Origin of the sequence: Lentzea albida (assembly GCF_900111005.1) — a bacterium.
In the GTDB taxonomy this organism is placed as follows: domain Bacteria; phylum Actinomycetota; class Actinomycetes; order Mycobacteriales; family Pseudonocardiaceae; genus Lentzea; species Lentzea albida.
Genome location: NZ_FOFV01000007.1, coordinates 1 through 57,671 on the forward strand (window position 1 = coordinate 1; position 57,671 = coordinate 57,671).

24 protein-coding genes and 2 pseudogenes (1 of these 26 running past the window's edge) are annotated in these 57,671 nt (G+C 70.9%); 6 read left to right on the forward strand and 20 right to left on the reverse strand.

The annotated features are described in order from the left end of the window. A pseudogene (locus BMY74_RS18995) lies at window positions 1-434 on the forward strand (3-deoxy-7-phosphoheptulonate synthase); the annotation flags it as partial. 172 nt (window positions 435-606) lie between these two features. Here the strand turns inward: BMY74_RS18995 and BMY74_RS19000 are convergent. The 4 genes and pseudogenes from BMY74_RS19000 to BMY74_RS19015 form a co-directional block, all read right to left on the reverse strand. Further along, window positions 607-1,518 (reverse strand): annotated as a pseudogene (locus BMY74_RS19000) (IS481 family transposase); the annotation flags it as partial. A gap of 105 nt (window positions 1,519-1,623) precedes the next feature. Further along, window positions 1,624-2,574 carry an LLM class F420-dependent oxidoreductase gene (locus BMY74_RS19005; protein WP_089917779.1) on the reverse strand — a complete coding sequence of 317 codons (951 nt, stop codon included), beginning with the start codon at window positions 2,572-2,574 and terminating at the stop codon, window positions 1,624-1,626. A 45-nt stretch (window positions 2,575-2,619) separates the two neighbouring features. Further along, window positions 2,620-3,231, reverse strand: coding sequence for a GntR family transcriptional regulator (locus BMY74_RS19010; RefSeq protein ID WP_143091618.1), 612 nt, complete (start codon window positions 3,229-3,231; stop codon window positions 2,620-2,622). A gap of 49 nt (window positions 3,232-3,280) precedes the next feature. Then, entirely contained in the window at window positions 3,281-4,183 is a 903-nt protein-coding gene (locus tag BMY74_RS19015; RefSeq protein ID WP_089917784.1) for a polysaccharide deacetylase family protein, read from the reverse strand. Between the two features lie 376 nt (window positions 4,184-4,559). Here BMY74_RS19015 and BMY74_RS19020 point away from each other — a divergent pair, with 376 nt between their 5' ends. Continuing rightward, a complete protein-coding gene (locus BMY74_RS19020; protein ID WP_089917787.1) occupies window positions 4,560-5,114 on the forward strand; it encodes a DUF6518 family protein in 555 nt (184 codons plus the stop codon). Window positions 5,115-5,186: 72 nt separating this feature from the next. Here the strand turns inward: BMY74_RS19020 and BMY74_RS19025 are convergent, their stop codons facing one another. The 3 genes from BMY74_RS19025 to BMY74_RS19035 all read right to left on the reverse strand — a co-directional run bounded on the left by BMY74_RS19025 (window position 5,187) and on the right by BMY74_RS19035 (window position 17,762). Further along, window positions 5,187-10,379, reverse strand: coding sequence for a type I polyketide synthase (locus tag BMY74_RS19025; protein WP_177229814.1), 5,193 nt, complete (start codon window positions 10,377-10,379; stop codon window positions 5,187-5,189). A gap of 223 nt (window positions 10,380-10,602) precedes the next feature. Further along, window positions 10,603-16,311: an SDR family oxidoreductase gene (locus tag BMY74_RS19030; protein ID WP_177229815.1), complete on the reverse strand. Its 5,709-nt coding sequence runs from the start codon at window positions 16,309-16,311 to the stop codon at window positions 10,603-10,605. After that, window positions 16,308-17,762 carry an acyltransferase domain-containing protein gene (locus BMY74_RS19035; RefSeq protein WP_245786230.1) on the reverse strand — a complete coding sequence of 485 codons (1,455 nt, stop codon included), beginning with the start codon at window positions 17,760-17,762 and terminating at the stop codon, window positions 16,308-16,310. The genes BMY74_RS19030 and BMY74_RS19035 overlap by 4 nt, the downstream gene beginning before the upstream one ends. Before the next feature lie 940 nt (window positions 17,763-18,702). Here BMY74_RS19035 and BMY74_RS19040 point away from each other — a divergent pair. Then, window positions 18,703-21,582: a LuxR family transcriptional regulator gene (locus BMY74_RS19040; protein WP_089917793.1), complete on the forward strand. Its 2,880-nt coding sequence runs from the start codon at window positions 18,703-18,705 to the stop codon at window positions 21,580-21,582. A gap of 53 nt (window positions 21,583-21,635) precedes the next feature. Here BMY74_RS19040 and BMY74_RS19045 read toward each other — a convergent pair whose 3' ends face one another. The 4 genes from BMY74_RS19045 to BMY74_RS19060 all read right to left on the reverse strand — a co-directional run bounded on the left by BMY74_RS19045 (window position 21,636) and on the right by BMY74_RS19060 (window position 24,911). After that, the gene (locus BMY74_RS19045) at window positions 21,636-22,385 is read right to left on the reverse strand and encodes a thioesterase II family protein (RefSeq protein ID WP_089917795.1); all 750 of its coding nucleotides are present in this window, start codon (window positions 22,383-22,385) and stop codon (window positions 21,636-21,638) included. Beyond that, window positions 22,352-22,954, reverse strand: coding sequence for a beta-ketoacyl synthase N-terminal-like domain-containing protein (locus BMY74_RS19050; RefSeq protein ID WP_089917797.1), 603 nt, complete (start codon window positions 22,952-22,954; stop codon window positions 22,352-22,354). Before BMY74_RS19050 ends, BMY74_RS19045 begins: the two co-directional genes overlap by 34 nt. A 92-nt stretch (window positions 22,955-23,046) precedes the next feature. Beyond that, complete coding sequence (locus tag BMY74_RS19055) at window positions 23,047-23,691, reverse strand: hypothetical protein (protein ID WP_177229816.1); 645 nt, start codon at window positions 23,689-23,691, stop codon at window positions 23,047-23,049. Continuing rightward, a complete protein-coding gene (locus BMY74_RS19060; protein ID WP_089917803.1) occupies window positions 23,688-24,911 on the reverse strand; it encodes a 2-isopropylmalate synthase in 1,224 nt (407 codons plus the stop codon). Before BMY74_RS19060 ends, BMY74_RS19055 begins: the two co-directional genes overlap by 4 nt. 714 nt (window positions 24,912-25,625) lie before the next feature. Between BMY74_RS19060 and BMY74_RS19065 the strand changes: the two genes are divergently transcribed. Beyond that, window positions 25,626-28,505: a helix-turn-helix transcriptional regulator gene (locus BMY74_RS19065; protein WP_177229817.1), complete on the forward strand. Its 2,880-nt coding sequence runs from the start codon at window positions 25,626-25,628 to the stop codon at window positions 28,503-28,505. Window positions 28,506-28,552: 47 nt separating this feature from the next. Here the strand turns inward: BMY74_RS19065 and BMY74_RS19070 are convergent, their stop codons facing one another. The 3 genes from BMY74_RS19070 to BMY74_RS19080 all read right to left on the reverse strand — a co-directional run bounded on the left by BMY74_RS19070 (window position 28,553) and on the right by BMY74_RS19080 (window position 32,779). Continuing rightward, window positions 28,553-29,695, reverse strand: a complete 1,143-nt coding sequence (locus BMY74_RS19070) for a hypothetical protein (protein WP_089917808.1) — start codon at window positions 29,693-29,695, stop codon at window positions 28,553-28,555. 89 nt (window positions 29,696-29,784) lie between these two features. Next, complete coding sequence (locus tag BMY74_RS19075; protein WP_089917811.1) at window positions 29,785-31,086, reverse strand: glycosyltransferase; 1,302 nt, start codon at window positions 31,084-31,086, stop codon at window positions 29,785-29,787. 211 nt (window positions 31,087-31,297) lie between these two features. After that, a complete protein-coding gene (locus tag BMY74_RS19080; RefSeq protein ID WP_143091619.1) occupies window positions 31,298-32,779 on the reverse strand; it encodes a multicopper oxidase family protein in 1,482 nt (493 codons plus the stop codon). Window positions 32,780-32,823: 44 nt separating this feature from the next. Here BMY74_RS19080 and BMY74_RS19085 point away from each other — a divergent pair, with 44 nt between their 5' ends. After that, window positions 32,824-33,195 carry a hypothetical protein gene (locus BMY74_RS19085; protein ID WP_089917814.1) on the forward strand — a complete coding sequence of 124 codons (372 nt, stop codon included), beginning with the start codon at window positions 32,824-32,826 and terminating at the stop codon, window positions 33,193-33,195. Between the two features lie 155 nt (window positions 33,196-33,350). Here the strand turns inward: BMY74_RS19085 and BMY74_RS19090 are convergent, their stop codons facing one another. The 6 genes from BMY74_RS19090 to BMY74_RS19115 form a co-directional block, all read right to left on the reverse strand. Beyond that, entirely contained in the window at window positions 33,351-34,301 is a 951-nt protein-coding gene (locus BMY74_RS19090; RefSeq protein ID WP_089917816.1) for a nuclear transport factor 2 family protein, read from the reverse strand. An 88-nt stretch (window positions 34,302-34,389) separates the two neighbouring features. Beyond that, window positions 34,390-35,415 (reverse strand): zinc-binding dehydrogenase, encoded by a 1,026-nt coding sequence (locus BMY74_RS19095; RefSeq protein WP_089917819.1) that lies wholly within the window; start codon window positions 35,413-35,415, stop codon window positions 34,390-34,392. Continuing rightward, window positions 35,412-37,673, reverse strand: coding sequence for an SDR family NAD(P)-dependent oxidoreductase (locus BMY74_RS19100; RefSeq protein WP_089917821.1), 2,262 nt, complete (start codon window positions 37,671-37,673; stop codon window positions 35,412-35,414). Before BMY74_RS19100 ends, BMY74_RS19095 begins: the two co-directional genes overlap by 4 nt. Before the next feature lie 52 nt (window positions 37,674-37,725). Beyond that, window positions 37,726-38,412 carry an O-methyltransferase gene (locus BMY74_RS19105; RefSeq protein WP_089917823.1) on the reverse strand — a complete coding sequence of 229 codons (687 nt, stop codon included), beginning with the start codon at window positions 38,410-38,412 and terminating at the stop codon, window positions 37,726-37,728. After that, entirely contained in the window at window positions 38,409-39,176 is a 768-nt protein-coding gene (locus BMY74_RS19110; protein WP_089917825.1) for an L-tyrosine 3-hydroxylase, read from the reverse strand. The genes BMY74_RS19105 and BMY74_RS19110 overlap by 4 nt, the downstream gene beginning before the upstream one ends. Window positions 39,177-39,972: 796 nt before the next feature. Next, window positions 39,973-41,592, reverse strand: a complete 1,620-nt coding sequence (locus BMY74_RS19115) for an aminotransferase class V-fold PLP-dependent enzyme (protein ID WP_245786231.1) — start codon at window positions 41,590-41,592, stop codon at window positions 39,973-39,975. Window positions 41,593-43,240: 1,648 nt separating this feature from the next. On the opposite strand from BMY74_RS19115, the gene BMY74_RS19125 reads away from it, so the two are divergent. Next, window positions 43,241-57,671, forward strand: partial view of a glycosyltransferase gene (locus tag BMY74_RS19125; protein WP_143091620.1) — the 5' portion only. It continues 2,666 nt past the right edge of the window; the window shows 14,431 of its 17,097 coding nt (coding positions 1-14,431); it begins with the start codon at window positions 43,241-43,243; the stop codon falls past the right edge of the window.

The following is a 57,671-nucleotide window of genomic DNA, read 5'->3' on the forward strand; positions in this document are numbered from 1 at the left end:
TCGAGTACGTCGAGCGCCTCGACCCGCGCAACCAGCCGGGCCGCCTGACGCTCATCTCGCGCATGGGCAACCAGAAGGTGCGCGACGTGCTCCCCGCCATCGTGGAGAAGGTCGAGGCCAGCGGCCACAAGGTCATCTGGCAGTGCGACCCGATGCACGGCAACACCCACGAGTCGTCGACCGGCTACAAGACCCGGCACTTCGACCGCATCGTCGACGAGGTCCAGGGCTTCTTCGAGGTGCACCGCCGCCTCGGCACGCACCCCGGCGGCATCCACATCGAGCTCACGGGTGAGGACGTCACCGAGTGCCTCGGCGGCGCCCAGGAGATCTCCGACGACGACCTCGCCGGCCGCTACGAGACGGCGTGCGACCCGCGCCTGAACACGCAGCAGTCACTCGAGCTCGCGTTCCTCGTCGCCGAGATGCTGCGAACCGAGTTCCACCCCCGGTACGACGCCCTCGTCCCCGAACCGCTCCACCTGGACCAGGAGCACCTCTACCGGCGAACGTCCTGATCCGACGGCCGAGCGGCACGGCGCCTCGGGCGCCGTGCCGCGGCGCCAGGTGTACCTGGTCTTGAGGTTGGTGACTGAACGCGGCTGATGGCGGGCGCCCGTGGAGTGCGTGGTGACCGCGTTCAGTGTTGTGGTGATCGAGCCAGGGCGCCAGCGCGGCGGTGCTGCATCGTTGTCGAGGAGGACGTCGTGGTGGGCCCACTCGGCCTGCAGGGTGCGGTTGAACCGCTCGACTTTGCCGTTCTGCCAAGGGCAATGCGGCTTGACGGCCTTGTGGCGAGCGCCGATCGCGGCGGAGAAGTCGCGTGAGATCACGTGGTTCTCGGCGTTGTCGGTCAGCACGCGAGGAACACGCTGCATGCCGTGCTCGCCGAGCCAGGCGCCCGCGCGAAGCAGGAAACCCGCGCAGGTGCCACCACGTTCGTCGGCGAGACTTCGGCGTAGGCGAGACGGGAATGGTCGTCGACCGCGGCGTGGACGTAGTCGTGGCCCAGGCCCCGTATCGAGCGGGGCTTCGGGCCGCGGCGTGGGCGCGCCAGCCGCCTCCAGGCGGGATCCTGCCGATCTTCTTGACGTCCAGGTGCAGCAAGGTCGCCCGCGTGCGGGTGTTCGCAGCGGCGGGTGGTGTGCCGGGTGGCGCGGATCCGCTGTCCGGTCAGCGGATCGCGCTCGGCAAGCCATGGCGGGCCAGCACACGTGACACGGTGCGAGCGGGCACGCCGGTGTGGGCGGTGATCCGAGCCGGTCCGCAACGCAGCTCGCCGCGCACCGCCACGACCTGGTGCTCAGCCGAGGTCCGCGACGGCATGCGATGAGGCCTGCTGGACCGGTCGACCAGGCCAGCAGGAGCCTCGTCGCTGAAGCGGCGAACACAGCGGTGCGCGCATTGCCGTGACACACCGAGTTCTTCGGCCACGTGCGCGACCGGTCTGCCGGCGGCGACTCGCTGACCAAGGACCAGGCGTCCGCGCAGGGTCAGGCGGGCGTTGGCGTGTCCCATCGAGGCCTCCGGCTGTGGTGACTGACTTCGCCATCACCACCGCACCCGGAGGCCTCACCCATGATCAAGCCGACACACCGTCACCAATGTGTCGGCCGAGTACACCTAGACCGGCCCCAGGCTCCTGACGTGGCCGACGGGGTCCTCACCGGTCGGGACCAAGGCGATGATCGGGGTCGACAGACCACTGTCCACATAAGACTGGATCCGGTCGCGGCAGGCCTCCGGCGCGCCGTGCACGACGAGGTCGTCGACCACCTCGTCGGGGATCAGCTCCAAGGCCTCGCGCCGGTCGCCGCGGTTCCAGGCGTCCTGCATCGGTCTGAGCGCCTCACCGCGGCCGAGCCAGTCCTGGAAGGCGGCGTAGGCGGGCACGGTCAGGTAGCCCGCGACGAGTCGCCGGCCGAGCCGGCGTGCCAGCGCACCGTCGGTGGTGGGACAGACGAAGATCCGGGCCGCCAGCTCCACACCGTGACCGACTTCCTCCCGTATCCGGCACACGTCGCCGGGAGCGAGCCAGTTGGTGATCGCGGCGTCGCCCTCCTTCGCGGCCAGCCGCAGCATCTCCGGCCTCAGGGCGGCCACCGCGATCGGCGGCACCGGATCCACCGGGTTCTCCAGGCGGAAACCGTCGACCGAGAACGTCTCGTACGTCTCGGTCACCTTCTCGCCGCGCAACGCCGGCCGCAGGAACCGCAGCGTGTCGCGGACCCTGCGGAGAGGGGTGGTGTACTCCGCGGCGTTCCACCCCTGCACGATCACCTTCGACGACGCGCCGATCCCCAGCACGAACCGGCCGGGTGCCAGGCCCGCGACGGTCGCCGCGTTCATCGCCAGGAGCGCCGGACCGCGGGTGTAGACGGACGCCACCGCGGTGCCCAGCCGAAGCTGCTCCGTCCACTGGGAGGCCAGTGCCAGCGGGGTGAAGGCGTCGGTGCCCGCCTTCTCCGAGGTCCAGACATCGGTGTACCCGAGGTCGGGGAGCTCCTCGACGATCCCGCGGTGCAGTGCGAGAGGTGCCCCGGGCAAAGGAATGGTGATACCCCACCGGCTCATGTGCCCTCCTCGGGTTCCACCGGCCCGTCCTGGCGCTCGGCGTCCTCAGGACGCCGTGGCTCGGTCACTCGCCCGCGGCCGCCAGATCGGGTACAGCGACGGCCCGCCCCGCAGGGTGATCGCCTCGCCCAGCCGCACCTGGCCGAGCCGCTCGTACAACGCCAGGTTGCGCAGGCAGCTGGCTTCGCCGTACACGCCGGCGTCCGCACCGTCGGCGAGGGCGAACTGGGCCTTCTTCAGCTTGGTCCCGAGTCCCTGCCCCTGCCGTCCGGGGACTGTCGAGAGATACGTTCCGTAGAGGTGTGGTGGCACGTTTCGCGGGTGGTTGTCGTTGAGCAGGTTCATGAACTGCACCGCCCGTTCGGCCTGGTCGCCCAGCCGTTCCTCCAGCAGGCCGATGAGTTCGGCGTGCTCCTGCGCGCTCGGCAGGACGGACGGCGGGTAGAACAGCGAGACGGCGCTGAAGTCCTCGACCTGCAGGGCGAGGCCGCCACCGGCGAACGTCGACTCCACGATCACCGTGAAGAACCGCCGGTTGGCTTCCTCGCGGCGGTCGGGATCGGGGAAGATCCAGGAGAACACGGGGTCGTCGTAGAAGGCCCTGGTGTAGACGTCGACGAGGGACTTGGTCTGGTCCTGGCGAACTTCTTCGATCATCGGCACGGTGTTCGGTCCTCTCGGTTCGGAAACAGGGGTCGGGTGGTCATCACTTCGCCGGAGGTGTCCGGTGCGTCGCAGCGTGTCGTGCGATCTCGGCGTGGGTGGCCCACCAGACGCCGGTGTGGGAGGCGATGTGCGCCAGCAACTCGTCCAGCACCTTGACGCGGGACCGGTGGCCGATGATGTGCGGGTGGAGCGCGAGGGTGAACAGGCCGCCTTCGGCGTGGGCCGCGTCGAACTCGTCCTGCCAGATGCGCAGCACTTCGCGCGGCGCCAGGACCTGCTTTCCCAGGGCGTCGTCAGGGAAGTACGGGGCGTCGTCCCGGATCCAGGACACCGGGACCTCGGTCACGCCGGTCGCCTCACCCCGGTGCACGAGCTCGTAGGGCTGGTCGTCGGCCATGAGCGACGAGTCGTACTCGAGGCCGAGCTCTCTGATGATCGGCAGCGTGTGCACCGTGAAGTCCCAGTACGGGGTGCGCAGACCGACCGGCCGGACACCGGTCGCGGCCTCCAGCGCGTCCGCGCTGTGCAGAGCGAGCTCCCGCTCCTGCTTCGCGGTCAGCTCACCGCACTTCTCGTGGATCCAGCCGTGCAAGCCGATCTCGTGCCCGTCGGCTCGGACCGCGGTGAGCCCCGCGGGGTCGAGCATGGTCGAGACGACCGGGTAGAAGAACGTCGCGGGGGCGGAGTGCCGGCGAAGCGTCTCGAGGACGCGCGGCAGACCGACGCGCGCACCGTACTGGCCCTGTGCCAGGAGGCCCGGCCCCGTCTCGCCGCGGGACAGGGGCAGCGTTTCGTTGTCGACGTCGACCGAGATCGCGACGGCCACGGTCGCGTTCCCCGGCCAGTTCTCCGGGGCCAGCCGGACACCCGCGTTCGCCTCGCCCACGGCGGACTTCCACTGCCACTCCGCCCACTCCCAAGGTGAAGAACCCGCATTCGGCAAGTCTCAGAACCTTTCTCGCTCGAGCGGCACGGTGTCGGCGAACCTCTCCGCCGGAACTCACCGCCGGCAGGCGCCCACCGCTCCGGGAAGGTGTGATCACCCTTCGGCCGGGATGCGAACGACGCTAGCCAGCCCGGCGGCGTCCGCACTGCGGAAGCCCGCAGTCCTGTTGCCGAACCGGGCGCGGGCGCTGACCGCGGACACTGCGGTTGTCCACAGCGCAGACCGCACAGGCACATCCGGTCGACACACATGTCCACTTCGGACGAGGTGGGGCCGCCAGAAGCTGCTGTCCTCCGCATCGACGGTGCGAATGACCCGTGAAAAGACCGAAATGCCGATGTCGCGAGTGGACGGTCATCGCGAGGATGATCACATGATCTTCGCTCTTCCCGCCGGGGTGCTGCTCGGCGTGCTGACCAACCTCGGACAGGGCGTCCTGCTCGGCAGCTCCAACTCCCTCGCCAACTCCGGCGCCGTCTGGGTCGTCGCCGCGTTCGTCGCCGGCTCGTGGTCGCGGCGCCCGGTCCTCGCCGGCACGCTCACCCAGGTGGGTGCGGTCGTCGGCTACTACGGCTACGCCGAGCTGGGGCGCGACGGCATGGGCGGCCTGTACGCCCCCTCGGTGTGGCTGGCGCTGGCGTTCGTCGCCGGACCGCTCTTCGGCACAGCCGGCGCCTGGTGGCGGCACGGGCAGGCCTGGCGGCACTGGACGGGCGCGGGGGTCCTGGGTGCGGTGTTCGGGATGGAAGGCCTGTGGCACCTGTTCGTGCTCGGCTACCGCGACACCGGGTTCGTCGCCTGCGCGCTCGCCGTGGCGCTGCCGTTGCTGATCGCCCGCAGCCGGTGGCGGGCCCTCGCGGTCTCGGCCGCGCTGTCGCTGGTCGCGCTCGGCTGCCTGCTGCTGATCTCGGCCGTGACCGGCCTGTGAGCCTCGGCTGCCGGTACGCGGCGAGCCCGCGGCACGACCACCACGTCGTGCCGCGGGCTCGCCGCTACGAGCTCACCGCGCCACCGCCGCGGCGAGGTAGCGCGTCAGGGCCGCCGGTGTGGGATGGGTCCAGAGGATGCCGGCGGGCAGCTCGATCCCGGTGCCGTGCTGGAGCTTGCCCCGGATCGCGATGCCCATGACCGAGTCCAGGCCGATGTCCGAGAACGGCCGGTCGGCTTCGACCCGCTGCTCCGGCACACCGGTCTCGGCCGCCACCACGCTCCGGATGACGGCCATCGCCGCGTCGGCCACCTCGTCCGCGGGCAGGTCGCGCAGGAGGGTGATCGACTCCGTCGCCGCTCCCCCGCCCGTCGTGCCGCTCTGGGGATCGCGGACGTGTTCGAACAGCGCGCGCCGTCCTCCCGGCGGTGGCGTGGTGGGCCTGACCACCAAGGCGTAGCCGTCGTCCGTGGTGTGCAGGCAGTTCCACACGCGCAGCGCCTCGGACGGGGTGATGTCGCCGAAGCCCTGGGCCTCCATGCTCTGCAGCCCGTCGGCGGTGAGCTTGCCCATGCCGGTGTCGCGCCAGACCGTCCAGGCGATCGAGGTGGTGTTGCCGCCGAGGTGCCTGCGGTGTGCGGCCAGGCCGTCCAGGAACGAGTTGGCGGCGGCGTAGGCGGTGCAGCCGGGCAGCACGACCAGTGGTGCGGTGGAGGAGAACAGCACCATCTCGTCGATGCTCCCCGGCGGGAACAGCTCGTGCAGCACCAACGCCCCGCGCACCTTGGCGTGCAACGTCTCCCGGATCGAGTCCTCGTCCAGGTCGTCCACCAGGCGGCCGTGCACGGCCCCGGCCGTGTGGACCACGCCCGCGATGGGCGGCATGTGGAGGGAGTCGGTCATCAGCACCGCTCGCGCGGCGACGGCGTCGGTCACGTCCAAGGCGATCGGGAGGACGGTCACTCCCTGGCTTTCGAGCTCCTCGACCACGCTGATGGCGTGCCGGGTGGCCTCGTCGTGCCGCTCGTTCCAGGTGGACCGCCGTGGCAGTCCCCGCCGGCTGGTCAGGACCAACCGGCGGGCGCCGCGTGAGCAGAGGTGTCGCGCCGCTTCCAGGCCGAGAGCCCCGAGACCACCCGTCACCAGGTAGGTGGCGTCGGGTCGCAGGTTCACCGGTGGCGTCCGGGCACGGTCCGGGCGGGGCACGACGCGTCCGGCGAGCAGTCCGCCGTTCCGGATGACCAGCCAGTCCTCGGCAGGGGGATCGGCGAGGACTCGCGCCACCAGCTCGAACGCGGCGTCGTCGTCGCCTTCCTCCAGGTTCAGCACGCCACCGCGCAGCTCGGGGTGCTCGGAGGCGATCACCCGCGCGGCTCCCCACAGGGGCCGGTGGGTGAGTCCCGAGGGGACCTCGCAGGCCAACGCCTCGCGGGTGAGGACCCACAACCTGGTCCCCGGCCGGTCGGCCCCGACCGCGGCCCTGGTCACGTCGGCGAGCTCGGCCAGGTGGCGAACGACGACGTCGTACTCGTGCCCCGGGCCGGAGAACGGGGCGAGGTACACCACGTGGTGGGGCTCGTCACCCGCGGGAGGGACGATGTCCCGGGCGGCCTTGACGAGCGTGCACCGCAGGCCGGCGCGCACGAGGTGTTCCGCGAGCCGTTCCGCGACCACCGAGGGTTCGGTCGAGACCAGCGTGACCGCGGCCGCGGGCGTCTCGGTGACCGGGACCTCCAGCGGTTGCCAGGACAGTCCGTGCAGGAACGTCCTCGGATCGGCGAGCACGGTCTGGTCCGCCTCGAGAACCCCGAACCGCAGTCCGGTCACCCTGGCGACCGACTGCCCGTCGTCCCCGCGCAGGTCCAGGTCGACGACGTCAACGGTGCCGCCACGCAGCCGGGCGACCAGGTGGACGGAGGACGGGGCGGGGCCGGACCACTCGACCGACTCGACGGAGGCCGGCATGCGGAAGACGCCCTGCCGGGCCAGCGGGAGCGAGGACAACGTGGTGGCGGCGTCGAGGACCACCGCCCAGTGCGGCGCACGGCCAGGCGTCGAGACGGTCGCGTGCACCACCTGGTCGTCGTGCCGGAGGTGGTCCACCTGCCAGTCGAAGGCCAGTCCCGACACCCCCAGCGGCCGCAGCAGGTCGAGCACCTCGCCGGGGCCGACGGGGAGCGCCGGGAGCACGGGGGCCGCGGGCACCTCGACCGAGTCGGCGCGCACGGTGACGGCACCGCCGTCGCGCGCGGACGTGTGCGTGGTCCAAGACGTCTCCTCGGACGCCTCCCGCAGGCGGGAGGACAGCACCGCCCTGCCGTCCTGGCACACGACCTGGACGGAGCGGTCCTGCTCGGCCGGCACAGGTGTGTGCAGGACGACGTCGCGGAGGTGACGAGGTCCGTCGGCGTCGCCCGTGATGGCGTCGGCGAGCGTGCAGAACAGGACGGAGGCCGGAACGATGTCCACGCCGTGCACGGTGTGCGGAGCGTCGTACGGCCTGGTCTCGGGTGACAGGGTCGTCTGCCACACGGCCGAGGGCGGCACGGTGGCCGCTGTCAGCCGGGAACCGAGCAACGTGAAGGAACGGGGGTCGTGGCCTCCTGTCCCCCGGTCCGAAGGGGCCTCCGGAAGCCAGTACCGGTTGTGCTGCCAGGCCGTGCGCGGCAACGCGACGGCCGCCGAGCGGGGCCAGTGGGCCCGCCAGTCGACGCGGACTCCGGCGCAGTGCAGCCTGCCCAGCTGTCCGGTCATCTCCGCGAGTGCCGGCTGCGCGCGACGCAGCGAGTGCGCGGCGGTGACCGCGAGAACGGACAGCGACTCCGCGATCTGGGCGATGTTGTGGACGACGACGGGATGCGGTGAGATCTCCAGGAAGTGGCGGTGCCCGTCCTCGACCGCCGCTTCCACCCCCGCCGCGAAGCGCACGGGACGTCTGAGGTTCTGCTGCCAGTACGAGGAGTCCCGCGGCGCTTCGGAACGCGGGTCGTCGAGGATGGTGCCGTACAGGCGCAGGGACGGTGCGCCGGTCGACAGCCCGAGCATGGCGACGCCCAGGTCGTCGACGAGGTCGTCCATGTGGGAGCTGTGGAAGGCGACGTCGGAAGCGATGCGGCGGACCACGTGTCCCTCACCGGCCAGCACGGCGGCGTACCGCTCCACCGCGGCGGCGTCTCCCGCCAGCACGGACCACCCGCGGGCGGGTTCGATCGCCGCTGACAGGCCGGGCCTGCCCGCGAGGCGGTCCTCCAGTTCGCCGAACGGCACGTCGAGCAGCACCATGGCGCCACGACCGGCCACGGTCTCGAGCAGTGCCGCGCGGCGGCAGGCGAACCGGGCGGCGTCCTCCGCGCTCCACACGCCCGCGGTCACCGCCGCGGCGATCTCCCCCATCGAGTGGCCGAGAGCCGCCACCGGTTCCACGCCCCAGGACCGCCACACCTCCGCGAGGCCGAGGTGCATGGCGAACAGCGTCGCCTGGATGCGGTCCGTCCGCGTGCTGTCGCCTTCGTCGACCTCGGTGATCAGCGAGTACCCGGCCTCCTCTCGGAAGATCGGGTCGAGCCGCTCGCACAGCGCCGCGAACGGCTTGCTCGAGCGGAGCAGCTCACGTCCCATGCCCGCCCACTGGGAACCGTGCCCGGAGAAGACGAACACCGGTCCCGGGGCCGAGTCGGTCGCCCGGCCGTGCACCACTCCCGGCACCTTCCCGGCCGCGGGCCACGCCCGCAGGCGGTCGACCGCCTCGCCGCGGTCGGCGGCGACCACGGCGGTCCGCCACGGCAGGTGCGACCTGTGCAGCGCCAGCGTGGCCGCCACCGCGTCGACGTCCTGCTCCCCCGTCTCCAGCGCGTCCGCGAGCCTGGACGCCGTCGGCGCGAGCGCCTCTTCGGTGGCGGCGGACAGGACGAGCAGGGACGGGCCGTCGGCGACTCCTCGCTCCGCGTGCGGTTCCAGCGGATCTCCTTCCGCCAGGCAGACGTGCGCGATGGTGCCCCCGTACCCGAAGCTCGACACACCGGCCAGCTTGGGCTTGCCGGCGACCTGGGGCCACGCGGTCGGCTCGGTCACCACCTTGATTGACCGCTCCGCCTCGACCGCGGGGTTGACGCCGTCCCGTGCTCCCACCGTGGGCGGAAGGACACCCGCACGCATGGCGAGCACCGTCTTGATGATGCCGACGACTCCCGCTCCGGCCTCGAGGTGCCCCACGTTGCCCTTGACCGACCCGACGAGCAGCGGCGAGTCCGGCGCCCGACCGGCCCCGAGGACGGCCGCGGCGGCGGCCGCCTCCACCGGATCCCCGAGGGGCGTACCGGTGCCGTGCGCCTCCAGGTAGTCCACATCGGACGGATCGATGCCCGCCCGCGCGTAGACGGATCGGAGCATCTCCTGCTGTGCGGTGCCGTTGGGCGCCATGATCCCGTTGGTGCGGCCGTCCTGCCGGACCGCGCTCGCGCGGACGACGGCCAGGACGTTGTCGCCGTCGCGCCGGGCGTGGTCCAGCCTCTTGAGCACCACGACGCCGGCGCCCTCACCTCGCCCGTACCCGTTGGCCGCGGCCGCGAACGGCTTGCTCCTGCCGTCGACCGACAACGCGCCCGACGCCCCCAGCGACAGGGTCTGCGCGGGAGCCGCGATCAGGTTCACCCCGCCCGCGATCACGACGTCGCACTCACCCGACAGCAGCGCCTGCCGTCCGAAGTGGATCGCCGCGAGCGAGGACGAGCACGCGGAGTCCAGCGCGAGGCTCGGACCGCGCAGGTCTAGGAAGTACGAGACCCGGTTGGCGACGGCGCAGTAGGCACCGCCGATGCTGCTCCACGGGCCGATCCGCTCGGGATCGTTCAGCAGCATCTGCCCGTACTCGCCACCACCGACACCGATCAGCACGGCGGCGTTGCTGCCGGCGAGCGAGAGGGGTGGGATTCCGGCGTGCTCCAGGGCTTCCCACACCACTTCCAGCACGAGGCGCTGCTGCGGGTCCATCAGGACCGCTTCCTTCGGTGTGACGCCGAAGAACTCGGCGTCGAAGCCCGCGGCGTCCTCCAGGTAGGCGGCGCGGCTGACGGCCCGGTCCACCGCGGCGGTCGCCGCGGGACCGTGCGCCGGGTAGGACGACCACCGGTCGCGGGGAAGGTCTCCGACCTCACTGCGTGCCGCGATCAAGCCGGCCCAGAAGTCCGCCGGTTCGCAGATGCCACCTGCCAACCGCAGTCCCAGACCCACGACGGCGACGTCGTCGTCCGGGCTGCCAGAACTCAAACGCGTCATTGCTACCTCACACATCTCGGTCGAGCCGCCTCCACCTCACGGGATCTCCCGTCCAGCTCCAGGAGCCGGCCGCAGGGCGGATGCGGCCGGGAGATGTTCACGAGCGCGGAGCCCACCGGCGCGACGACATCAGCCGCCGGGCCGGTGGGGCCGGGCATCCGGTTCGGGCCGGATTCCGTGACGGCCCCGGCCGCGGTGGTCGGGGCCGTCACGCTCAGCTGGTGTCGCCGACGTCGAACGTCTCGCAACCGGAGATTCGGATCAGGACCCGGCCGTCCGTGCTCACCGCCTCCTCGACGTTGGCGTCGTCGACGTGGATGAGCCGGATGCCGTCCGGGTGGGACTTGCTCACCGCCGCGTCGCTGCCCGTCGTGAAGAACTCGATGCGGTCGATGAAGCGGGGTACCGCGACGAGGTGGACGCCGTTGCCGTCGGTGCGCAGCAACCGGGTCCGGGCGAGCGCGTCCAGCATCACCGTGGGGACCGGCGGGTTCTCCAGGAGTGCGTGGTCGGCTTCGGTTCCGGCCGGGACCAGCACCCAGCGGGAGCTGGTCCCGGCCTGGCCTTCCCTGCCGTCGGTGCTCGCGCGGTACACGCCGCGCAGCACCACGGCGCTGTCCTCGCGGTAGTAGGGGTCTTCCGACGGCCGGTCGGTGACGACGTCCCGGGCGGGCGGGGGCGTCGGGAGGTCACCCAGCACCACGTGGCACGCGAAGTGCTCGCGGTCCGCGCGCAGCACCCGGCCGCGCCGGTCCACCACGTCGCTGGTGATCCGGACGTGCACGCGGTCGGGGCCGTCCGGCCGCGCGGTCACCCGGTAGGGGTTGCCCGGTCCGGCCTTCGGCGCGACGAACGCCGAGAACCGCAGGTTCTCCAGGGTGCGGACGGGCAGACCGGGGACCACCGCCGTCGCCGCCTCGGCCGCGATGGTGGCCAGTCCGGTGCCGTGCATGGTCGGTTTGCCGTTCACCGTGTGGTCGACCAGGAAACCCGCGGTGCGCTCACCGAGGTCCAGCAACCACTGGGTGTGGCCGCGCGTGATGCGGTGCGGGGTGCCGAGCATCCAGCGGGTGCGTTCCGGCACCGGGTGCACGAAGCCGGGGAACTGCTCGCCGAACGTCGCGCGTTCCTTCGCGTTGAGGAACGCCACCAGCGGCTGGGCGACCGAGGGCGTGCTCAGCTCGGTGGCCAGGTGCCGGACACCCTCCGCCGGGGCGAGCGGAGCCATGATCCCCGCACGTTCGTTGTTGCCCTGCATCAGCTCCGACCCGCCCATGCCGATCTCCGCCCAGATCGGCCAGATCAGCGTGCGCTCGTCCGCGCCGCGGACCAGCGCCGCCTGGCGGGCCGCGCCGTGGAGGAAGTCGTTGCCGGGCGCGTAGTCGGTCTCGCCGGGCAGGCCGACGAGGCCGGCCACCGAGCCGAAGTTGCACCACTGGGCGGGCTGGGCGGTGCCGAACGCGGCCTTGAGGTTGCGGTAGCCGTCGACCTTGACCCTGCGGACGTGCCGCAGCCCGTCGATCGTCAACCGGGAGATGTCGCCGCCGTTGTGCAGGCCGGCGCCGTGCACGAGCAGGTCGACGTCCGGGGTGACCTGCCGGATCGCCTCGACGGTCGAGCGGACGGCCTCGGCGTCGGTGAGGTCGCAGGTGAGGTAGTCGACCGCGTCCTCGCCGCAGAGCGCACGCAGCTCCCGCAGGTTGCGCTGCGACTCGCGGGCGTTGAGCAGGCGGTCGAACCGGGCCATGACCTCTCGCACCGTGGCACCGGGGGTGCGGGCGCGTTCGGTCTTGAGGAAGGCCGCCCGCAGGGCGGGGAGCTGCTCGGCGCCCGCGTCCAGCAGCTCCTCCGGCACGTCCTGCAGCCGGGACGACCCCAGCAGCCACAACCTCAGCGGCGTGCGCGCGGCCAGTTCCTTGGCGCAGGCGGCGGTGATGCCCCGCGCGCCGCCGGTGACCACGACCACCGATCCCGGTCGCAACGGCGACACGTTCGAGCTCAGGTCGAGCGGCGCGGGCACCAGCTTGGTGCGCAACCGCACGCCGTCGTGGTGCAGCACCGCCGGGTAGCCCCGGTACCCGGCCAGCTCCCGGTTCAGGGCGTCCCAGCCGCCGGTCTCCGAGGTGATCACCACGGCCAGCCGCGCGCCGCGGAGGTCCCAGGCGAGGCTGCTGACGATGCCGGTGAACAGGCCGGTGGAGGAGTGCGGGACACCGCTGCGCAGCTCGTCGACGAGGTGCACGCCGAGCGAGCCACCGGCGTCGATCCGGTCGCGGCACGACTTCGCCGCGAGGAACAGCGCTTCGTGTGCGCGGAGAGTTCCCTCCGCGACGGTGTCACCGGGGGCCGCCGCGCCGGTGGAGGCGAAGAGGCGGACGTGGCTGAACCGGCCCGCGCCCGTCGCGGCGTCGGGGAACTGGTCCTCGACCGGTGCGCTGTCGTCCAGCACCTGGACGTGAGCGCCGGACGCGCGCACGTGTGCGGGCACCGACTCCTCGCATCCGGGCTGCACGACGACGAGCCAGTCCGGCCCGGGAGCGGTGGTCCACTGCGCCTCGGGGGCAGGCTCCTCGACGTAGGTGCAGACGTAGCGCTCGTTGCGAGGCGCCGGCCGGGTGGCCCGGTGTGGTGTCAGCACGATCCCCGGCGCCGAAGGGCCGCCGGCGACCACGCGGGGGGTCTCCCCCAGGTGGGCGAGCTCGCCGATGAGGTCGCACGCGCCGTTGGCACCGAGGTAGTCCACCGGCCGTACGGCTCGGGCTTCGGCACCCCCGGCGGCGACCGAGACCTGGCAGAGCACCGGCCACCCCGCCGCGACCGCTGTGCTCTCGCGTGCCAGGGCGAACAGGAAGGCGCCCTCACCGAGAGGTCCTCGGCCGAGCAGGGTGCGCAGCTCGTCGGTGCTGTTGCCGTTGAGGCTGAGCACGAGCGCCAGGTCGAGCGCTCCGCCGCGCAGGTGCCGCACCGCCGTCTGGACCGCGTGCGCGGTGGCGTCCGGTCCGGCGTCGGCGAGCTGCACCGCACCGTTGAGGTTGTGGCGGTTGGCGATGCGCGAGGCGATGACGTTGCCCATCAGGCCTGGCTGGGTGTCCGGCGTGGACTCGGGGGTTCCCGCCCGCACCGCGCGACCGACGGCCTGCGCGGCCCGCGTGAACTCGTCCGCGTCGAGGCCGCCCGGCGTCACGGCGAGCAGGTCGTCGGCGTAGCAGCGCAGCGCGGACTGGTACCAGGACAGGGTGGGCCCGTGGTGCGCGGCGACGACGCCGGTGGTCTCCTCGCGTCCCTCCCACAGCGGCCCGTGTTCGGACAGGAAGCGATCGGCCACGTCCAAGGCCATCAGCTGGGTGCGGTCGATGGCGTCCGACACCGCGGCGGGCAACCGGCTCACCTTCCACTCCGGCGCCGGGTAGGGCGTCGGGAAGCCTGCTTCGGCGGCGGGCGCACGCCAGTCGCCCAGACGCGCCGCGACTTCGGCCGAGGTCGGCGCTCCCGGCAGGTGGGCGCTCCACGCGACCAGGACGATCCGGTCGTCCATCGCCGGAGGCCGCGCGGCCGGGGCCGACTCGCCAGGACCGGGCTCGTCGGCCAGCAGCAGGTGGCCGTTCGTCCCGCCGAACCCGAACCCGGACACGCCGACCACGCGCGGCCCGGAGGGCAGCGGCGTGTCCCGGGTGGGAACGGTGACGTGCTCCGCGGTAGCCGCCGACGCGGGGTGTGGCCGCTGTGCGGGGACGACGCCGTGACGCAGGGCGAGCAGCGCGTGGATCACCGACACCGCGCCCGCGGCCCAGCCGGTGTGCCCGATCAGGGACTTGTTGCTGGTGCACAGCACTTCCCGGCCCGCCGCCGACTCGTTCAGCGCGGCGAGCTCGACCTCGTCACCGGCTCGGGTGCCGGTGCCGTGCCCGACCACCCAGACCGGGTGGCGCTCCTGTCCGCGCCCGGCGCGGGCGATCGCCAGTTCCTGCCCGCGGCGGTTGGGAGCGGCGATGGCCTTGCCCCGGCCGTCGGCCGCGGCACCGAACCCCGCCAGCACCCCGAGCACCTGCTGGCCGTCGCGCCGGGCGTCACCCAGCCGGCGCAGTGCCACCACCGCCGCACCGTCGGAGAAGAGCGTGCCGTCGGCGGAACCGTCGAACGCGTTGACCGCTCCCCGGTGGCTGAGGCCGCCGAGCTTGCTGAACAGCACGTTGAACCGCGGGGTGACCATGAAGTAGCCGCCGCACAGCGCCAGGTCGGTACTACCTTCCCGCAGTGCCGCCACGCCGAGGTCGATGGCGTAGAGCGACGAGGAGCATGCGGTGTCCACGACCGTGACGGGCGTGGTGTCCGGCAGCAGGCCGCGCACCGCGTGGCGCACGACCCCGTCCGGCAGGTGGTCCCCGGGGCTGCCCGAGGCCAGCCGGTAGCGCTCCCGCAGCACCGAGCGCAGCTGCTCCGCATCCGGGCCCGACGGCGAGGGCCAGTTCTCGGCGAGCAGGCGGGCGTACCCCTCGACGACCATGGACTGCTCGAAGTGCTGGTCGCCGTCGGAACAGGCGCCGATGAAGAGCGACGAACGCGACGACGGCCCGTCCGGCATCGCCTGCTCCAGGGCGTGGCGCAGCCAGGACGACGACAGGCTGGCGTCGGGAGCGACGTCCTCGTGCCGGCCCATCCGGACAAAACCCGCGGTGCGCGCGTACGTGCGGTCGCGGTCGCCCGGGTCGGCGGCCCAGAAGGTGTCCTGCGGGTAGCGGTCCCCCGGTTCGCTGAACGCGGGCTCGCCGGTGCGCAGCAGTTCCCAGAACTGCTCGGGCGACTCCGCGCCGGGGACGACCAGGCCCATGCCGACGACGGCGATGGCGTCGTCCTCCGTGCCGTCAGGAGTGTTCTCGGCAACACGGTCGGAGGTGCGGACGGGCACGCCGTTGGACGCGCCACCCGAAGCAGGTGCCGACACGCGGTCAGCGGCACCCGCGGGCGCGCCGTCGGAAGTGCGGACGGGCACGCCGTTGGACGCAGGTGCGGCCGCACCGCCGACAGCAGCCGCGGGCACCTGGTCAGCAACACTCGCGGACGCGCTGTCCACCGGAACTCCCGGCACGCCGGGCTCGGTGACCGCCGCGGCCGGGCGAACGGCGTCGCCCCACGTGCCCCCGGCACGGATCAGCGCGCCGCCCAGGCGGATCCCGCCGTCGTTGACGACGTTCTCCCCCGTCATCCAGGACGACTCCGGCGACGCGAGGAAGGCCACGAGCTTCGCGTGCTCCTCCACGGTGCCCAGCCGGCCCAGCGGGGTGCCCGCGACCGTCGCGGCCAGCACCTCCTCACTGCGGGGGAACAGCTCCACGGTCTTGCTGACCAGCATGCCGGCGGAAGCCATGTTCACGCGGATGCCGTGCGGACCGAACTCCACGGCGAGGTACTTCGTCAGCTGCTCCAAGGCGCCCTTGCACACGGCGACGCAGCTGTAGTTGTCGATGACGACGCTGGTGCCGATCGACCCGAGGTTCACGATCGCGCCGCCGCGTTCCCTCATGAGCGGGAACGCGGCACGACAACAACGGCGGGGACCGTGGACGTTCGTGTCGATCGCCCTCTCCCAGTCGCGGTCGGTGAGCACGTGGCCGGGCTCGAACACGCCGCGCGCGGCGTTGTTGACCAGCACGTCGAGCCGGCCGTGCCTGCGGGCGACCTCGGCGAACATCTCCTCGACCGCGTCCTGCTTGGCCACGCTCGCCCGCAGGTGCTCCGCGGAACCGCCCTCCGCGAGGATGTCCGCGACGGTCTGCCGCGCGGCGTCGACGTCGTGGAACCAGTTCACGATCACATGGCCACCGCCGCGGGCCAGTTCGCGTGCGATGGCCCGGCCTTGTCCCTTGGACCCTCCCGTCACCAGGCAGATGCGGTCGGCGAAAGCGCCTGCGCGGGGACTGTTCACGCCCTCACCCGCCCGGCGCCGAGCTCGGTGAGCAGCCCGGCGATCGACTCCAGGGTGGTGTAGTCGGTGATCCGGATGTCCGCCTCGGGGAGGTCGTACTTCTGCCGGGCCCGCTGGAGCAGCTCGGTCTGGCGGATGGAATCGATGCCGAGGTCCGCCTCGAGCTCGATGTCGGCTTCGAACACCTCCTCCGGGTAGCCGACGGCGGAGGCGTACAAGGTGCGCAGCTCGTCCACCAGGCCTGAGACGTCCCCGGCGCCGGAGGGCGGAGGTTCGACGGGAGCGGGCGCGGTCGTGCGAGCGGGAGCCACGACCTGCTCCACCCGCGGTGCGGCCGGCTCGGCCCGCTCGACCGGTGGCACGTCCGTTCCCGCACTCGGGGCGGGCGGCGTGGACGGTTCGGCGACCGCGACCGGCGGTGCGCCCGTCGTCCACGAACCCGTGTCGGACCCCGCCTCCGTGCTGGAGAACGCGGCGAAGACGCCACGCAGTTCGTCGAGCGTCCGGCGCTGCCGCACCGGCGCCGCGGTCCGCACTCCCGGCAGGTTCGCGTTCACGAGGTCGGTCAGGGCGGCGCGGGCACCGCACTCGAGGAAGTGGGTGAACCCCTCACCCCGCACCGACACCAGCGCCGGCAGGAAGCCGACCTCTCGTTCGAGGTGGCTGGTCAGGATCTCGCGGCCGTCCTGCTCCGTCTCGACGCGGCGGCCCAGCACCGGCGAGTACATCGGCACCCGCGGAGCGCGCACCCGGACCCCGGCCACGTCGGCCTCGAAGAGCCGGTTCGCCTCCCCCAGCAGCCGGTTGTGGAACGGGTACGGGACGCGCAGGCGGGTCGCCTCGATCCCGAGCAGGCCCGCCAGCGCCGTCAGCCGGTCCAGCGACTCGTGCGGGCCCGACACCACGACCTGGTCGTAGCCGTTGTGGGCCGCGACCGCGAGACCGCGGTCCGCCAGGGAGTCGACGACGGCGTTCGCCCGCTGCCGCCCGACGCGCAACGCGACCATTCCCCCCTCGGTGTCGTCCGCGGCGCGCAGCGCGCGGTCCCTGGCGATCACCAGCCTCACCCCGTCCGCCAGGTCGAGGGCTCCCGCGGCGGTCAACGCCGCGAACTCGCCGAAGCTGTGGCCGATCACCAGACCCGGTGTGACGCCGGCGAGTTCGCGGGCCAGGTCGAAGACGGCCAGTTCGGTGGCGAAGATGGCCAGGCTCAGGGCAGGGACGTCACTGGCCAGCAGGGTGTCGAGCGGCGGTGCGTCCGCATCCTCCAGCAGACCGGAGATCGTGGGCCCGCCGTACCGGAGCGACAGCGCGTCCACCTGTCCGACGACGGCGGGCAGTGCACGGCCGGCGCACACGCGGGAGAGGCAACCGGGCAGGTACCCGCCCTGTCCGGGGAACAGGAAGACCGGCTCGGTGGACGACGAATGAGACACGATGATGATCCTCACGATGGAGCGGAAACGGGTTTCAGAGCACCGGGGAAGGGCCGGTGCCGGCTCCGGGCAAAGCCGGGACATCGCTTGGCCGACAGAATGTCAGTCGCGCGCGAACGGCCACGACCACGCGTTCCGGCCAGCGGATCGCACCCCTTCGTGCAGTCGGCGCCGAGTAATCTCCGAGCAGCCAGTGCCGTTGCAGGCGAGAACCCGGACGGAGGTCCCGACGACCGGTGCGCACCTACCGAAAATCAGTGATCACTGTCACCGAACTTTTCTCGCCATCTCCGGTGACGCCTGCGACCACCACCCGGCATGGGTCTCCTTCTCGACCATCCTCCGAACGGGACGAAATCGAGGTTAAACAGCTTCGCGGCGATCGGACTGCGGAAGTCCGCAGTGCGATCGCCGTCACCCGGGAGGCAGCAGCGCCCAGGGCGAGAGCACGACCGCTCACCAGCGGTGATGGCGCCGCAACCGCCTCATCCGGAGTCGAACGACCAGCTCAGCTCGTCGCGGGAGGGTGGTGCACGTCAACGACCACCGAGCAGGACACTGCGGTTGTCCGCGGCGTGGACCTGCCGATTCGACGATTCCCCATCCGACCAGAGGCCTCACGGCAAAGCCGCGGAGGTGATGTTCAGCCTCTCACCGATCGCGCCCGCCTCTATTCGTACGGGCCCGTTCGAACAGAGGCGGGCGCGATCTGTCCCGACGAATGAGATGAATCCGACGGAGCCCGCACGTCCAGTGCGGCCTTCTCCGCCTACCCAGGTGCACCCAGACCGTCCCTAGCTGGAAAGTCAGCTGTGAAAACTATTCACGACACACGCGGGGATCAAGAACTTGACCTGCTGGGTATCCGTCCTCTCAAATCGACACAAAGCCGAAGCGGAACGATTTGAAACAACGACCACCCGATCGGCTTAGTTGACAACTACGGAGCGCACAAATGGTCGCCGACGCACACCAGCATTCAGGCAGCGGTGCCGTCCTCGTTGGTCGCGGTGCGGAGTTGGAACGCATCGCCGATGCTCTCGAATCGGCGAAACGCGCGACCCCGTCGACGCTCCTGATCGAGGGCACACCAGGGATCGGCAAAACCTCGCTGCTCGACGTGGCGTGCGAGCTCGCCCACGAGCGCGGGTTCGTGGTGTGCCGGGCGAAGGGCTCGCTGATGGAGCGGGAAATGCCCTTCGCCGTGGTCCAGCAGCTCTTCGAGCGACTCCTGCGCGGCCAGGACGGTGGAGCCGCGCCCGAGGGGTACGACCTCGTCTCCCGGCACCTCACCGCCGATGCGGGTGAGAACAGCGAGTTCCAGGCCCACCGGTCGACCCGGGACCTCTTCCGCTTCACGGCGGAGTTCGCCCGGCACGCACCGCTGTGCCTGGCCGTCGACGACGTGCAGTGGGCGGACGTGCAGTCGTTGCACTGGCTGAACTACCTCGTGCACCGCGTCGTCAAGCTCCCCGTCGTGATCCTCGTGACGCGCACGCCCGGCGTCCTGGCGACCGACCCCCTGCTGATCGCCGAGCTGGAGATCCACTCCGAGCGGATGAAGCTCGCGTTCTTCACCGCGTCCGACGTCGCGCGGCTCACCGAGCGGATGCTCGGGCGGACACCGGACGAGAAGTTCACCCAGGCCTTCGTCGACGCCACCGGTGGCTGCCCCACGGTGACGCGGCACATCTTGGGCGTGATGCGGGAACGGTCGGTACCTCCGGAGGCGGACGTCGCGAACGACCTGCTGCGCCCCGAATGCGAGAAGCTCGGTCAGTCGCTGCTCGCACGGCTCAACCACCAGTCGCCGGAACTCGTCGAACTCGCCAAGGTGGTCGCGGTGGTGGAGCCGTCCGACCTGGCGCTGCTGGCCGCGGTCCTGGACATCAACGACGGGGAAGCGACGCAGCGGGTGCGGCAGCTCGAAGGAATGGGCGTGCTCACACCGGACGGCGAACTGGCGTTCGCGCACCCGGTGATCAAGAACACCATCGGGAGCGCGATCGGCTACCGGGAGCGCGAGGAGCTGCACGCCAGGGCCGCCAGGTTCCTGCACGACACGCGGGCACCCGCGCCGGTCGTGGCTCGCCACGTCCTGCGCACGCCCTCCCCGACGGGTGCCTGGGCGGTGGAGGCGCTGCGCACCGCCGCCGCCACCGCGATCGCCGAGGGCGACGCCCGCTTCGGCGCGCAGCTGCTGACCAGGGCTCTCGACGAGGACCTCCCCGTCGCGCAGAGGCAGGACCTGCTACTGCGGCTCGGTCTGGCCGAGACGTTCTTCGACCCGCGGATGGCGGCGGCCCACCTGGAGGAGGGGATGATCGGGCTGGACGATCCCCGGGAGGCCCTCGCGGCCGCCTGTCGGCTCACGGAGATCCTCTACTTCGAGGGTGCCTACGACAGCGCCAGCAAGGTGCTGCACCAGGTCGTGAGCGAGATCGAGCCGAAGTTCCCCGCGGCCGTCGAGGTGGTGCGCCTGCAAGAACGGATCACCGTGCCCGCGCCCGCCCCGGAGTCGGGGCAGGTGGACTTCCGCCAGTTCGACGAGCTGCAGTGGCGCCGCGGGGACGAGCTCGGCCGCAGGCTGGCGGGGCTGATCGCCGAGGACACCAGCAACCGGGGCGAGGAGCTGGCCCTGTGTCGCAAGGCGGCGCTCGCGGCGCTGTCCGGCGGTGCGACCTCCGTGCTGCAACACCCCCAGCGGATGTTCGGAGTGCTCAACGCACTGCTGCGCGCCGACGAGGCGGAGCTCGTGCTGCGCCACTGCGACGAGATCCTGCTCGAGGCGCACCGGCAGGAGCTGTCGTTGATCGCCCTGATCGGTCACTCGCTGCGGTCGCGGGCACACCACCACCAGGGGTCCTTCACCGAAGCCGGCGCGGATGCGGAACTCGCGTTGTCCGCCGCCAGGACGGCGAAACTGCCCACGGACCACCTGGGACACGTCTACGCCACCGACGCGTGGGTTCGCGCCCGGCTGGCACTGGGCGAGCTCGACGCCGCGCGCGACGCGCTCGCACCCTTCGACAGGTCCGCGAACCTGCCGCGGACGTGGCACCACACCGCACTTCTGCACGCCAGGGGCGCGGTGCGGATGGAACTCGGCGACAACGAGGGGGCGCTGGCCGACCAGCTCGAGTGCGGTGAGCGGTTCGAGTCCTGGGGCAGGCCCAACCCCGCGGTGCGCCCCTGGCGGTCGTACGCGGCGCTGGCCCACCTCCGGCTCGGACAACCTCAACCCGCTCTCGACCTGGCGTTGCGGGAGCTGACACTGGCACGGCAGTGGGGAGCACCGACCGCCATCGGCCGTGCGCTGCTGACCGTGGGTGTCGCGACCGGCGGCACCGCCGCCACCCCGTGGCTGACCGAGGCCGATTCGGTGCTGCGCCGGTCGACCGCGCGCATGCTGCACGCACGGGTGTTGCTGGAACTCGCCGCCGCGAGGTGGGAGAAGGGGCAGCACGACCTCGCCAGGAACCACCTCGCGGAAGCGCAGGAGCTCGGCCGGCAGTGCGGCGTCGACGTGCGACCGGATCAGCGGCTCGCCGGCCTGGCTCCCGCCACCACGCCGCACGCACCGGTCCCGCACCACCCCGCACCGACCAACGCCGCACCGCCCGCCGCCCGGCTCAGCGCACTCGCGCTCACGCCGCACGAGCTCCGCGTCGCCACGCTGGTCCTGGAAGGCAACTCCAACGACGAGATCGCCCACCGGCTCACCGTCTCGCGACGCACCGTCGAGTTCCACCTGACCAACATCTACCGCAAGCTCGGGGTGCGGAGGCGCACCCAGCTGTCCTCCGCGCTCGCGGGCCTCGTCCCCCGCCCCTGAACCTGGAAGGCAGGGACGCCGGACACCGCGCCACCACAACGGTTCTCCGGCGTTCAGAAGTCCTCGCCGCAGAGCCGGCGTCGCACGAGAGCCGCGACGGTCTCCCACTGGCTCACCGGGAAGAAGTGCCCACCGGGCAGCTCCCGCAGGGCGAAGGTGCCCGTGGTGTGCCGTGTCCACTCGCTCGCGGCCGGCACGGGCACGAGCGGATCGTCGGTGCCGGCCAGAGCGGTGATCGGAGCGGTGATCGCAGCGGCAGGTGCGCACCGGTAGGTCTCGATCGCCCGGTAGTCGTTGCGCACCACGGGGACCACCATCGCGCGGAGCTCCGCATCGCGCAGCACACCCGGTGGGACGCCACCCAGCGACTCGATCACCGTGATCAGGTCGTCGTCGGGCATGAGGTGCACGCCCGCGTCGCGCACCAGGTGTGGCGCCGAACGACCGGACACGAACAGGTGTGGCACGGGAACGGAGGCCGCCTGCAGCCGGCGGGCCACCTCGAAGGCGACCACGGCACCCATGCTGTGTCCGAAGAGGGACACCGGCCGGCTCTTGTCCAGGACGGCGAACACCTCGTCCGCCAGCACGTGCAGGTCACCGATCGGCTGCTCGTGGAGTCGGTCCAGACGGCCGGGGTACTGGAGCGAGGACACCCGGACATCACCGGCGAGTTGTGCGCTGAGCCGGGCGAACCACCCGGCGGAGCCGCCCGCGTACGGGAAGCACACCAGGTGCGGAGCGTGCTCGGAGGTGATGTGGAACTTCCTCAACCAGCGGTCGCCCTGGACGACGTTCGCCATGCTCTTCCTCTTCCGGTCGTACTGCTGGGGCGTCGGCACCGTGGCCGCGCGACTCGGCGGTGCCCGGAGCGGGCCCCCTGGCGCGCCAGCTCGGCGGCGATGATCCTGCTGCGGAGAGTGACGACCGTGGCGGCGTCGTCGAGGCCGAGCTTCCCGGAGACCACCGCGGCGGAAGCGCCCATGAACACGCCGACGGCGTGCTCACGCACGGCGGCCGGGACGACGCCGGTGTGCTCCAGCGCCTCCCACGCCGGTTCCGGTGCGAGCCGCTGCTGCGGGTCCACGTCCACCACTTCGCGCGGGGAGATGCCCGAGGACGCCACGTCGAACCGGTCGACCTCGTCGAGGTGGCCGCCCCCAGCGCGAGTTGCCCTGCCGGGCCGTGACAGGTCGGCGTAGAGGGCGTTCGCGTCCCACCGCGCGGCCGGGGTCTCGGTGACGGCACTCGCGCCCGTTGCGAGCAGCTCCCAGAACGCGTCCGGGGTCGCCGCCCCCGGAAGGCGGCACGACAGTCCGACGACGGCGACTCCCTTCGAGTCGGTGGCGGCAGGGCGTTCGGGCGTGGTCATGGTCGACTGGGTTCCTCCGACTGGCGGCAACGGCGTGCGAGGGACGTTTTCGCGGTTGTCGGGGATTTGCCGGCGAACCCGCGTGAACCGGGTCAGGGCCGCGAGTAACGGGAACGCAGGTGGTCGAGGTAGGCGGTGGTGTCGCGGTGCGGGTGGTCCTGAGCACCGCGGCGGTGCAGGTCGAGGCCGCCTGCGGGGTGCAGGCGCAGCGTGGTCGTGGCTCGCCGGGCCGGCTCCGCCCGGCCGTGGACCGCGAGGTCCAGCACGGGGGTGCCGTGGGGGAACATGCCGAGGGCATCGGTGGTCGTGGCCGCGGGTGGCGAGCCGGTGCGGTTCGCGCTGCTCACGTACAGGAGCGGGAACGGGTCGAGCACGGTGCGCACCGGTGTCCAGCGGGCACCGAACAGCAACGCCCAGGAGTCCCTGGTGGCCGGCGCCAGCCAGCCGGGCGCACCGGGTGGCAGTGGGACGAGCAGGGTGACGTGCTCGTCGCCGAGCAGCCGGCGGGCGAGGGCGGCCGCGGGCCGCTCGAGCGTCGTCGCCGAAAGGATCTCGGTGAGGACGCCGGGGCTGTGCGCCCACACCGCGACGGCCTGGCCGGCCGGTCGTCCCTTCGCGGCGTTGACCGCTGCCGGGGTCGTGGCGGTGACGACGTGCGTCAGCGGGGCAGGGTTGGGCAGCACCACCGCCTCTCCCCTGCCCAACGCGGCTCGCGCGCCCTCGATGTCGACCATCACCGCTGAACCGCTCCCGCGCGCAGTCCGTCGAGGTAGTGGGCGAAAGCCTGGTCGTCGACCACGGCGTGGCCCTGCTGGAAGGCGCGGGACTTGACCCACGACATCGCCGTGCGCGCCGCGGCGAAGTCGAGCTGGTGGCCCAGGCGGGCGGCGACGGCGGTGACGACACGGGCGTTGGCCAGGTGGGTGAGCACGACGCTGGGGGTGATGCCCAGTTGCTCCGGCGCGAACGGCTGGAACAGCTCCGGGTGCACGAACGGGGTGCCGGTGGAGATCGTGCCGACACCGGTTCCCACCACCGGGGTGGTCACTCCCAGCGGAACGCCGATCTCCTCGGCCACCGCCTGCGCCAGCTCGGGCAGCCGGGTCAGGTCCGGCGGTGTGCACCACGGGTCGGCGTCCTCGCCGAGCAGCACCTTGGCCCGGTCGGCGCGGTAGGCCAGCAGGAACAGCACCTGCTCGGTGGCCACGAGGCCGGACCGCTCGGCGACGCCCAGCCAGGAGGAGGACACCACGCGCGCGCCGCTGCTCAGCGCTTCCAGCGTGTTGGCGAGCCCCAGGCCGAGGTCGTTGTGGGCGTGCGAGGCGAGCACGACGCCTTCGGAACGAGCGGCCGCGAACATGGCCCCCGACTCGGCCGGCAGCTGGTCGCCGACGGTGTCCGCCAGGAAGACCACACCCGCGCCCGCCTCCGTCAGCTCGCGCGCGGCGTCCGCGAGCAGACCGTGATCGGCGCGAGAAGCGTCGGCCAGGCACACGTCCACCGCGATCCCGTCCCCCAGCGAGTCGCTCACCAGGGCGGTACCGGCACGCACGGCCTCCGTGACGGGCAGGTGCGTCATGACCTGCGCCATGGCCTCCGACGCCGGGACCACGATCATCACGCGCGCATGCGCCACCCCCCGCACGGAGACGATCGCCTGCCGCACGTCCGCGGCGGTGCCACGGCACACCGCGGCGGGACTCACCGTCCCCTCGGCCTCCACCGCAACCCGGCGCACGGCCTCGAACTCCTCCTTGCACACCGCGGGGAACCCAGCGGCGAACACCACGTGCCGAGGACCGTCCGCGCCGAACAGCGCACCCTGCTCCCGCGCCAGCCACACCCGGAAGTCCGGGCTCATCAGCGTCTTGCCCTGGGCACCGTCCCGCGCCGCCTCCTCCCAGAGCACGACCCTCCCGGCCAGCGCCGACTCGCGCACCGCATCCGACTCACTCATCACTGCCCACCATTGTCGATTCGTCTTCGCAAGCCCTGGCTTTCCGCGCACCGCCGTTTCACACGGAATCTTTTTCAGACCGGTGTGGCGAATCCCTCCACGTGGACGAGCTCGACCGTGAAGAGGACCGAAAGGCACATCGCGGCAATTCCCCTCGACAGCAGCCTCCGCGAATCGTCCGTCCGCAGTCCCGCGGAAGGCACGCCCCCTGACCGGACACGAACGACGTTAATCAGCTCGGCGCCAACAGAACTGCGGAAGTCCGCAGCTCCGTCCCACCAATTCGGGCGACGACGGCGATGGTCTGCAGAACCCGCGCGCTCACCAGCGGCGGCGGAGCCGCTCCAGCCTCGTCGCGGACCCGAAACGTGGCGCGCCTGCCCGACGGGAATGACGCAGACCGCTCCTCACCGCGGCGAGCGCCGCGGTGGTCCACAGGACCCGATCGCCTCGTCCGCACCCGCACGGTGGATCGCGCACGAGCCGCTGTGTGACGAACCTCGGCGTCACTCACGAACCGGCACGTCGTTGTCGCCGAGCCCGGGTAAACCCCACCCGGTCCCCCATGCGAATTCAGTTCGCACATTGTCCTCCGCAGCGGTTTTAGGACGATCGGACGGGTACAGGTATCTTGAATCGATTGGCTGGCAATGCGAACCCAATCGAGACCTGACCACCACCCGATTGGCCCAGTTGCCGACTACGGAGCGCACAATGGTTTCCGACGCACACCACTCACCGGCCGCCGGCACCACCCTGGTCGGCCGCGGTGCGGAGTTAGGCCTGATCGTCGACGCCTTGGAGGCGGCGAAGCGCGCCACGCCCTCCGTGCTCCTGGTGGAGGGCACACCCGGCCTGGGCAAGACCGCGCTCCTGGACGTGGCACACGAACTGGCCCGCGAGCGCGGGTTCGCGGTCTGCCGTGCGAAGGCCTCGCTGGTGGAGCGGGAGGTGCCCTTCGCCGTCGTCCAGCAGCTCTTCGACCACCTGCCCGACGAGATGTCCCCCCGCCGCGACGACCAGGCCGTGCAGCACGCGTGCGACGTCATCGCCGGGCACGTGGACGACCGGGAGCCAAGCCACGTCGACCGGGCGGTCCGCAGCCTCCACCGCTTCGCCGCCGAGCTCGCGCTGCACGCGCCGCTGTGCCTGGCCGTCGACGACGTGCACTGGGCGGACGTGCCGTCGTTGCGCTGGTTGAACCACCTCGCGCACCGCGTGGCGGAGCTCCCGGTCGTGCTGCTGACGACCCGCACGCCCGGCATCCGGCCGACCGACCCCCTGCTGATGGCGGAACTGGAGCTCCGCTCCCGGCGCGTGCGGCTCCCGTTCTTCACCGCGGAGAACGTCTCGCGGCTTACCGAGCAGTTCCTCGGACGCACACCGGACGAGAAGTTCACCGCAGCCCTCCTCGACGGCACCGGTGGCTGCCCCACCGTGACGCACCACTTCCTGAGCGTGATGCGGGACCGGTCGGTCGTTCCGGACCACAACGCCGTGAGCACCCTGCTCCGCCCCGAGTCCGAGAACCTCGGTCAGTCGCTGCTGGCACGGCTCAACCGGCAGTCACCCGAACTCGTCGAGGTCGCCAAGGCGATCGCGGTCGTCGAGCCGTCCGGCCTCGACCTCCTGACCGCCGTCCTCGACGTGGGCGATGGGGAGACCGCCGACCGGGTGCGGCAGCTCGGAGGAATGGGCGTGCTCACGCCGGACGGCGAGCTGAGGTTCACGCACCGGGTCATCAAGAACACGATCGAGAGCGCGATCTCCTACCGGGAACGCGAGGACCTCCACGCCAGGGCCGCGCGGTTCCTGCACCACAGGCGGGCCCCGGCTCCGGTCGTGGCGCACCACGTCCTGCGGACGTCCGCGCGGTTGGGCGCGTGGGCGGTGGACGTCCTCAGCGCCGCCGCCCGCACGGCCGTCGGCGAGGGCGATCCTCGCTCGGGCGCGAAGCTGCTCACCAGAGCCCTCGCGGAGGACCTCTCCACCGCCGAGAGGAACGACGTGGTGCTGCGGCTCGGTCTGGCCGAGGCCTGCTTCGACCCGCAGATGGCCGTGGTGCACCTCGAGGAGGGGATGGCGGGGCTCGACGACCCGGCCACGCTTCTGAAGGCCGCCTGCCGCCTCACGCAGGTCCTCTACTTCGACGGTGCGTACGACACCGCGAGCGAGGTGCTGCGCCGGACCAGGGCCGTGATCGGGCAGGACGACCCGGTGGCCGCCGACATGATCCGCCTGCTGGAACGGGTCACCGTGCCGTCCGCGGCCCCGGAGACCCGGCAGGTGGACTTCCGGCTGATCGACGAGCGGGAGTGGCGCCGCGGCGACGCGCGCGGGCGCGCGCTGGCGGGCCTGGTCGCGGAGGACGCGAGCAGCAGGGGCGTCGACCTGCCGACGTGCCGGAAGGCGGCGCTGGCGGCGTTGTCCGGCGGTACGGCCGCCATCACGCAGGACCCGCGGCTGGTGGTCGCGGTGCTCGACTCCCTCCTGCGCGCCGACGAGGCCGAACTCGCGCTGCGCCACAGCGACGAGATCCTGTTCGAGGCCCGCCGGGACGAGCTGACGCTGACCACACTGCTCGGGCACGCCCTCCGGTCGCGGGCGCACCACCTCCGCGGATCGTTCAGGGAGGCGGTGGCGGACGCGGAGCTCGCGTTGTCCGCGGCGCGAGCGGCGAAGCTACCGGACGACCACTTCGGACAGGTCAACGCCATCGACGCCTTGGCTCGCGCTCAGGTGGCACTCGGTGACCTGGACGCGGCGCGGAACGCGCTCCGGCCGTTCGACGGGTCGAGGGAGCTGCCTCACACCTGGCACCACACCGCGCTGCTGCACGCCAGGGGCGCGATGCGCATGGCGCTCGGCGACACCGAGGGAGCACTGGCCGACCAGCTCGAATGCGGCGAACGGCTCCAGCACTGGGGCAGGCCCAGTCCGACGCTGCGCCCCTGGCGGTCGTACGCGGCGCTGGCCCACCTGCGGCTCGGGCAACCGAAGCCCGCCCTGGACCTCGCGCTGCAGGAGCTGACGCTGGCACGGGAGTGGGGCGCACCCACCACGATCGGCCGCGCGCTGCTGACCGTGGGCGTGGCAACCGGCGGCACCTCCGCCACCCCGTGGCTGACCGAGGCCGAGTCGGTGCTGCGCCGGTCACCCGCGCGCATGCTGCACGCAGAAGCGCACCTGGAACTCGCCGCCACGAGATGGGAGAAGGGGCAGCACGACATCGCCCGGCACCACGTCGCGGAAGCGAGAGCGCTCGGCGAGCGGTGCGGCGTCGCCGTGGAGCCGGGAGAGCGGCTCCACGGCCTGACCTCCGCCGGCGCACCACCCGCACAGGTCCCGCAGCCCGCCGGACCGACGCAGGTCGCGCGACATGACCCGCGGATCAACGCGCTCCTCCTGACACCGCACGAGCACCGCGTGGCTGGTCTGGTGCTCGACGGGAGGTCGAACGACGAGATCGCGCACGAGCTGGGCGTGTCGCGGCGCACCGTCGAGTTCCACCTCACCGCCATCTACCGCAAGCTCGGCATACGCAGGCGAACCCAGCTGCGCGCGGCGCTCGCGGGGTACACCCCGCGGGGGTGACCTCTGCCGGGAGGGGCACGGCGGGTGCCGGTGCCGACCGAGCAGGCTCAGTCCACCTCGTCGGGGTTGTTGCGTCCGAGGGATTCGTGGGCGGCGACGAACTCGTTCGCGCACTGGGCGACCGCGCAGCCCACTTCGCCGGCCAGCAGCACCGCGGCGATGATCTCGGCGAGTTTGCCGACCTTGCCGGTGCCGGCGCAGCCGACCACGGCGAGTGTCGCCTGGAAGGCCGGCAGGCCGGTGCCGCCGCCGACCGTTCCCACGACGAGGGTGGGCAGGGTGAGGGAGATCTCGAGGTCGCCGCTGCCGGTGACGCGCGAGTCCACGATCGCCTTCGAGCACTCGCCCAGGTAGGCCATGTCCTGCCCGAAGGCCTGGAACAGGCCGGCCATGCCGTTGACGACGTGGATGTTGAGCGACGAGCTGCCGTGCAGGGCCAGTGCGCTGCGGTACGCCTGGATGTAGCGGTCCAGTCGCCGCACGTCGGTCCGCCCCTGCGATGCCACGACATCGGCGGAGAGGACCGCCCGCGCGGTCACGGCCTTGCCCTTCAGGCGTGCCGGGATGGGCTTCTTGTCCTCCGGGTACGGCAGGAACTCCTCCAGCTCGATGCCGCTGTGCCGCACGATGTGCTCGGAGACCGCGGCGATCGCCTTGCTCGCCATGTTGCTGCCCATCGCGTCACCGGTGGTGAACTCGACCGACACCAGCACGGTGGACCCGACGTGGTCGTAGTCCACGCGCTGGGCGCGCAGATGACCGCTCGTGCTCTCCGCCACGGCCAGCAGGACCTGCTCCTGGTTCCTGCACCACAGGACGAGGTCCTGCGCCGCACCGAGGCTGCGCACCCGGTAGTGGATGCCCCGCAGGAAGCGGTCGTCGGTCACGACGACCTCACAGCCCCCGGAGGCCTTGAGCATCTTGGCGCCGCGGCTGTAGGACGCCACGAGCGTGCCCTCCAGGGTCGCCATGGGCACCACGAACTCGCCGGCCGCGTGCTGCCCGTGCACGAGAACGGGACCGCACAGCCCCAGGGGCACCGGTACGGCACCGACGAAGTTCTCGACGTTGCCCACCACGTCGCTTTCCGTGAGCGTGGTCTCCAGTGCCGCGATGAGCTCCTTGTCGTCGGAGAGCAGGGTCGCGAGCAGGTCCGCCCGCTCGCGGCCGCTGGTGCGCGAAATGTGCATCTTGGTGTGCCGTTCTGCCGAGTGGTCGAAGAGGTCCGGGCTGCGGGAGGTCGCGCCTTCTCCGGGTGGAGAACCTGGCTGATTGCTCGTCACACCAGTGCTTTTCCGGCCATCTCGACCATGTCGGTGATGGTGCGCAGCGCGTCGTACTCCGCGTACTCGGCCTGCAGCCGTCGCGCGGCGGCGCGGTAGGTGTCGTCCCGCAGCACGGTGTTCACCGCTCGGTCGATGTCGGCGGCGCGGGGCCTGCTCGTGGCGAGGTTGATGGCCGCACCGGTCCACGCGGCGTGCGCGGTGGAGTCCTTCTTCTCCTCGGTCTCCCCTGCCAGGACGAGAGGGACGCCCCGGCTGAGCGCCATCTGCATCCCGCCGAACCCGCCGTTGCTGACGAACACGTCGACGTGCGGCAGCAACCGCGTGTACGGGATGTACTCCGCAGCACGCACGTTGCTCGGAAGATCCCCGAGGTCGCTCACCGGCCGGCCGCCGGTGGTGGCGATCACCAGGCAGTCCTGACCGGCCAGGGCCTCGATCGTGGGCAGCATCAGTTCGGAGTAGTCGTCGTTGCTCACGGTGCCCTGCGACACCAGGACGACCTTCTCGGCGTTGAGCACGTCGTCCCACCAGTGCGGCAGGGGCACGTCCTGGTGGTCCTCCTCCCACGGCACGCCCACGTAGCGAACCGAGTCGGGCAGGTCGCTGCGCGGGTACTCCATGGAGGGGATGGACAGGTGCAACAGCTCGTCGGGCACCACGACCTGCGCGTCGAAGTACGAGGGCAGGGTTCCGGTGCCACCGCAGTCGCGGACCAGTTGCTCCGCGAGGCGCTGGGCGGACGAGAAGGCCGCGCGCACCTCCGCGTTCAGCCGGGTGTTGCGCTCACGACCACTCGGAGACGCGTCGGGCAGCAGCCCCATGCCGAAAGGTGCGGTGTCCACGCTGTACAGCGGAAGCACCGTGACGCCGAGACCGAGCACCCGCACCGGCCGAATGCCCGGCGCGCCCAGCTGGATCGGCCAGAGCCCGTTGAAGTACATCTCGTGCAACACGACCGTCGGCGTGTCCGGTTGCTGCGCCAGGACTTCCTGGATGGCCTCGTGCTGCTCCCGCATGGGTTTGGCCAGCACCTCGGTGAGGTAGACGGCGATCTGCTCGACCCCGGGTTCGGCCGCGGTGAGCGCGGGGACGGTCTGGTACACGTTCGGGCCGTCGTAGTCGGCGTACCCCTTCAACGGGTGGAAGGTGGCGCCCGTGCTGATGACCGCGTCGCGCAGGTTGTTGCCGGTGACGAAGGTGACGTCGTACCCCTGGGCCACGAGGTGCGCGGCGATGGGGCGCAGCGGGTTCACGTGTCCGGGGAAGGGAATCGCTGCCATGATCACGCGGGTCATGCCTTGACCTCCAGGGGTGTGCTTCGAAGAGAAGTCCGTCCTCGACGGTAGTGACCGCGCCCGCGACCACCCTGCGGAACTCCGCAGTCACCGCGGGTGTTCCACAGTGCCGCCTCTCGAATTCTTGCTGCGCAGGAAGGATTCACGTTCTTACAAGTCCATACAGGACAGTGACGTGGTGTGCGTGGCCGCCGGTCCTTCGTCCGTGTCGTCATCGGCGTGGCACGACCTCGAACTGGCCCATCATCGAGTGGGTGGCGTGGTCGAGGAAGTGGCAGTGGAACGGGTAGCGGCCCAGGTGGGAGTCGAACGTGGCCTGGATGCGGACGACATCGCCGGGGAACAGCCGGACGGTGTCCTTCGGGTACGAGTCGTAGGCGGGCTCGGGCCTGCCGTTGCGGTCGAGGACCCGGAACTGCACGAGGTGCAGGTGCATCGTGTGCTGGATGCCGAGAGCGGCGTCGTCGTTCACGATCTCCCAGATCTCAGTCGAACCGTGCTCGATCGTGGCGTCCACGCGATCCGGGTCGAATCCCTTGTCGTTGATGACGAACTGGCCGCTGGCGAGGTCCAGCCGCAGGACGAACCGCCGGGTTCTCGTGACGTTTCCCCGCAGCGGGTCGTTCGCCGGCCATCCCGGAATCCTCCCTGGTGCCAAGGGGATCCGCGCACGGTTCCAGTCGGGGATGACCGACTCCGACTTGGACCAGGGGCCCCCGCCGCCGACCCGGAACTGCAGGATGTCCCGCTTGTTCTCGGACAGGGCCGCCACGTTCTGCAAGGCGATCGCCGTGCCCTGCGGAACCGATCGGAAGTCCACCAGGACCTCGACGCGCTCCGCGGGCCAGAGGTCGATCTCCTGCCGCACCGCGGGAACGCGCAGGAAGCCGCCGTCGGAAGCGATCTGCAGGAACGTCGCTCCGGTGGAGAGCCGGAACCGGAACACCTCCAGGTTCGACCCGTTGATCAACCTGAGGCGGTACAGCTTCCGCTTGACCTCGAAGTAGGGCTGCGGCCGTCCGTTCACGAGGATCGTCGGCCGGTTCATGAAGTCGTCCGGCACGAAGACGAGCTGCCCCCTGCTGTCGAACTTCGCGTCCCTGAGCACGAGGGGGACGTCGAACTCGCCGCCGGGCAGCGGGAGCAGCGCGTCCACGGGGTCCGACAAGAGGTACGCGCCGGAAAGGCCGCGGTAGACCTGCTCGCCCTCCAGGTGGTGGGTGTGGTCGTGGTACCAGAGCGTGGCGGCGCGCTGGTCGTTCGGATACCGGTAGACCCTCGCCTGGCCGGGCGCGATCGGGTCCATCGGGTGCCCGTCGCTCGACGGGAGGACGTCGGCGCCGTGCAGGTGGACCGTCGCGGGGCCGGGCAGGCCGTTGACCTGCCTGACCACCGCGGCACGTCCGCGCCGGGCGCGGATGGTCGGGCCGGGAAAGCTCCCGTTGAAGGTGAGCGTCCTCGTCCGGATGCCGGGCAGGATCTCCAGATCAGTCTCGGCGATCCGCATGTCGTAGTAGTCGGTGTCCGCGGTGCTCCGCGTGGGCTTCAGCACCGGGGGGATCGACAACGGCACCGAGAAGGGCGGTACCCGCGGCGGGTCGTCGGAGAACGCGGACGCCAGCTGTCTCGCCGGGAAGACCAGGGCCGCGCCGACGACGGACCCGAGCTTGATCGCATCTCTTCTGTTCAGCACGTCGACCACCTCCGGGGATTCGGGGAGAGCGCCGCAGGTGCGGCGTGACCGCGGCGAGCAGGGAGAGCACGAACGAGTACTGCAACACGCTGATCGCCGCGGACATCGTGTTCCCCGGCGAGATGGCGTTGCCGACCGTCAGGCCCGCCAGGGGGATCGTCACCGCGGCACTGACGACGGCCGACGTCGCGGCGAAGACCAGCGGGGAGGTGACGCGTCCCGCCGCCCACCGCCGGGAGGCGACCACGGCGAGCAGCAGGCTCGCCATGGTCGCGTGCGCCGCGAGCAGCGTGATGCCGGCGAAGTTCGGAACGGCGTTCGCCACGATCGCCGGGGGCGGGGTGAGCGATCTCCGCACCCCGGAGTGGTGTCCGGCACCGGAGGTGAGGGCGGGCTGGGGCAGCACGTCCACATAGGACGCCCAGTCCCGGATCTGCCAGGCCACGACCGCGCCGAGGGCGACCGCGAGCAGGGCCAGTGCGGCCGTGGGCCAGGGGCTGTGTGGTGGGGACGCGGACCGGACTGCGACCTCGTACTGCATGGAGCCACCTTCCCGCCCGCGTTCCGCGGATCAGTACATCGGGTTCGGGTTGGCCGAAGTCGGCGGAGTGGGTTCGATGACGGCCCAGTGCTCGAGCAGCTTCCCGTCGCGGACGCGGTACAGGTCGGCGCCCACCCCGTTCTCCATGTCGAAGAGCTTCTCCAGGTGGACGAACACCGCGACCAGGTCACCCTCGGCGACGACGGTCTTCACGTTGGCGCGGTAGTCGGGCTGCGCCGCGTACGCGGCGTGCAGGAACTGCTGCAGCGCTTCGGTTCCGTTCGGGACGTCCGGGAAGTGCTGGTAGTACGTGTTGTCCCCGATGTAGCGGTCCAGCGCCTTCAGGCGGAGGTCGTCGTCGGGCTGGTTGACGATCTCGTCGAACGCCGCACGGCCGAGGCGGGCGCTCTCGGCGTCCGTGGCGAACGGCAGCGACTGGGAGGTCCTGGGCGAGCTGAGCGTGGAGAACATGTCGTTGCCGATGCCCTGTGGCCGCACGGCCTCGTTGAGCTCCCAGTGCTCGGCGATCCTGCCCCTGTCGAGGCGGAAGAGGTTGACCTTGGCGACACCCGCGTCACCGGGCTTGCCCACGAAGTGGCTGTGCACCACCACGAGGTCGTTCTGGGCGATGGTCCGCTTCACGGTGAACCGGAGGTTCGGGTTCTGCTTCCGCAGTTCGGCGTGGTAGGCGCGGAAGGCGGACCGGCCGTCGGCGATCGCGGGATAGTGCTGGACGAGGTCGGGACGCACCACCCTGTCGAGGTGGCCAAGGTCCCCGCGGTTCAGCGCGGCGTAGAAGCCGAGGACGACTGCCCTGTTCAGGTTCTCCTTCGGGCTGGCGATCGAGTCGAAGACGCCCTGCTGGTGCCGCAGCGGTGCGGCGGTGGCGGCCGGGACGAAGGCGGCGATCATCGTGGCGCAGAGGATGATCGGCACCACGACGCGCGAGCGGGTCCGGGATCGGTAGGTCCTTCGTGGCATCTGGCTCCTGCTTTCTGCGGTTGTCGGAGAACTCGGCTGTGCTGGGCCGAACGAGGCTCTCGACGTGCTGGGGTGAGGTCCGGCGGATCTACGGCCGCACGAGCACTTTGGTGGCCCTGCGCGCGGCCATCGCCTCGTAGCCGGACACGATGTCGTCCAGGGCCACGACCTCGTCGAAGATCGGACCGGGGTCGAGCGTGCCCGCCAGTACCCGGTCGACGAGTTCGGGGAGGTGGGCGCGAGCCGGCGTGAGCCCGCCGGTGAGGGTGATGCCGCGGAAGAAGACCGGGGTCACGTCGCCGATCGGCGGGCCTCCCATCACGCAGACGGTGCCGCCGGTCCGGCACAGCGCGAATGCCGTGTTCTGCGCCTGCGGGCCACCTCCGCACTCCACCACCACATCGGCGCCGAGCCCTTTTGTCGCCGTCTGAACGAAGTCGACGGATTCGGCGTCGCCTCGGGCCTGCAGGGTGTCGGTCGCACCGAAGTCGCGTCCTCTGCCCAGCCGCGACTCGTGCCGGCCGATGAGGATGATCCGGCCGGCACCCGCTTCCCTCGCCGCGAGCACGGCGCACAGCCCGACCGGGCCGTCACCGAGGACGGCGACCGTCGACCCCGGCGCGACCCTGCCCGTCCGGACGGCGTGCAGGCCCGTCGCCATGGTGTCGGTGAGGGCGAGCAGCGCGGGCAGTCGTTCGTCGTCGCGGTCCACCGGCACCGCCACCAGGGTGGCGTCGGCGAAGGGGACGCGGACCGCTTCGGCCTGGGCGCCGTCACCGTCCACACCGAACATTCCGCCCGCGGCGCAGGCGCTGTGCAGACCGGCCTGACACGGGGAACAGGTCCCGTCGGCGAAGTTGAACGGCGCGACGACCATCGTCCCGGGGCGGAGTGTGGAGACCTCGCCGCCGACGTCCTCGACCACACCGATGAACTCGTGCCCGCAGCGAGGCCCGGTCACCGGACCGGGGAGCCCGTGGTAGCCGTGCAGGTCCGTGCCGCAGATCCCGGCGACGACCACGCGGACGACCGCGTCACCGGGTTCTCGCAGTGCCGCGTCGGGAACCGTCTCCACGGTCAGCTGGTGCTTGCCGTGCAACACCGCGGCCTTCATGAGGGCACCTTTCGCCGGGTCGAACCGATGGAGTCAGGCCTTGCCGATGGGGCGGACGACACGGGCCGGAGTCGCGGCAGCACGTCCTCCGGGCGGACGTAGCGGCCTGTCAGGTGGTCCGCCGCGCCGGTGACGACGGCGACCAGCGCGTCGGCCGAGTCCTCGGCCGACGTGAACCGCCCGGCCTGCCGGGCTTTCACCGTCCACGCGAGGACGTCGTCCTCCCAGCGTTTCCCGGTCCGGCCCCGGTCCAGGTGGGACCGGGTCATCCCGGCGTCGACCAGGCCGGGGTCGAACGCCACCGCCACCCGCGCCGAGTCGGCCAGCTCACCGGCCAGACTCGCCGTCACCGAGATCAACCCCGCCTTGGCGGCCGCGTAGGCGCTGACGTGCGGCCAGCCGACCGCGCCCGCACGGCTCACCACGTTCACCACGCGGCCGGTGAGCGCGGGCAGCGCGGCACGTGTCATCCGCACCGATCCGAAGAGCCCGACTTCGAAGGCCTGCAGCCACTCCGCCTCGTCCACAGTCCACAGAGGACCGATCGGGCCGGGAACGCCCGCGTTGTTCACCAGCACGTCGAGGCCACCCAGCGCGGCCACGACCTCGTCGACCCCTCGGGTCACCGAATCCTCGTCCGTCACGTCGAGGCGCACCCAGGTCGCGGTTCCACCGGCTCGGCGGATCCCGTCGACGGTCTCCGCGAGGCTGTCCCGGTGGCGGCCCGCCACGGCGACGGACATGCCGGCGGCGGCCAGCGCCTGCGCGAACGCCCGTCCCAGCCCGCGTCCGCCGCCGGTGACCAGCACCCGCAGGGCCGGGGGCCGAGTCCGCTTGCCGGTCGAGGAGCGCGGGATCACCCGTACGCGCTCGATGGCCCGGACCCGCTGGTGCGGCGCGACGCGGCCCGCGACGTAGGCCGTGATCTCCGCGAGGGGGACGGGTTCGCGCAGCACGACGTAAGCCTTCGGGATCTCCCCGGCGACCCGGTCGGGCACACCCGCCACGCAGGCCTCTGCCACCGCGGGGTGGCCGGTGACGACTTCCTCCAGCTCGGCCGGTGACACCTGGTGGCCCTTGTACTTGATCAGCGACTTCGCCCGGCCGGTGATCCGCAGGAAGCCGTTCTCGTCGCGGCTCACGAGGTCGCCGGTGCGCAGCCAGCCGTCCGCGTCCGCCGCCGCGCGGGCGATCTGCGGTCCGCGCAGCCACAACTCCCCCGACTCCGCCTCCTCGCCACCGGTGAACCGCACCTCGGTGCCCGGAACGAGCACACCGGTGGAGCCGGGCGGAACCTGGACCCCGTCCGGGCTGAAGCTCACGCATCCCGCCTCGGTCATCCCGAATCCCTGCACCACCGGCACGCCGAGGGCAGCGGCGCAGCGGTCGGCGTCCACCGAGGGCAACGGCGCGCCACCCGAGACGACCAGTCGCAGCGACGGCAGCGGTTCGCCGGCCGCGCCGAGCTCGGTCACCACGCTCGGCACCAGGTACGCCAGCGACACGCCGTCCTCGGTGACGTCGCGGGTGAAGTCGGCGGCCGAGAACGGGGTCGCGCCGATGACCAGGGTGGCGCCCGCCCGCAGCACCGGGTTCATCGCCATCTGCATCCCGTAGACGTGCCGCAGCGGCGGCACCGACAGGACGACGTCGTCGTCGCGCACGCGGTGCAGATGGGCGATCTGCCCGAGGTTGGAGGTCAGGTTGCGGTGGGACACCGGCACGAGCTTCGGTGTGCCCTGCGTGCCGCTGGAGCTCATCAGCACCGCCGTCCGGTCACCCCCGCGCGAGGACAGCGGCTGCGGTGACGTGGCCACCACCTCGTCCCACGGCGTTCCGCCGGGCGTGCGGGAGCCGACGCACACGGTCGGCAGCGAGACCTCAGGCGGTCCGAGGGCCGTCTCCGCGATCAGCGCCTTCGCCCGGGTGCCGTCGACCACGGAGCTCCACCGCTCGGCGGTGTCCCGCGGGTCGAGCGCGAGCACGACCGCACCGGCCGCGAGGATCCCGTGGTAGGAGACGACGAACTCGGCGCTGTTCTCGACCAGCACCAGCACGACGTCGTCCTCGCCGACCCCCGACCGGCGCAACCAGGTCGCGAGCCCGGCGACGGCCGCGCGCAGCTGTCCGTACGTCCACTCCCGGCGCCCTCCCCGCGAGCGGTCCACGATCGCGACGCGGTCGCGGACCGCGTCGGCCGGCCGCAGGACGTAGTCCCCGAGGTGCACGTCGGCGGGTACCTCCCAGGCCGCGGTCACGGGAGCACCAGCTCTTCGGCGGCTCGCCGCGGTGCGATCAGCTGCGTGGCCCTCATCGCTCCCCCGGTCCCTTCTTGCGGGCCAGGGTGAGACCGTCCGCGACGGTCAGCAGCACCGACTCGACGCGGTCGTCGCCCCGCACGTGGTCGTTGAACTCGCGGATGGCGCGGGCGTTGCCCACCGCGTCGGGTGCTGCCGCCTCGCCGGCGTAGAGCACGTTGTCGGCCACGATCAGGCCGTTGGGACGCAGGCGGGGCACGAGTTCCTCCCAGTAAGCGAGATAGCCGACCTTGTCCGCGTCGAGGAAGGCCAGGTCGACGAACTGCTCCCGGGGAAGGCCGCGCAGGGTCTCGGCGGCGGGCCCGAGCAGCGGTTCCACCCGATCGGCGACCCCCGCCCTGGTCCAGGCGGCGGTGGCGATCCCGGACCAGCGGTCGGTCACGTCGCAGGTGATCACCCGGCCGCCGGGGCCCACGCCCTCGGCCAGCGCGAGCGTCGAGTACCCGGTGAACGTTCCCACCTCGACCGCGACGCGGGCGCCGGTCAGGCGGGCCAGCAACGTGAGCAGCGCCCCCTGTTCGGGAGGAACCTGCATCTCGGCCACCTGGCCGAGTGCGAGTGTGGCGTCGATCAGGTCGCGCTGCACGTCAGTGAACGGCGGGAGCTGTCCCCGGACGTACTCGAGCACCTGCGGGGTGAGGAGCACTGCCTTCTCGGGCTGCTCCGCTGTTGCCGTCATGCGTTGACTCCGTCCGCGAGAGCCGCCTCGGCGATCAGGACGAGGCGGCCGATGTGCATCGGCAGGTCGGTCTGGAAGTGGTTCACCGCTTCGCGCTCGTAGGTCGCGCGCACGGGCCGCACCGCGAGGTCCGCCAGCAGTGCCGCCACCCTGGTCCGCAGCGACGCGGTGAAGACGTGCGCGCAGACCGGAACCCGGTCGACGAGGAAGAAGTCGTCGAGCAGTCCCTGTTCCTCCTCGGTGGGCGTGCGGTGGACGTCCCACCCGGCGTCGCGGAGGAGCGACCCTCCGGACGGAACGAGCCGGGCCGCCACCGTCATGTGCACGAGACGGTTGAACTTCACCGCCTCCTTCAGTGCCGAGCCGGGTGCGGGCCGCACTCCCGCGAGCAGAGCGGTGGCGTGGCGGTGGTCGCGCGCCCACGTCCCGCTCATCGCCGGGTGCCGCGCCGCCATCCTGGGCCGGATGACCGAGCCGTAGACCTCGGGGCGGCAGCTGCCCGAGTAGAGCAGCAGTGCCGAGTAGGCGTCGTGCAGAGCCGCGGCCTCGTCGAGGTCACCGCGGCCGAGCGCGTCCGAAAGCAGCCGCCACGCGCAGAAGGCGCCGTGGTGGCCCAGCAACCAGCGGTACCAGGCCACCTCGGTCTCGGGGCCGGTCGGCGACGGTCCGACGGGTTCGACGGGATCGACCGCGTGTCCGGCACACGGGGCGAGCGGCTTGTGCGGCAGGGGAACGGTGAGCCGGGGCAGCGGTGAAGCGGTCACGACACCACCTCCACGGCATGCCCGCCCGGTGCACCAGCAGCCGGTCGGACGGGTTCGTCCGGCACCACGGTCGCGGATGACGACACCCCCACCGGCCGGACGACCTCCAGACGGGGCAACTCCGAGGAAGCCGACAAGTCCGGGAAAGCGGTCGCGGAATCCGTCGTGCTCATCGTGTCCTCTTCCCTGGTTCCACCGGAGTGGAGTCGAAGGTCGTCAAGCCGTCGGCCAGGTCAGCGGTCCGCCCGAAGTGGTCGCGCTGTTCACCGGAGGGCCGGCAATGAGACGACGGACAGCCTGTCCGTCCTGAACATCGCGGCCTCTGGGCGAATCGACCGGTCCGTGCCCGCACGCGCCTGCCCCGGCAGGAGTCCGCCACCGTTCCGGCGCGCTTTCCCTTCCTGGAAACAGCTTCACGCCGTCCGTGCGACAATTTCGCCGCAAGTATGCAACGGTGAAGCCGTCACACAACGGCGCATTCCTCCTGTTGGAACGATTACGGTGATCCGCGGCCGATCGGCTCACAGCACGACGAGCGGCGGCCACCCCACGGCCCGGTGACACGCGGCACAACCTGAATGTCCACAAGCGACGGACTCAAGTCGGCGATGAGGTCTCGTCAGCCCGATTCTCCGCCGGGCCACGCCGTCCGTGCCCGCCCTTCTCACATCTCCGCTGCCGCGGTTGCGGGTGGAGTTGCCCCCTGGTTCTTCCTCCCTCCCGTGCGACACCCCGTGCGACACCCCGAGCGGCCCGCCGCAGCCTCAACGGACGAAGGCCTCCGACCTCGCACCGCTCACTCGGCGACGAGGCAGAGTTGCGGCAGGACGAACCAGCGCAGCTCCTCGAAGTCGTCCGGCAGGCCGGTGGCCTCGTCATCGACCACGTCGGCGCGAGCAGCGAGCAGGTTCCGCGCCTCCTCCAGGTACTTCGTGAGGATCGTGTCGTCGGCGTGAACAGGCGACGCGGTAGCGCGCGCGGTCACCGCGGAGCGCAGATCGGGCAGCTCGCGGGGAACGAGGGCGGAGCCGCGGTGCCGCCACAACCCGGTTCTCGGGTCGAAGACGTAGTCGGTCAGCAGGCGGTGGCCGTGCCGGGCGACCAGTCGTACGGCCTCGACGAGGTAGTCGCGGACCGCGTCGGTGATGAAGTAGTTGAAGTTGAGGCGCACCCAGCCGGGCTTCACCCCGTGGTACCCGGCCGCGGAGTTGCGGTCGTAGCCCTGGGATTGCCGGTCGTCGACGAGGAGCAGCCGGTGCCCGTAGGGACCGGCGCAGGAGCACCCGCCGCGGGACTGGATGCCGAACAGGTCGTTGAGCACGGCGACCACGAAGTTGTGGTGCAGGAACCGCTGCCCGGACCGGATGCGGAACGACACGATCGACAACCGGTCCGCGGTACGGCTGCCGAGGATCTCGATGCCGGGTTCCTGCTCCCACTCGGCGACGGCGTGCCGCCACAGCAGTTGTTCGCGGGCATGGATCACCCCGGCACCCACGGCATCCTTGAGCGCGAACACCAGACCGGCGCGGACCGACTCGACGACCGCAGGCGTGCCGCCCTCCTCCCTCGACACCGGATCGTCGAGGTAGCGATGACCTCCCGGGTGGACGAACGCCACCGTTCCGCCGCCCGGCACGGTGGGAACCCTGTTGGTGACGAGGTCGCGGCGCACCACCAGCACACCGGGCGTTTGCGGGCCACCGACGAACTTGTGCGGTGACAGGAAAACGGCGTCCTTGTGGTCGCCCCGTCCTGGTGTGCTCTCACGCATGCGAACAGGCACGTGCGGTCCGGCCGCAGCGTAGTCCCAAAAGGACAGTGCGCCGTGTTCGTGCAGCAGCGCGGCAATGCCGTCGGTGTCAGTCAGCACACCTGTCACGTTCGACGCGGCGGAGAAGCTGCCGATCCGCAACGGGCGGTGGGAGTGGCGGATCAGCTGCCGGCGCAGTTCAGCGATGTCGACGCGGCCCCACTCGTCCTCGCCGATGGCCACGACGTCCGCGACGGTCTCGCGCCAGGGCAGCTCGTTGGAGTGGTGCTCGTAGGGTCCGACGAAGACGACCGGGCGTTCCTCGCGAGGGATCCGGTCCGTGAGCGAGTACTTCTCGTCCAAACCGGCCGGGAGCCGGATCTCCAGCATTCCCACGAGCTTGGTGACCGCCGCGGTCGCGCCCGAACCGCAGAACAGCACCAGGTCGTCCTCCGTTCCTCCGACGGACTGGCGAATGAGCAGCCTCGCCTGTTCCCGCAACATCGTGGTGTACCGACTGGTGCTCGAGCTCTCGGTGTGCGTGTTGGCGTAGCGGGGCAGCACCTCGGCACGAATGAAATCCTCGATGAAGTCGAGCGCACGGCCCGATGCGGTGTAGTCGGCGTAGACTGTCTTCCTTGCGCCATAGGGGGTGTCGAGCACCTCGTCGTCGCCTATGATTCCACGCCGGACAATTCCGATCAGCGACTCATCCGACTCACCACGGTGATTGCTCGCCGTCTTTCCGTTGCGGAATCCGATTCGATGGCAAAGAATTCTGATCAGAGACACCTGCACGAGCTTGTCACGGCCAACGACGAATCCACAACCCGAGTTTCCACCGAGAACCAGTCAAGACGCCTGCGAGGCGACTTGCCCACAATTTGCGTCGCGCGAGAGAATCACTTGAGTGTTTTGTGACTTCTTCCGCCGCTGACGTCCCCGAACTTGACGCTTGCAATACTCAAGAAGACGGTCAGCTCAACTCGGCCGCAGTCCGTCGGGACTTCCCCGCCGGGCCGACCCGCTACCGAACCCTGGAACTGCTCAGGCTGGCACCTCCCGGGACCAGCTCCCACCGTCGGCCGCACGAGTACCGGCAGCGGATCCGCCATGGAATTGAGTCTCAGGTTTTCGCGAGCCGACGAGTTCCCGGCTTTCCGTCCTGCGAGCGGGAACAGGTGGCAGCATCGACTTCCAACCCCGTTGGTGCTCCTCCCCCTCGTCCTGAACGCCTCAGCGCGACCGCCCGAACTCGGGCTCACCGTAAGCAGAACGCACGGTGTCCACCATCCGCCGTCCCGCGGTGCGGAACGAGCGATCGACCAATTCGAACCGCGATCACCACGTCGCTGTCCTCGCCATGGCCATCGGCGACATTCGACGTAGGGGCGACGAGCTGGTGTCGGAACTTCCGCACCGGCTGGTCGGAGCAGGTCCAACGACGGTCCAGCCCTGGGCCTGCGGCGCCGGGTGTACCGGACGGTCCCGGGTCGGCTCCGGGGCAACGGTCGAGATGCACGCAAAGGCATCGGACCTCGTCCTCGACCAGCGGAAATGTGCGGCAGGTCTGCTGCACGAGCAGGTGGCAGTGTGACCTCCCGCAGTGACAGCGCGAGGTCGAAGTCGAGTGATCGCGCCTTCTCCGACCAGAACGGCGATCGACACCCGAATCGAAGCGTCACCGCACGACAGCGCGCACGAATTCACTTTCGCGCCATTCACGATGGTCGTTCAGGTCGAGATCGAACGCGACGCCGGACATGGTCCTCGCCGAGAACCGATCAAGGCGTGCGGACGACCATGCCCGCCGACCGATATGTCGTGACCGGTTCGGAGTGAACCTCGATCCGGCGGCCTCATCCGCGGCGTTCGGAAGTACACAGCTGGGCGCCCGGAACCCTCCGATGACCGGCGGGTCGATGGACTGGCGACGAAAGGAGGCTCCGAAAAGCTTACGCGCAGGATCATACCGGATAGAGGGATCTTGCCATAAGCGTGCACGCCCTCCGGGCAACCGCAGCCGAACGCGGCGTTTTCACCGTGATCCAGTCGGTGCCGTTCCGGCCTCCGGAACGGTTTGGTGCCGGCGTTCCGTCCGGCCGACAGAATAAGTCCAGCCGAGATCCGAGATCCGAGATCCGAGATCGATCGTGCCCTGTTCTGACGCAGTATTGGAGAAGCGCCGCTCATGTCCAAGGGGAACGTCAATCCCAATCCGTCGCCGAACCCGGCGGCGAACCCGCTCCCCTCGGCACCACCGGTCAGCACAGGCACGCGCGGTGGTACCGCTGGCGACAGCGGTTATTCCATGAGCGACTCCGCGATGCACGGGTTGCAGAAGAAGGCGGGTGACCTCGAGTCTCGGCTATCGAGCATCGCGAGCGGTCTTCGCGGTCTGAACTTGAGCAGCAATGCGCTCGGACCCATCGGCCTGTTCGCGGTGCCCGCGCTCAACGCGTCCAACGACAACGCGATCACGCAGGCGGACAAGGGGGCCAATGCGTTCACCGGCATCCAGTCCGGCCTGAAGGCCACACACCAGACGTCGACGACGACGGACACCAACCTGGCCTCCAACTTCCGCTCGATCGACCCGAGCACCAACGCGACGCCGCCACCCGGCGCCGCCGCGTCGACCACCGGTCTGAACACGTCGGGCGACAAGGTCACCAAGCCTGAGTCGATCAAGGGGGGCGGGAACTCCACCTCGGGACCGACCCCGCAGAGCGGCGGCGGCAAGGTCACGCCCGCCCCGGGTCCAGGGGGCAGCTCGGCCTACACGCCGCCCCTCGGACCGGCTCCGACTGGCGGTGGCAAGGTCACGCCGACACAGGCTCCCAGGGGCGGCACCGGTTTCACACCGAGCCTCGGTTCCGCTCCTGCGGACAGCGGCAAGGGTGGCCCCGCGCAAGGCCCCAAGGGCAGCGGCGCCTCGCTCACCCCAACCCTCGGCACGCCGCCGGGCGGTCCCGCCGCCGGTACGCCGCCAGTCCCCGGTGGCACTACCGGTACCCCCGGTTCGAAGAGCGGGGGTACGCCCGGCGGCGGCAGGGCCGGGGGTGTTTCGACCGCGCCCGGCTCCGGTGCCACGCCCGGTCAGGTCGCCGGTACCAAGCCCAGCGCGACCCCGCCCGGTCCGCAGGGCGCCGTGCCTCCGCGCGGCGCGGCCGCGTCCGCCATGTCGCCGGGCACTTCTCCGCCAGCGCTACCCGGTGCGATTCCCGGTGCGACCGGCGGTGACCGCGGCGCCAGCAAGGCCGGTCCAGGCGGCACGAAGGGCACGTTCGACGCGTCCAAGCCTGGCGCGCCCGAGAGCACCACCACGAAGGTTCCGCCGAGCTCCGCCTCGACTCCCCCGCCCGCTCCGAAGCCGACGAGCCCCACGGTTCCCGTCGCTCCCGGTACGCCCTCCACGCCCGGCGGAACCTCTGCTGGTGCCGGCACGCCCAAGCCCGGCGGTGTCCCCGGAGGCGTTCCGGGCGCGGTGCCCGGCGGCAACACCCCGTTGACGCCCGGTTCGCAGAGCGCCGTCGCGACCCCGCCCCAGAGCGCGGGCCCGCGCGGTGGTGCCAGTCCGGCCGTGACGCCCCCGCCCGCGGCGGGTCTCGGCACGGCCCCGCCCGTGGCGCCGGGCACGACCCCCGGCGCGACCGGCGACCGCGGTAGCAACAAGTTCCGCCCCGGCGGCGCGAAGGGCGTGTTCGACGCGCCCAAGGCCTCGACGCCGCCCGCGGCTCCGCAGTCGCGCCCCGGCACGCCGCCACAGGTGTCGACGCCACCGTTCTCTTCTCCGGACCCGACACGCCCGGCACAGACGTCTGTCCAGAATCTCGGCCAGTCACCGCCCGTCCAGACGCGACCGGCCCCTACCACGCCGCAGGAGACCAAAGCGCCGAACTCGAACACGAACGCAGATGGCACTCGCAAAGACGTGCCGAAGGTCGGTGCGCCGCCGGCGATGACGCCACCCACCCCGGAGTCCCACCGGGGCAAGGACGTGCTGTCCGACGAGTCCTGGCGCCACGACCCGGCCAGGACCGCCAAGTGGTCCACCCCGCACAACCCGGCCGACCGCAGCACCTGGGCGCACCGCCGCAACGACACCGACGTCCGCACCGTCGACCTCGACGTCCGCGACATCCGCACCGACAGCACGCCGAAGAAGATCGAGGCCTACAAGGGGCTGATCGGCTACGACCTGCGCCGGATCGAGACCAGCCCCGGCAAGTTCGTGCAGGAATACACCGTCAAGGCGTATCTCGAACCCACCGGCAAGACCACCCCCGAGCAACTCGCCCAGCTCAGGAACAACGCCACCAACGGCGTCAACACCCTGCTCAACCAAGGCTTCCGGCTCCCCAGCGGCGACCAGTTCCACCTCAACCTCGAATTCACCGACACCAAGACCGACGCCCACACCACCATCCACGTCGACCCCGACAACCCCGACATCGACCAAGACCACTGGAACCCCACCACCAGCCCCGAAGTCCTCGCCCACGAAACCCTGCACTACCTCGGCATCCCCGACGAATACAAAGACACCAGCCGAGTACTGCAACAACACGACACCAACACCGGCGTCCACCACAACGACGGCAGCCTCATGGGCGCCGACATCCACCTGCCCGACCCCGGCATCCGCCCCCGCCACCTCTGGCTCATCGAACGCACCGCCACCAGCCAGGTCATGGTCCCCGACACCACCATCGACCCACCCGGCCCCGCCACCGTGCCACCACCCGCGGGCTGGACGCCCACACCGCCACAAAACGACGGCCACGCCTCAACGCCCAGCACCGACGGCATCGCCGACGTCGACTCGAACCCGAGTCCCGACGCCGACCTCAAGACCAGGCCGGCGACCATGCCCGGTCGGTTCTCCGACTCCGATTCGGACAGCGATGTCGACATCGACGTCCGTCCGAACCAGACACACCTACCGAACCTGGACCGCGTCGGCCTGGTCGAGTCGGTGCTGCGCAGCGCGGCGTTCCAGAACGCGCCAGTCCCGAACGCGTCCCCCCTGGTCGGCTCCGGTGACGTGCGCTCCACTGTGGACACGGTGCTGGCCGACGTCCGGCAGAACCCGCGGAACCACAACCACCCCGGCCTGACCCCGCCCGCCCTGGCGAACTGGGTCGCGAACCAGGTCAGCCCCGACACCCTGGCGAAGTTCCACCCCGATCTCGAGCCGACCACCCCCGGCCTCACCGCCGACACCAAGGCCCAGCAGTGGCGGGCCAACCTCGCCGGCGACCTGGCGAACGGGTCGTCGAGGCGCTGGGACGTCGTGAACGCCGGTCCGAAGGCCGACGGCACGAACCCCGGCGACGTCGAGGTGATCAACCACCTCACCCGGCAGGTGGCTGCGAACGGCGCGTTGCCCTCGCCCGCCGCTCTGATGGAGAAGGCGCTGCAGACGCCGTCGTGGGCCGACTCCCACGTCGGCTCGCGCCTGCCCGACTCGATCGCGCAGGCGTTGGACGTGCAGCTCGTCGTCGACAACAACGGCGTGCAGACGGTGCACGGTCCGGACGGCGCGACGCAGGTGCGGATCAGTTCGCAGAACGGCACCTTCGGCGCACTCGGCGCCCCGTCGGCCCAAGAGGTCCGCGCCGGCATGGAGGCCTGGCTCGCGGGCAAGTCCTCCGCGGAGGTCAACCAGACCATCGCCGACCTCTACAAAGGCCGCCAGGACCAGGGCCTCTACAACGCCGCGCAGAAGGTCCAGCTCGTCAAACGCGCCGCCGCGCACCCCGGCGGCCCGCAGGCCTTCGTCAACGCCCTGCGCGAACGAGCCTCCACCCTCGAGAACCGCATCGCCGAGGTGAAGTCCCAGGCACCCCGCCGCAGGTCCAGCCTGTGGAAGAACTCACAGCAAGACGCACAGCGCGCTCAGGTCGATGCCCAGGTCAAGACCCTCACCGACCTCCTCGACAGCACCAACAGCCAGATCGAGACCCTGGCCGCGCAAGGGCCCGCGCTCGGCACCACCCACCTCATCGACAAGTTCGTCGCCGGTCCGAACGCCGACAACCTCGAACACATCCCCGCGGACGTCCTGCCCCGCCTCGACGCCCAGTTGACCGCGCAGATCACGGCAGCCGAGAACGCCGGCTTCGACGCCACGGACCTGAAGAAGCTGCAACAGCGCGTGCAGAACGAGGCAGACGTCCGCGTCGTGACCAACCACGCCTCGACCCGGGGTCTGGATGGGCTGAGCACCCAGTTGGACGACACGAGGGAAGCGCTGCAGAACTTCCGCGACGGCAAGTCGTCGAACACCGGTTTCCAGGGCTTCCTGAACAAGATGCTCGGCCAGGAGGTCGACACGTCCGTCGACTTCGACCAGAAGATCGCCCAAGCGGAAGCGATGGTGCGGCAGGCGGAGCGCAACCTGGCGTTCACGACCGATCCCGACTACGGCAACCGCTTCGACAAGGCCGCGGAGAAGTACGCGAAGCTGCAGTCGACCATGCGGCGGCTGGAGCAGTTCAACGCCGAGCTCGACGCACGTGCCGAGCGCCTGCGCGACCTCGAAACCAGGACCCGGGAGTTCAACGCACGCCAGCTGGCCCGCGCTCTCGAAGAGCACCGCACGCAGCAGGACGCCGCAAGCGCCTACAGCGATGCCAGTTCCGACACGCAGTCGGAGGTCGACGCCCGCTCCGATGCCGACGCGCGCTCCGATGCCGGCACGCAGTCGGACGACGGCGCGCAGCCGGACAACCTCGTGCGGACCCCGCGGCACGAGCACGCGGCGTTCCGGGCATCGCTGTACGGCAAGTCGCAGGCCGAACTCGCCGAACTCGCCCAGCAGCACAGCACCCATCCGGACCGCTCGTTCGAGATCGAGCAGATGGCCCGCTACCAGGAGATCGCCCACAAGCAAGGCGGCCTGCCGCAGCACCTGCGCGACCTGCAGAGCGAGATCCGCCAGACCCGCGAGGAGGTCCGAGACCTCAGGCGGACCACCGACGCCCTGCCGGACGTGTTCAAGACCGAACTGATGCGCACGGACCAGGCACAGCGCTGGGCGGAGCAGCAGCGGCTGATCGAGCACGCCCGCGAGCTCGACCAGGAACTCATGCGGCTGCAGTACGACCGCACCGACGCGCTGACCACCTACGCGCTCACCCTGCCCGCCGACACGAACGCGCCCGAGTGGCAGACCGTGACGCCGGTCGACGCCGAGATCATCGAGAACCGCGTCGACGATCTCATCCGCGACGCACGCATCGGCGGTCTGCCCACACCCGAACTCGACCGCCTCTACGACCAGATCCGGGAAATCCGGATGATGGAGACGCCGACCCCGTCCCGGCACGAAACACCGGTACCTTCCCGGCCCGAAACCCCGACCGCCGAGATCGACGACACGGCATCGATCCACTCCGGCGGCAGCACCTCCACCGACTCGGACACCGACACCCAAGACCGCGAGAACACTCTTCGCGACGAGACCTGGCGGCAGGAGACCGCGCCCGTGCGCGGCCCGCGGCCGTTCATGCAGGACCCGGCGACCAGGCCCGCCGGCCCCGACATGGACCTCGTCGTGCCCGGCGGCCTCGACCCCGTCAACGTAGGCACCTCGCAACGCTCGTTCGAAGCATCCCTCTACGGCCTCGACACCGCCGCCCTGCGCGACATGCAGCAGACCTACGGCCGCGACGCCGCACGCTCGGCCGCGATCGACCACATGATCGAGATCTCCCGCCAGTCAGGACCACCCGCCGTCCACGACCAGCGGCTGCAGATCGCCGAACAGCGCCTCGCTGAGGTGAAGTCGGCCCGCGACCGCTGGAACGCCTCCGACATCATCCCCGACCGCCTCAAAACCCAAGCCATGCGCGAAGACCAGGCAACCCGACGCGCAGCCGCAGACCGCCAGGCCAACTACTACCAGCACCGCGTCAACCAACTCCGGATCGACCGCAACGCCGCCATCACCACCCACGCACTACAACTCCCAGCCGACATCAACGCACCCGGCTGGCGCCGGTTCAGCAACGCCGACCTCGCAGCCGTGCGATTCCACATCGACCAGCAGATCCGCGAAGCACGAGCAGGCGGTCACAACACCACCCACCTCGAAGCCCTCGTCGACTTCACCGAACAACTCCGACAAGCACGCCGAGACGCCGACACCGACACCCGCCCCGCGCCGCAACCGGAAACCCGTCCCGCACCGCCCAGGCCGAGGCCCGGCCCCGTCATCCCGATGACGACCACGGCGCCGCAACCGGTCGGCCAGATCCCGGACACGAACCTGCCGAGCTTCTTCCAGGACAACAAGGCGCTAGGCTCGATCGTGCCGACCGATGTGCGCGGCGCGGACGCGGTGGTGGCCGAGATCAACGGGTTGAAGCCCGACGACGCCACCCGCATCAAGAACGCGATCGAGAACGACTTCGAGACCTTCCTCGGCGACGGCCGCAACTTCCAGGTGAAGATCGGCAACGCCTGGTTCGAGGCGAGCATTCGCGCCGAGATGCACGCGGACACCGACACCAGCGTCACCGACGCCGCCGGCACCAAGGTCGACAAGAACTACCAGGCCGCCGCAGCGTCCACGACGACGAACAGCATCTCGACGTCCAACGACGTCGGCGGTACGGCGATGGCCGGCGTGGCGATGGGCCCGTACGGCTCGCTGGGCGGCAAGGTCGCGCTCGCGACGCCTGCGGTGTCGCAGAACACCAGCACCTCCATCACCGAGCAGCGCGCGATCAAGGGGTCGGACTCCGGGTCCAAGAAGGTCACGGTGCCGGTCTCGTACGAGATCACGCTGCACGACGCGTCCGGCAACCCCGTGCTGTTCTCGACGCTCGGCACCGGTCCCGATGTGACGCTGCAGGTCCCGAACGACCTCAGCACGATCGTCGACTCCGGCAAGTCCTCCCGGACGGTCACGCCGGCCGACGCGGCGTGGGGCGTCAAAGCCGAGAACGTCGTGCCGGAAGCCGTGGTGGTCAAGGACTCCGGGAAGCTCTTCACCGACGTCGCGGCCAACCTGCACCCGTCGATCACCAAGATCGGTTCGCCTGGCCGCGAGGTGCTGCAGAACTTCCTCAGCCCGACCTCGATCCGCAACAACCTGCCCTCGATGCTCGGCGGATTCGTCACCTCGCCGGACCTGATCAGCCCGCACGCCGGCAAGGGCGCCGCCGTGCAGATGAAGGCGACGCTGAAGGACGCGAAGCTCGTCGGCACGCACGCCGACGCGGGGCTCGACCTCAAGGACATCTTCGCCTGGGGCAGCAGTGTGTCCGCGTCCACCAAGACCGGGTTCGACGTCACCGCCGGCTTCGGCGGCAACGTCGGCGTGCCCGGCCAGGCCGGCGCCACCGCCGGCGCGACGGGCGGGTACTCCGCGCGCACCGCGGAGGGTGTCAACGCCGGGGCCAGCTCCAGCCGCAAGTCCGGCATCGGTGTCAAGACCGAAACCGGTCTGTACGAGGTCACCGCCGAGATCGAGGTCCAGGGTCCCGCGGGCGAGCCCGTGACCACGGAGATCACGACCTACCTGCGCATGGGCCTGGGCGAGGCCGGATCGGTGGGTCTGCCGACGGTGGGCAGCGCCCTCACCACCACGACCGATCCGGCGACCGCGGGCACCAGGTTCCTGCCGCCCTACGTCGCCGACACCCTCGCCGCGGGCAACGCGAAGGTGGGCGAGTTCGTACCCGCGACGAAGGTGCAGAACCAGGTCGAGGCGAAGCTGCGCGAGCTGCCCGGGTTCGAGAAGTTCCTGCCGAAGTGGAACAACCCGGACGCGAACCCCCGCTCCGGCAAGGGCCAGGGGTTCGGTGACGTGGCCAAGCAGCTCGCGAACCAGCGCGAGCTGGACGCGAACCTGTCCCCCGCCGCGCTGAAGGCGAACATGGACAGCCTGCTCGGTCCGGGTGTGCAGGTGCAGCTGAAGAACTCCGGCAAGACGACGAACACCTACGTCAACGTCACGGTCAAGGCGAAGCTGTCCAACCCGGACCACCTCGGCAAGGCCGAGGGGCGCACGGTCAGCGACTCCACCACGAGCGGCCCGAAGCTCGACGCGAACACCAGCACCACCAAGGGCTGGACCGGTGGCATCACCGGCAGGGCCAACATCCCGGTGAAGACCGACGTCGCCGCGCTGACGCCGATGCCGCAGGCCGGTGCGTCCTACAGCCACTCGTGGACCGGCAAGACCTCGGCGGGTCCGGCCGTGAGCGCCACCTCGTCGAACCCCGGCAGCCCTGACGCGCAGGTGTTCCGGAACGACGTGGAGTTCGAGGTCGAGATCACCACGTTCACGAGGCCCAGGAAGTGGGTCCGCACCATCATCCCCGGCGCCCCCGGACTGCACGCCCCGGACGTGAAGACCGTGGCCAGGACCGGCGAGGGCCTGGACAAGATCAGTGGAAAGGTCAACCTTTGGGTGTCGGAGTCCTCGACGCTCGAGGACGACCCCGGCGACGGGTTCAAGCCGGGTGAGCCGAAGGCCACGCCGATCGAGAACTCCCCGACCGTCAAGGACCTGCTGACCCCGGGGCAGGCCCGCCCGAAGTCGCCGGAGTTCCTCCACGTCGAGGCCGTCGTCAACACGACGGAGCTGCGCGACCAGGCGATCGACGCGCTCAACCGAGCTGCCGAGGGCGACTCGGCGCTCACCACGCCGGGCACGGAGTCGCGGGCGCAGATCGACAAGCTGTTCGCTCCGGAGAACATCAAGGCGAACCTGCAGCGGCTCATCGAGACCGGCGTGCAGGAGCAGGGCCTCAAGTACGACCGCCGCGTCGCCGACCGCTCCGGCGCGATCGGCGTGTCGGTCAAGCTCGGCGAGGCGAAGCTGGTCGCCATCTCGGACACCACCGGCACCGACAACTCGGTCAGCGGTGGCTACAAGGCCGGCGAGTCGTCCACGACGAGCCGGTCGGTCGACCTCATCGGCGGCATCAACGTCCCGGTGCGTCCCAACGTCACGCCGCCACCCGCCGGCCAGCCGTCGAACCCCAGCGGGTCCGGCGGTGTCGCGGTCACCGGCAAGGTGACGCCGTGGTCGGACAACAAGACGACGTCGCACGACATCGGCGGCAACGTCGACCGCGGCCGGACCACACCGGACGACGCCCGGACCGTGCTCGTCCAGGTCGACGCCGAGTTCACGATCGTCGGCGAGAGCCGCGCCGAGAACTTCGCGCACGGCAGCACGCCGCACGCCGAGGGCGTGAAGGTGGACCTGCCGAAGTCCGTCTTCCTCCGGGTGTCCGAGGACGTGGCGCGGGACCTGGGGGTGCTGCCGAGGGTGGCACCGGCCGTCCCCAAGCCCGACTTCCCGAAGATGGCGCCGCCGTCGACGGTGGCACCGGGTGAGCCCGGCGCGCTCGGACTGTCGAACGTGGAGACGGTCCCCGACCTCTCCGCGGCGGTCAACGAGCTCACCACGAAGCTGTCCACGAGCACCAAGAAGTTCGGCAGCAACCCGCTGATCCCGGACTCCGTGCTCAAGGACTCGATGAGCAACCTCCAGCGCATCGTCGACCTCAACTCGCCGACGAGCGTCAAGGCCATGATCGACAGCGCTCTGGACGGTGGCGTGCCGCTGCTCGTCCACCAGCCCGGCACCTTCGGCAAGGACTCCTACCAGGTCACGCTGCGGGCGAAGGCGGGCGAGCCGAAGTTCAACGAGGTCGTCAACGACGGCGTCGACATGTCGCACAGCGACGGTGGCTCCCGCAAGGACAGCGACGGCAAGGGCCGCGGCACCGGCTGGGGCCTCGGCCTCCGGGTACCGGGCCTGGCCGCACCGGGCAGTGCGAATCCGAACGTCTCCGGCACCGCGGGTCTCAGCGCGATCGCGAACATCGGGTCCAACCACAGCAGCTCGGTGACGGCCTCGACCAGCACGGTTTCCGGCCACAACCGCACGGCGAGCGGTCCGGCGGCGCGGTACGACGTGCCGGTCGAGTTCGAGCTCGTCGTGGAGAAGGGCTCCCAGGAGATCGCGAAGGTCCACAGCGCCGAGCAGGACATGGTCGTCCGCACGCACGCGGACAACCAGAAGGTCTCGGAGCCGACGACCAGTCGTGGCACCCCGCAGCCCTACATGTCGGCGGCGAGCAGGCGCGGCAGCGAGTTCGGCACGCCGGAGGCGACCTACGCCTTCCAGCAGGACAGCCGGGCCACCGAGCTGCCGGCGACCGCGTCGGTGGAGAACCTGCGCGGTGCGGGCGACCTGCGCGACGCCGCCCTGAAGGCGATGAAGGAAGCCGGTGCGGGCAAGGGGCTCACCGGCAAGGGCACCGGCTCGCTCAACAGCCTGTTCTCGACGCTCAGCTCGGAGAACCTGCAGCCCCACCTGCCCTCGATGCTGTCCGGACCGCTCGAGGTTCCGGGTCTCAAGGAGGCGGCGCTGACGTTCGGCCAGGACGCCGACGTCAGGGTCTACGCGAAGCTCGTGAATCCGCAGCTGGACTCGCTCAGCGACGGCGTCAAGATCGAGACTCCGCTGACCACGAAGACGACCGACGTCTCCAGCGAGGGCAAGGTCGCCGACACCGCCGACGCGGCCGTGGGCCTCGCCCAGGGCAGCGCCGCGGTCAAGCAGGGCGATCCCAAGGACACCGTCAACGTCGGCACCGGCGGCGTCGAGGTCAGGCACGCGAACGAAGACTCGTCCGCGGTCTCCGGCGGCCCCGCGCAGGCCGAGGGCGGCAACGTCAAGCCCAAGGATCCGGCGCGCACCGGCCTGGTGAAGTTCGACGTCGAGTACCGCGTGGTCGCGACGATCGGCGGCAAGACCGGTGTGGTCGACCTGACCGTGCCCGGCTCGGCCGGGGTGCGCATGTCCGCCACCGAGGTCGAGTCGATGCTGAGCCAGAACTTCAGCGACTCGCTGAAGGACGCCCAGACCGAGGTCAAGAAAGCAGCCGACGACTGGCGTGAGGCGGAGAAGGAGGTCGACGAGGCCCGGCACCAGTCCCGGGAGGTCATCAACTCCGCTGCCGCGGTACTGGCGAGGACCGACCAGCCGCTGGGTGACGCCGCGACCGCGTTGAACACGGCGATCGAGAACCACATCAACGCCGAGGCCCAACTCCGGACGCGGCAGACGGCGTTCGACACCGCTGTGGCGGACGTCGCGCAGACCCGAGCCGCCATCCAGGAGCTGACGCCGCACATCTCGTCGCTCAGCCAGGACGCGCTCGTGACCAAGGACGCCCTGGACGACGCCCAGATCGCCGGAGCGCCGAAGGCCGAGCTGGACCGGCTCGCGCAGGAGGCCGACGCGGCGCACACCGCGTTGACCGACGCCCAGCAACAGCTCACCGACGCCCACACGCAGCTCGACGCGCAACGCAAGGCCGCCGCCGACGCCCGCGCGGAGCTCCAGGCGCAGGAGAAGGCCGTCTCCGACGCCGCAGCGGCACGCGCTCGCGCCGAGGAGGCCCACAAGGAGCTCTCGGACGAGCGGGCCGCGGCGGAAAGCACGATCAAGGACGCGGAGACCAAGCTCAACGACGCCCGCACGGCCGCGGACGCCGCACAGCAGAAGTGGTGGGACGCGAAGGCGGAGGCGGACCGCCAGGTCGACCTCTACAACTCGACCCCACCGCCCGTGCCGCCGAAGCCCACGCCGCCGGCGTCGCCCGCAGCACCCAGGGACGCCGCCACCAACACCACGACGAACGTCGACGAGAAGCCGCTGCCCCCACTGCCCACCGAACCCTCCGCAGCGAAGACCGGCCGCAGCGACGCCACCACGAACACCACGGCAAAACCCGACGAGAAGCCGCTACCCCCACTTCCCACCGAACCCTCCGCAGCGAAGACCGGCCGCAGCGGCGCAGACACGGCCTCATCCACTCCCGCAACGGAGACCACCAAGGAACCGAAGAAGGTTCGCGGCGGTGGCGCGCCGCCGGCGATGACGCCACCCACCCCGGAGTCCCACCGGGGCAAGAACGTGCTGTCCGACGAGTCGTGGAGGCACGACCCGGCCAAGACCGCGGAGTGGTCGAACCCGGTCGACCCGGCCGACCGCAGCACGTGGGCGCACCGCCGCAACGACACCGACGTCCGCACGGTCGACCTCGACGTCCGCGACGTGCGCACGAACAGCACGCGTACCAAGATCGAGGCTTACAAGGGCTTGATCGGCTACGACCTGCGCCGGATCGAGACCAGCCCCGGCAAGTTCGTGCAGGAATACACCGTCAAGGCGTATCTCGAGCCGACCGGCAAGACCACTCCCGAGCAGCTCGCCCAGCTCAGGAACAACGCCACCAACGGCGTCAACACCCTGCTCAACCAGGGCTTCCGGCTCCCCAGCGGCGACCAGTTCCACCTCAACCTCGAATTCACCGACACCAAGGCCGACGCCCACACCACCATCCACGTCGACCCCGACAACCCCGACATCGACCAAGACCACTGGAACCCCACCACCAGCCCCGAGGTCCTCGCCCACGAAACCCTGCACTACCTCGGCATCCCCGACGAATACAAAGACACCAGCCGAGTACTGCAACAACACGACACCAACTCCGGCGTGCACCACAACGACGGCAGCCTCATGGGCGCCGACATCCACCTGCCCGACCCCGGTATCCGGCCCCGCCACCTCTGGCTCATCGAACGCACCGCCACCAGCCAGGTCATGGTCCCCGACACCACCATCGCACCGCCTGGTCCCGCGACTGTGCCGCCGCCCGCGGGCTGGACGCCCAAGCCACTGGCATCCACCGCGAACGCTGCTCCCGGCACCGGTAGCGTCCCGGCACCGGGCACGGCGGAGGCGACACCCGCCACCCGGCTTCGCTCGGCCTCCTGGCCACTGCCTCGCACGCACCAGGCCGCCGAGCAGTACCAGGCACGACCCATGCCCGAAGGGCAGCGGCGCGAGTCCATCAGGGGCAGCAGGCGCGAGTCCCTCAAGAACAGGCGCGAGTCCCTCAAGACGCTGTTCACCGTCGACATTCCGGGGCTGTTCAGGAGGCAGTCGCTGGCGTCGCCGGTGCCCACCGCTCCCGCGGCGGCCGTGACTCTCGCCTCGTCCGACCCGTGGGTCGGCTTGCTGCACGCCCAGGCCGATCCGTCCACTGTGGATGTCGAAGTCCTGAAGACCCACGTGGCCCAGGCGGTCGCCGAGGGCAAGCCCGGCAAGGCCCGCATTCTGATCAACCGCCTGCGCGGATCGGACAAGCAGGCCGACGTGCGGCAGCACTACGACGCCGCCGTCACCGCGCGGGGGGACGAGGGTTCCGTCGAGATTCCGAAGGAGCTGCACTTCGCCTGGTTCGGCACCACACCGAACGCGGCCGCCGTGCAGAGCCTGCTGGAGTGGGCCGCGAAGGTCCGCGAGAACAACGAGAAGTCGACCGGCCCCGAGCAGAGCTGGAAGGCCACGCTCTGGACCGACGCCTCGTCGGCCGGGTGGTCCCCCGAGGTCAAGCAGCAACTCGTGGACGCGGGCGTCGACATCCAGCCGGACGTCGACTCCCTGGTCCACGAGCTCTCGACCGACGTGCAGAGCCGGACGGACACGAGGACCACGATCGACGATGTCTACTCCGCCGCCAAGGACCCGAGCGCCAAGGCGTTCAACCTCCAGTCCGACATCGCGCGGTACGCGGTGCTGGCCAAGCACGGTGGTGTGTACGTCGACGTCGACATCCGCCCCGGCGCGGTGTCGCTGACCGAGGTCGGTGACCTCAAGATGCAGCCGACGGACGTGCCGCTGCTGGCGCCGCGGCTGCGGGACCAGCACAGCGTCGAGACCGCGTTGGCGCGGGTCGACGACATCGCGCCGGGCACGGAGCTCAGCACGGCCGCCGAGGTCCAGTACGACAAGGGCGAGCTGAACAACAACTTCATCGTCACGCCGCCGGGCAACGACTTCGTCCACGCCCTCACCGACATCATCCCGAAGAAGTTCGAAAGCCTGCAGAGCTACGGCATGGCGCAGACGGCCTTCACCAAAGCGCTCAAGAAGCAGGCACCGGACATCTCCGGGCCGAACGTCCTGGTGGACGGTGGTCTCGCGCCGACGACCGGGCTCATCGGCCAGTTCACGATGAGCCCGGACAACCACGGCCTGCAGATCGAGATGGACTACCTGCCGGAGCCGGTGCCCCTCGTCGACAAGCGGGACTACAGCGCCCTGTTCGACCCGGACGTCAAGAACAGCTGGTCGGGGCTCGAGTGGGTGACGGCCGAGAGCGAGGCCCAGCTCGACACGGGCTCGTCGCAGGCGTCGTTGCGGGACGCGGACGTGACCGTTCCCGCCACCTCTCGTGCTGGAACGACCCCGGTGGCGCAGGACCTGTCGCAGGGTTCGCCCGGCCCGAACGAAGCGGTGACGGCGGTCGCGAGCCCTGCGGGTCTCCCCGCCGGCACCGGCCCGGCCGGCGGCGCACCGGCACAAGGGCAGCGCGACAACACCACGCGGCACGAGCTCACCGAGCAGATCGCGGCGATGGGACTCGATCCGCAGCACGCGGCATCGACGTTCGACGGCCTCACCGCGCTGGGGTCGGTGGAGAACCACGTCGCGGACGTGCTGTCGTCCCCCGGTGTGCAGGGCCCGGTGAACCGGATCCTGACGGCCTCGGGCTCGTTGAACCCGGAGCAGACCGGGCGCGTGCGCGACCTGGTCACCGATCTGCTCGTGACCACGAGCGCCGTACCCGTGCGGCATCGTCGCGTCGGCGACATCACGAAGCTGAACCTCGGCCACGTCCACGAATGGCAGT

Excerpts from the sequence above, each read along its gene's own strand:
- BMY74_RS19005 (WP_089917779.1), bottom strand. The coding sequence starts at position 2,574 with ATGAGCCGGTGGGGTATCACCATTCCTTTGCCCGGGGCACCTCTCGCA.
- BMY74_RS19075 (WP_089917811.1), bottom strand. The coding sequence starts at position 31,086 with ATGACCCGCGTGATCATGGCAGCGATTCCCTTCCCCGGACACGTGAAC.
- BMY74_RS19010 (WP_143091618.1), bottom strand. The coding sequence starts at position 3,231 with ATGATCGAAGAAGTTCGCCAGGACCAGACCAAGTCCCTCGTCGACGTC.
- BMY74_RS19060 (WP_089917803.1), bottom strand. The coding sequence starts at position 24,911 with ATGAGTGAGTCGGATGCGGTGCGCGAGTCGGCGCTGGCCGGGAGGGTC.
- BMY74_RS19050 (WP_089917797.1), bottom strand. The coding sequence starts at position 22,954 with ATGACCACGCCCGAACGCCCTGCCGCCACCGACTCGAAGGGAGTCGCC.
- BMY74_RS19020 (WP_089917787.1), top strand. The coding sequence starts at position 4,560 with ATGATCTTCGCTCTTCCCGCCGGGGTGCTGCTCGGCGTGCTGACCAAC.
- BMY74_RS19095 (WP_089917819.1), bottom strand. The coding sequence starts at position 35,415 with ATGAAGGCCGCGGTGTTGCACGGCAAGCACCAGCTGACCGTGGAGACG.
- BMY74_RS19105 (WP_089917823.1), bottom strand. The coding sequence starts at position 38,412 with ATGACGGCAACAGCGGAGCAGCCCGAGAAGGCAGTGCTCCTCACCCCG.
- BMY74_RS19045 (WP_089917795.1), bottom strand. The coding sequence starts at position 22,385 with ATGGCGAACGTCGTCCAGGGCGACCGCTGGTTGAGGAAGTTCCACATC.
- BMY74_RS19065 (WP_177229817.1), top strand. The coding sequence starts at position 25,626 with ATGGTTTCCGACGCACACCACTCACCGGCCGCCGGCACCACCCTGGTC.
- BMY74_RS19070 (WP_089917808.1), bottom strand. The coding sequence starts at position 29,695 with ATGCACATTTCGCGCACCAGCGGCCGCGAGCGGGCGGACCTGCTCGCG.
- BMY74_RS19090 (WP_089917816.1), bottom strand. The coding sequence starts at position 34,301 with ATGCCACGAAGGACCTACCGATCCCGGACCCGCTCGCGCGTCGTGGTG.
- BMY74_RS19040 (WP_089917793.1), top strand. The coding sequence starts at position 18,703 with ATGGTCGCCGACGCACACCAGCATTCAGGCAGCGGTGCCGTCCTCGTT.